The organism is Thalassorhabdomicrobium marinisediminis, from assembly GCF_003072065.1.
Taxonomy (GTDB): Bacteria; Pseudomonadota; Alphaproteobacteria; order Rhodobacterales; family Rhodobacteraceae; genus Octadecabacter; species Octadecabacter marinisediminis.
The window spans coordinates 111,214-166,666 of record NZ_QCYG01000007.1; the positions used below are offsets into that span (position 1 = coordinate 111,214).

A 55,453-nucleotide genomic window follows, 5' to 3' on the forward strand; every position below is an offset into this window, starting at 1 on the left:
AGCGCGATGATCTGGCCCAGCCGGAACGGGGTGAGCTGCGGATAGGCCAGCGTCACCGAGGGCCGGTTGCCCGGGAACACCCGGTGTTTCGCCTGCCGCTCCAGCTCGTCACCCTCGAACCGGTCCGCCACTTTCGCGCGCGCCGCGTCCAGATCGCGGCCCGTCATCAGCGCCTCGGACTGGGCCAGACAATTGGCGACCAGCAGCTGGTGCTGGTGGTGCAATTCGTCCCGGTGGCCCCGCGCCGCGACCAGAAATTCGCACGGGATCACGCGGGTGCCCTGATGGATCAACTGATAAAACGCATGCTGCCCGTTGGTGCCCGGCTCGCCCCAGACCACGGGGCCGGAGTGCACTTCAAGATCCGCGCCGTCCATGCTCACGCCCTTGCCGTTGCTCTCCATCTCGAGCTGTTGAAGATAGGCAGGCAAGCGGCTGAGATTGTTGTCATACGGCAGAACCGCGCGGGTCGCGTAGCCGCAGATCTGGTTGTGCCAGATGCCCACCAGCGCCAGCATCAGCGGCAGGTTGTCGGTGCCTTCGGCGGCCTGAAAATGCCGGTCCATCTGCGCCCCGCCGTCCAGAAAGGCGCGGAAGGCGCGCGGCCCCACGGCGATCATCAGCGACAGCCCGATGGGCCCCCACATGGAATAGCGCCCGCCGACCCAATCGGCGAAGCCGAAGACGCGCGCAGGATCGATGCCGAAAGCGGCGGTCTTGTCCTCGGCGGTGCTCAGGGCGGCGAACTGGGCCGCTGGATCGCTGACCCGCTCGCTCATCCAGGCCTTCGCTGTTCGTGCGTTGGTCATGGTCTCGATGGTGGTGAAGGTCTTCGAGGCGACGATCACCAGCGTCGTCTCCGGATTGCAAACCTCAAGCACCTGCGCGATGTCCGCCGGGTCCACGTTGCTCACGAAATGGCAGCGCGGCCCGTCGTGATAGGGGGCCAGGGCCAGCGTGCCCATGGCGGGGCCAAGGTCCGATCCGCCGATGCCGATGTTGATCACATCTGTGATCCGCCCGCCCTGCCCGGTGAAGCTGCCGTCGCGCACGGACTTGGCGAAAGCCTCCATCCTTGCGAGCGTGTCGCGCACCTCGCCCATGACGTCCTGCCCATCGACCGTGACCGGCCCGCCGTCGATGTTGCGCAGGGCCGTGTGCAAGACGGCGCGGCCCTCGGTCTCGTTGATGGGCGCGCCCGAGAACATCGCCGCGCGGCGCCCTTCAAGATCGGCGGCCCGCGCAAGGTCCAGCAAAAGCTGCACCCCCTCTGCGTCAAGGTTCGTCTTGGCGTAGTCGAGCTTCAAATCCTCGGTCTGCGCCGAAAACGCCGCCGCCCGGTCGCCGTGGAACAACGTCTTAATGCGCCGGTCGGCCACGTCTTTGTGATGGGCGCGCAGGGCGTCCCATGCCTTTTGCAATTCGGGGGTCATATCGGCTCCTATGTGTCGGCCCAGTGGACCGTCGCCTCGGACAGGACCGTGGCGACCGGTGCCTCATGGGGCTTGAGGTGTTGCGCGCGTTCCAGCGCGTCGCGTTTCTCTGCGCCGGTGATCAGGATATGCTGCGACACCGCGCCCTGCAGCGCCTTGGCGCTCAGTGTCACCCGCGGCTCAAGCCCGTCGCGGGGCTGCACATGGGCCAGGGCTGCATCGGTGTTCAGCGCGTGGTCCAGATCGGCGGAATTGGGAAACAGGCTTGCAGTGTGCATATCCGCGCCCATGCCCAGCAACAGCACCGTGATCGGCAGATGTTCGGCGACTTGTGCTGCCCGCGCCTCAAGCCCCTCGTCCTGCGGCACGATGGGCACGTAACGCGCCTCGGCCGCTGCATCGACCAGCAGCCGTTCACGCAACAACCGCGTGTTTGACCGCTCGTGATCCTCGGGCACCAGCCGCTCATCGGTGAGCATCACATCCACCCGGCTCCAGTCCAGCTGCCGCGCCCCGCAGAGCACGTCGAACATCGGCCCCGGCGTTGAGCCGCCGGGCACCGCGAAAGTCACCCGCTCATGGCTCAGAAGTCCGGTGCGGATCTCTCCGGCCAGTTTGTTGGCCAGATTTATCATCAACATTTCCACATCCGGATATTCGATAAAGTCCATTGGATTACTCCTTGATCCCTTGCCAGCGCCGGCCCTCACGATGCAGCAGCATCAACGCGTCTTCCGGTCCGGTCGTTCCCTGATCGTACAGCTTGGGCACATCGCCGCGCCGCTGCCAGCCCTCGATGATCGGATCGGTCCAGCGCCACGCGGCCTCAACCTCGTCGCCGCGCATGAACAGGGTCTGGTTGCCGCGGATCACATCCATGATCAGCCGCTCATAGGCGTCGGTGGAATCCTCGGCATCCGGCCCCAGAGCCTCGGCGAAAGTCATATCAAGCGGCACGTCGATCAGCCGCATGCCCCCCGGCCCCGGCTCCTTGATCGTCACCTGCAGCTCCATCCCCTCATTGGGCTGCAACTGGATGCGCAGGATGTTGCGGTGGCGCTTCTCGTCGCCCGGAAAGATCGAATGACCGATGTCTTTATAAACCACCGTAATCTCGGACGAGCGCGCCTTGAGCTTCTTGCCCGTGCGCAGATAGAACGGCACCCCGGCCCACCGCCAATTGGCAATCTCGCACCGCAAGGCGATGAAACTCTCGGTGTGCGATTGGGGGTTGCCGGCCTCTTCGCGGTAGCCCGGCGCGGTTTTGCTTGCATCATACTGGCCGCGCACGATGTGATGGGGCGCGGGTTCCTGCAACGCGCGGATCACCTTGAGCTTTTCGTCCCGCACCGCATCGGCGTCGAAGACCGACGGAGCCTCCATCGCGATCAGGCACAACAGCTGCATCAGGTGGTTCTGCACCATGTCGCGCATCGCGCCCGCCTGATCGTAATAAGCGCCCCGCCCCTCAACCCCCACGGTCTCGGCCACGGTGATCTGGATATGGTCGATGTAGTGGTTGTTCCACAGCGGCTCGAACAGCAGGTTGCCAAAGCGCACCGCCATTAGGTTCTGCACCGTCTCCTTGCCGAGATAATGGTCGATCCGGTAGATCTGCGTCTCGTCAAAATGCTGCGCCAGCGTGTTGTTGAGCGCCTGCGCGGTCTCGAGATCGCGGCCGAAGGGTTTCTCAACCACGATGCGGCTGTCGTCGTCGGCGATCTTGTAGTCGTGCAACCGCTCGGCCAGATCCCCGAACAGGCTGGGCGCAACAGAGAAATAGAAGGCATTGACCAGATCGAAGCGGATCAGATCGTGCAACTCGGACCAGCCATCGGTGCCGCGCGCATCCACGGTGATGTAGTGAAGCTGCGCCAGAAAGGCGTCCAGATCCGCGCGTTTCGCATCGACACCGCCGAATTCGCCGATCGCCTCATCGACCATCTTGCGATAGCCAGCGTCGTCCAACTCGGACCGGGCCGCGCCGATGATCCGCGCCCCCTTGGGCATCTGCCCTGCAAGAAACCGCCGGAACAGGCCGGGCAGGATCTTGCGCCGGGCCAGATCCCCGGTGCCGCCAAATATCACAAGGTCGAAATCCTCGACCGGAATCACGCGTGAGACCATTCGCTTCGCCTCTTCCCTCTAATTTCTGCGCAAGTTAGCGCTAACAACCCCTCTCTATCGGGCTGCATGCGGCAAGTCTAGCATCCCGGCCCAGGATCGCGACCCCCAAGGGGGACATCGGGCATACGCTCGGGATCAGGCTTCGAGTTCCGCATCCCAATACAGGAAATCGATCCAGCTTTCGTGCAGATGGTTCGGCGGAAACTTGCGCCCGATGTTGCGCAACTGCTCGGCGGCGGGCTGGCGCGGCTGTTTGCGCAAAGACAGACCCGACCGCTTCAGGCTGCGCGACCCCTTGTGCAGATTGCACCGCGAACAGGCGGCGACGACATTCTCCCACGAGGTGACACCCCCCGCCGCGCGGGGCACCACGTGATCGAAGGTCAAATCGCCGGTGGTGCCGCAATACTGACAGGTGAACTCATCCCGCAGAAACAGATTGAACCGGGTAAAGGCAACGCGGCGCTGGGGTTTGACGAAATCGCGCAGCACCACCACGCTGGGGATCCGGATCTCCATCGAGGGGCTGCGCGCCACTTCGTCATATTCGGCAATGATATCAACGCGGTTCAGCCAAGCGGCCTTGACCGCCTCCTGCCAGGGCCACAGCGACAGCGGGTAATAGGACAAGGGCCGGTAATCGGCGTTGAGCACCAGCGCGGGCCGCTGTTTGAGCCCCGCAGGCTGGCGCACGAAACTTGTCCGGAACGTGCCCGCGACCGGGTCCGCACCGCCCCGCCTGCCCGTGGTGTGAATATCTGTCTGCAAAATCGCGCCCACCCTGTCTACCTGAGACGGCATCAGAGCGGGAGCCCCGCTCCTGCCTATAGGGTGGACTATATATGGCTCTCGAAAGCTGACAAGTCCCAGATGTGGTCAGCGGTCACAGGCGTGTCGTAGGGGCGGCAGGCGGGTTTCAGCCCAGCCCCAGCCGGTCGCGCATGAAGGCCAGCGCCACCTGCAACCCGTCGGGCGCGATCCCGTGGGCGGTGCCCTTCTGGATATGGGCATAGACCTCGCTCCAGCCCGCTTCCTGCAGTGCCTCTGCCGCTTCGGGCAGCGATTGCACCGGCACCACGTCGTCCTGGTCGCCATGCACCAGCAGCACCGGCGGGCGGCTCACGACCTCGTCCTTCAGCAACTCGCCCTCAAGCAAACGGCCCGAGAAGGCGCAAAGCCCCGCAACCGGATCCTCACGCCGGGGCAGCACGTGCAGCGCCATCATCGTGCCCTGACTGAACCCGAAGACCATGACTTGCTCGGGCAGCAGATCCTCGTCCACCATGATCCCGTCGAGATAGGCGTTCAGATCATCCGCCGCTCGCTCCATGCCGGCGCGGGACTCCTCTTCCGAGGAACCGTCGATCCAGGGAATGGGAAACCACTGGAACCCCATCGGCGCGCCGGGGCAGTTCTCGGGCGCGTCGGGGGCGAAAAAGGCGGTGTCGGGCAGATGCTCGGCCAAGGGATCGGCCAGCCCCATCAGGTCCGCGCCATTCGCGCCATAGCCATGCAGGAACACCACCGCCGAGCGCATCTCGCCGGACAGAGGCTCGCGCCGTTGCGATTTCAAAACACGTGTCATCGGATGCCTTCCCTGTTCTTCAAGGTCGCGTAGTAGGCCCAGAGCAGCCGCGCTGCAACCGCTCTCCACGGGGCCCAATCCTCGGCCATGGTGCGGAACGCGGCGGGTTTGGGCCGCTCGGGCAACTCGTAAAGCACCCGCGCCGCTTCCTGCAGCGCCAGATCGCCGGGCGCGAAGACATCCGCCCGCCCCAGCGAGAACATGGCATAGATTTCCGCCGTCCAGGGCCCGATCCCCGGCACCTGCGTCAGCGTGGCGATCACCGCGTCGCTGGGCATCGCGCGCAGGCTGTCGAAGTCAATGCCCGACCGCGCCAGCGCTTGGGTGTAGCGGATTTTCTGCCGGCTCAGCCCCAGCGCCCGCAACTCCTCGGCGCTGGCTTCGGCGCAACGTTCGGGCGTGACCATGCCCGCCGCCTCCATCCGGCCCCAGATCGCCGCCGCGCTGGCGATGCTCACCTGCTGGCCGACAATCGCGCTCACCAGTTGCGCGAAACCATCCGCCCGCCTGCGCAGCGGCAAGGGACCGGTCAGCGCGTAAGCCGCTTTCATCCGTGGACAGCGGGCCGCGAGCCAAGCCATCCCTTCGGCCACATCGGCCTCGGTCTCGATGATCCGCTCCATCACAGCGCCTCCACCCAGGCCACGGCCTCCGCCACCGTTTCCACCCGCACCGCGTCGGGCATCTGTGGACGGTTGAGCATCACCACCGGACAGCCCAGGGCCCGCGCCGCCGCGAGCTTGGCACGCCCGCCCGCGCCCCCGGCGTTCTTGGCCACCAGATGGGTCACGCCCAGCGCCTTGAACAGCGCAACCTCTGCATCAAACTTGAACGGCGGCCGCGCGATGACGAACTCCCCGCCCGCGAAGGGAAACGGCTGATCGGGCGGATCGACCACCCGCGCCAGCACCCGCCGCCCTTCAAGGTTGGCGAAGGCGGGCAGCGTCTGCCGCCCCGTGGCCAGAAACACCACGGCGTCGCGCGGGATATGGGCCGCCGCCTCGTCCGGCGCGTCGATCATCGTCCAGCGGTCCCCCGCGCCGGGCACCCACGGGGGCCGCAACACCTGTGCATAGGGCAGCCCCAGCGCGCCGCAGACCCGCGCCGTGCGCGCGGTGATCTGCGCGGCGAACGGATGGGTCGCGTCCAGCACCGCGCTGATGTTCTCCGCCGCAAGATAGGCGCGAAACCCCGCCTCACCGCCGAAACCACCCACCCGCGTGGGCACCGGCAACGGCTCGGGCCGCCGCGTGGCGCCGGCGAGCGAGGCCACAACCCGCCGTCCCCGGTCCGCGAGCCCCCAGGCGATGCGCCGCGCCTCGGAGGTGCCCGCCAGCAGCAACAGCGTCATGGTGCGGACCGCTCCGCCCGGGCCAGAATCGCCCCCGCGCGGTCGATCACCACGATGTCGAGCCGTTGCGGCAGATGCCCGCCCGCAAACATCTCCATCGCGCGCGCCGCCGCCCGTTGCGCCACCTGCTCGGCCAGCGCGGGCCCGGCCATCTCGTAAGCCTCAAGCGCGGTGTTTGCCGTGGCCAGCCGTTCATCGCCCAGCCAGTCGGCCAATGCGGCGAAATCCACCTGACTGCGCCCCGAATGCAGGTCCACCGCCCCCTGCGCCAGTTTTGTCAGCTTCCCGATCCCGCCGCCAATGGTCACATGGCGCACCGGATGGCGGCGCAGATATTTCACCATCCCGCCCGCGAAATCCCCCATGTCGAGCATTGCGTGATCCGGCAGCCCGTAAAGCGCCTGCACCACCTTTTCGCTGGTGTTTCCGGTGCAGCCCGCCACATGGGTCAGCCCGTCCGCGCGGGCCACGTCGATGCCGCGGTGAATGCTCGCAATCCAGGCGGCACAGGAAAACGGCCGCACGATGCCCGTGGTGCCAAGGATCGACAGCCCGCCCTCGATCCCCAGTCGCGGATTCCACGTCTTTTGCGCGATCTCGGCGCCGCCCGGCACGCTGATCGTGATCTCGATGTCCGGCGCTTGCGCACACGCCGCCGCCACCTCGGCCACGACGTCCTCCATCATCGCGCGGGGCACAGGGTTGATCGCAGGCTCGCCCACGCCAATGGGCAGGCCCGCCCGCGTCACCGTTCCAACCCCGTCGCCCGCCTTGAACACCACCCCCCCGGCCGAGCGCCGCACCCGCGCGATCACCGTCACACCGTGGGTCACATCCGGGTCGTCGCCCGCATCCTTAACGATCCCCGCCTCGGCCCAGGCCGCGCCCTGCCGCGCACCGACCACGTCGAAGACGGGCTGCTCGCCCTTGGGCAGGGTGATCGACACGCGCGCAGGCGCCGCCCCCCACAGCGCCATAAGCGCCGCCTTGGTGGCAGCCGTCGCGCAGGCGCCGGTGGTCCATCCCCGGCGCAATTCCCCTATCGGCACCCGTGTCATCGCCGCGACCTTACCCCCGTCCCCCGGTGACGCCAATCCGCAAAACTGCGTCGCTTGTCCTCTTCCCCAGCACCCCTACGCGCGGCATAAGGGGGCATGGATATGCGACTCCCCCCCCTCGCGACCGGCCCGGGCTGGCCCGTGCTCGAACCCGGCTGGGTCTGGCTCTGCGGCGCCGGCCCCGGCGATCCCGGCCTTCTGACCCTGCACGCCCTGAACGCGCTGGCGCAGGCCGATGTGGTGATCTACGACGCGCTGGTGCAAGAGGCGATCCTCGACTGGGCCCCACAAGCCGACCACATCTACGCGGGCAAACGCGGCGGCAAACCCAGCGCCAAACAGCGCGACATCTCGCTGCGGCTGGTGGATCTCGCGCGCGCCGGCAAACGGGTGCTTCGGCTCAAGGGGGGTGATCCCTTCGTCTTCGGGCGCGGCGGGGAAGAGGCGCAGACCCTGATCCAGCACGGCGTGCCTGTACGGATCATTCCCGGCATCTCGGCGGGGATCGGCGGTCTGGCCTATGCGGGCATCCCGGTCACCCACCGCGACGTGAACCAGTCGGTGACCTTCGTCACCGGTCACGACCAATCGGGCAAGGCGCCGCAATCGCTCGACTGGCAGGCCATTGCCAAGGGCTCTCAGGTGATCGTCATCTACATGGGCATGAAACACATCGCCCAGATCAGCGCCGCCTTGCTGGACGCGGGCCGTGCGGCGGACGAACCGGTGGCCGTCGTCACCACCGCCACCACGGCCGACCAACAGGTGCTGGAAACCACGCTCGGCACCGTTGAGGCCGACATCGCCACAGCAGGGCTGGAACCTCCCGCCATTATCTGTGTCGGACGCGCGGTGAAGATGCGCGAAGTCCTGGATTGGCAAGGGCAACTGGCCGGTGAGGCTCCGCGGAACCTCGATCCTTTGGGGCGCGGGCGTCCTGCGGAAACCGCCTGATCCCATGGGCATCTCCCCCTTCATCTGGCCGGATAAACTCCCCCCGGAGGGCCGGTCGCCACAGGTGGTGCCATGGCGGGCCTGATCCTCTCGGCGCCCTCGTCGGGCGCGGGCAAGACGACGCTGACGCTGGGCCTGCTGCGCGCCCTGCGCCGCGCGGGCCAGCCGGTGCGCTCCGCGAAATCCGGCCCCGATTACATCGACCCGCAGTTCCACGCCGCCGCCACCGGAGCGCCTTGCGTCAATCTCGACGCCTGGGCCATGCCGCCGAAGCGTCTGCGCCACCTTGCCGCCGGTCCTGATCCGCTCATCATCGAAGGGGCCATGGGCCTCTTCGACGGCGCGCCGCCCGACGGCAAAGGCTCGACCGCCGATCTGGCCCGCACCCTGGGGCTGCCGGTGGTGTTGATCGTCGATGCCAAGGCCATGTCGCAGTCCGTCGCCGCCCTCGTCGCGGGCTTCGCGGGGCACGATCCGGCCGTGCGGATCGCGGGCGTGATCCTCAACCGCACGGGGTCCGCGCGTCACGTGGCCATGCTGACCCGCGCACTCGCACCGCTGGGCCTGCCCGTGCTGGGCGCGGTGCCCCGCAGCGCCGCGCTGGCCCGTCCGTCGCGCCATCTGGGGCTGGTGCAAGCGGGCGAGATGCCGGACCTTGACGCCTTCCTTGACCGCGCCGCCGAGGTCATCGCCGCCCATGTCGATCTGTCGCAGCTCCGCGCGCTCATGGGACCCCTTCCGCAAGCCACACCGCCCCCATCGCCCACGGCCCACCCGCCGCGCCGCATCGCCGTCGCGCGCGACGCGGCTTTTTCGTTCCTCTATCCCCATCACCTCGCCGACTGGACAGCACAGGGGGCCGAGGTGGCGTTCTTCTCGCCGCTGGCCGATGATCTGGTGCCGCAGGCCGATGAAATCTTCCTACCCGGCGGCTACCCCGAGCTTCACGCCGCCCGACTCGCAAGCAGTCACACCTTCATGCAAAGCCTGAAGAACGCCGCGCAAACCACTGGCATCTATGGAGAATGCGGCGGTTACATGGTTCTGGGCGAGACGCTGATCGACGCCGAGGGCACCCGCCACCCCATGGCGGGGCTTCTCGGCCTGACCACCAGTTTCGCCAACCGCAAACTGCATCTGGGCTACCGCCACCTGCGTGACCGCCAGACCGGCACCGCCCACCGCGGCCATGAGTTCCACTACGCCACGACGCTCGACGCACAGGGCGAGGCGTTGTTCGAGGCGACCGACGCCGAGGGCACGCCGCTCGCCCCTATGGGCCTGCGGGCGGGGCGCGTGCGCGGCTCTTTCGCCCATATCATCCACACGCCCTGAGCCCCTCGCAGATCGTGGCCCATTGCACCCCCCCGCGCGCCGCAGTAGCCATGGGCCATGACCGAGACCACAGCCCTCCTCCCCGATGATCGCCGCGCCAAGCGCAACGTGGCCGTGCTTGTGCTCGCGCAGGCCATTCTGGGCGCGCAGATGCCGATGATTTTCGTCGTCGGCGGGCTGGCGGGCAAGCAGTTGGCCAGTAATGTCTGCTGGGCGACGCTGCCGATCTCGCTCATCATCTTCGGGTCAATGACCACCGCGCCGTGGCTTTCGCCCTTGATGCAATCGCGGGGTCGGCGCTTCGGCTTCTACATCGGAGCGCTCGCCGGGGCGGTCGGCGCCGCCGTTGCCGCCTACGGGCTTTATGCCAGCTCCTTCCCGATCCTGCTCATCGGCTCTTACTTCACCGGCATCTATATGTCCGCGCAGGGTTTTTACCGCTTCGCCGCGACGGACACCGCCTCGGACAGCTACAAGCCCAAGGCGATCTCCTATGTCATGGCGGGGGGGCTGTTGTCCGCGATCCTCGGGCCGCAACTCAACAAGATCGTCGAGGGCAGCTTCGTGGTGCCGTTTCTGGGCACCTATCTTGTGATCATCATGCTCAACCTCGTGGGCATGTTCCTGTTCACCGCGCTGGACCTGCCCAAGGGCACGCGGCGCGAGCCTGCGCCCCTTGCCGCCACCCCACCCCGCAGCCGCCGTGCGCTGCTGTCGGATCCCAATATCATCGTGGCGATGATCGTGGCGCTGGTGGCCTATTCGCTGATGAACCTGATCATGACCTCGACCCCGCTGGCCGTGGTCGGCTGCGGCTATGCGCTCAGCAGCGCCAATGACATCGTCTCGGCCCATGTGCTGGCCATGTTCGCGCCCAGTTTCTTCACCGGCCATCTGATCGTGCGCTTCGGGGTCAAGACGATCATGGGCGTCGGCGTGGCGATCCTTGCCGGGGCGGGTGCCGCCGCGCTGCTGGGGGTCAACTTCGCCGATGCGGACCAACCCTCTCTGTTCAGCTTCTACGCGGCGCTGATCCTGCTGGGGCTGGGCTGGAACTTCGGCTTTATCGGCGCGACCACGCTGCTGACCGAATCCCACGCGCCTCATGAGCGCGGCGTCGTGCAGGGATTGAACGACATGGTGGTCTTCGGCTCGGTCACTCTGGCCTCGCTGGCGTCGGGCGGGCTGATGAACTGCTCGGGCGGCTCGCCGATGGAAGGCTGGACCGCCGTGAACCTCGCCATGGCGCCGTTCATCGCGCTGGCCGGCGGTGCGCTGATCTGGCTGGCCCTGCGCCCCCGGGGTCGCGACGCCTAGGCGCGGGCCAGACGTGCGGCGCGGCGCGCCAGCCTGAGACGGCTCCGAAACGGGCTGATCCCGACGCTGTTCTGCGCGACCCGGTCCGGCTGACGCGCGATCTGCTGCAACAGGGGCGCGGCCTCCCAGCTTTCCAGAAGCGCCGCACGGGGCAGACCGGACAGGCCCGCCCAGCGGCCCGCCTCACGCAGCCGCGTCAGCGCCTCTTGCGCCAGTTGCGCGATGGCCTCAGGGCGGCCATCCACCAAAGGCTTGCGGCCCTTGTCTTCAAGCGTGGGCGCGGCGGCCAAGAACCGCGCGAGACCCGTGCCATGACCGATGGCGATCACCGTCTCCCGCGCGCTCTCCGGTGCGCCCAGCGCTCGCGCGCCCTGCCACATCAATTCCCCGGAGGTGGCCTCGAGATACTCCCGGAAATGGGCGGCATCCTCAAAGGTGTCCTTATAGACATCCCAGCGCCGCGCCGCGACCAGCCGGTCGAGCGCCTGCGCCCCGGGTACATCCAGCACCTCGGCCAGTTCCGTCGTCACCTCATGTTTGCGGACCGCGCGCGCCTCCGCGATCTCCTCCAGCGCGTCACGCCACCATTGCAGGCGCATCTCGGCGATCATCGGCTCCTCGGTCACCCAAGGGGCCCGCGCCACCTGCATGTTGAAGGCATACAGCGGAAACAACACGCGGCGGGCGGCGACAGGGCTCGCCATGGCCGCGCGGAACCGTTCCGGATCGCCTTTCTCGACGCTGGCGGCGCAGGCGTCGAAGCTCACAGCGTCGCCCCATCCTGCGCCCCGTCGCGCACCAGCTTCCAGCGGATCGCATCGACCAGCGCGTCGAACGAGGCATCGACGATGTTGGCGCTGACCCCCACCGTAGACCATGTGCGCCCCTGCCCGTCTTCACTGTCGATGATGACCCGCGTCACCGCCTCGGTGCCGCCATTGGTGATGCGCACCTTGAAGTCCGTCAGCCGGATGTCGGCCACGTGTTCCGCATAGCGCCCCAGATCCTTCATCAGCGCGCGGCTGAGCGCATGCACCGGCCCCTGATCGGACCCATCGGGCCCGAGGCTCTCCGACACCGACAGGGTCTTCTGCCCGTCCACCTTCACCACGACCACCGCCTCGGAGAGCGAGACCATCTCATTGCGTTTGTTGCGCCGCCGCTCGACCGTGACGCGGTAGCGTTTTACCTCGAAGAAATCGGGCATCACGCCCAGCTCTTCCCGCGCAAGCACCTCGAACGAGGCCTGCGCTGTGTCATAGGAATAGCCCGCCGCCTCGCGCTCTTTCACCCGGTCAAGGATGCGCGCAAGGGCCGGGTCGCCCTTGGCAACCTCAAGCCCCATGGCGCCCAGCCGTTCGCGCAGGTTCGACTGCCCCGCCTGGTTCGACATGGGCACGATCCGCGCATTGCCGACCTGCGCGGGGTCGATATGCTCATAGGTGCTGGGGTCCTTGGCGATGGCGCTGGCATGCAGCCCCGCCTTATGGGCAAAGGCGCTGACGCCGACGTAAGCGGCCTGTTTCTGCGGCACCCGGTTGAGGATTTCATCGAGCCGGCGCGACACGCGCAGCAGGCTGGTCAGCGCCTCGGCCGTCACCCCCGTCTCGAACTGGCTCGCATAGGGTTCCTTCAGCGCCAGCGTCGGGATCAGAGTGGTGAGGTTGGCATTGCCACAACGTTCGCCCAACCCGTTGAGCGTGCCCTGCACCTGCCGCGCGCCCGCCGCCACGGCGACCAGACTGTTGGCCACGGCGTTCTCGGTGTCGTTGTGGGTGTGGATGCCGATATGGCTTCCCGGCACGCCCGCCTCGATCAAGGCCTTGACGCCCGCGCGCACGTCATGAGGCAGCGCGCCGCCGTTGGTGTCGCAGAGCACCACCCAGCGCGCGCCCGCGTCATAGGCCGCCTTGGCCGCGCACAGCGTGTACTCGGGGTTGGATTTCAGCCCGTCGAAGAAGTGTTCCGCGTCGAACAACGCCTCGCGCCCGCTGACGACGATATGCGCGACCGAGGCGGAAATGTTCTTGATGTTCTCCTCCAACGTGATGCCAAGGGCGGCTTCGACGTGGAAATCATGGGTCTTGCCGACGATGCAGACCGCCTGCGTGCCCGCGTTCATCACCGCGGCGAGCACATCGTCGTTCTCGGCCGAGCGCCCCGCCCGTTTGGTCATCCCGAACGCGGTGAGCCGCGCGCGGGTTTTTGGCGCATCCTCGAAGAACTCGCTGTCGGTGGGGTTCGCCCCCGGCCAGCCGCCTTCGATGTAGTCCACGCCCAGATCATCCAGCATCCGCGCCACGGCGTGCTTTTCGTCGGTGGAGAACTGCACACCCTGCGTCTGCTGCCCATCGCGCAGGGTGGTGTCGTAAAGGTAAAGACGTTCCTTGGTCATTCTAGGCCCTCCCCGTCTGGCTTGGCCGCCGCCGTGGCGCTTGTGGCAAGGTCAGCCCCCGACCGCCCCGCCGGGCGGCGGCGATCCCCCCAGCCGCGGTCGGCGGAGTCCTGCGGACGGATCGCCCTGCGATCCGGACAGCCCCCGTCCGCCCCCCCGGGCGGGGGCTTCCCCCCCACCCGCGGCCGGGGACTGTCGTGCGTTGCGGCAAGGGTCATAGCAAGCCCTCCAGTTTGGAGGGGTCGAAGTTGCTGGAACGCTCCCCTTGCGGTCCTGTAGGTGTCGCCTGCACGACGAGGCCAGCTTCGTTAAGCTTCTGCCTAAATTCATCAGCCTCAGCCCAACGCTTTTGATCTCTGAGTGATTGCCAGTGGTCTAGATACGGGTGAATTAAATTCATCAGCTCAGATAGACTTTCGCCGCCAAGGGCGGTTGGTCCGGACGTCATCGTCAAATCGCTACGCCACCAATCAACCTCTTCGGGACTCCCGAAGCCCAAGAGTTCCATAGCTGCCCGCAGTTCCGCCGGTTTCTTCTGGAGCTGCTGCATTCGCTGGAGCGCCGCGTGCGTGTTCAAGTCATCTGACAAGGCGTCGATAATCAACACATCCACCCCGTCAGACGGTTTGACGCCAGCCGCCGCTGCATAGAGTCGTGCGAGCACCTTCTCCGCCTCAACCCGCTTCTTCTCGGTCCAATCCATCGGCTTGCGGTAATGCGTCGACAGCATCACGAAGCGGATCACCTCGCCCGGCACGCCCTGCTCCAGCAAATCGCGCACGGTGAAGAAATTGCCCAGCGACTTGGACATTTTCTTACCCTCGACCTGCAACATCTCGTTGTGCATCCAGACGTTGGCGAACCCGTGCCCCATGCAGGCCGATTGCGCGATCTCGTTTTCGTGGTGCGGGAATTGCAGATCGTTGCCGCCGCCGTGAATGTCGAAACTCTCGCCCAGAAGCTCCGCCGCCATGGCCGAGCATTCGATATGCCAGCCGGGCCGCCCGCGCCCCCAAGGGCTGTCCCAGCCGGGCAGATCATCCGTCGACGGCTTCCACAGCACGAAATCCAACGGGTCTTCCTTGAAGGGCGCGACCTCGACCCGCGCGCCCGCGATCATGTCATCCACCGTGCGCCCCGACAGCGCGCCATACTTCTCATAGGACCGCACGCGGAACAGCACGTGCCCTTCTTTGGCATAGGCGTGGCCCTTCTCGACCAGCGCTTCGATCATCGCTACCATCTGACCGATGAACGCTGTGGCCCGCGGCTCTTTCGTGGGCCGCAGCGCCCCCAGTGCGTCCATATCCGCGTGATACCAGCCGATGGTCTCGTCCGAGCGCTCGCGCACCAGTTCCTCCAGCGACCCTTCGGCCCCCGCCTCTTTCCGCGCCAGCGCCGTCGCGTTGATCTTGTCGTCCACGTCCGTGAAATTGCGCACATAGGTCACGTGCTCCGCGCCATAGACATGCCGCAAGAGCCTGAACAGCGTATCGAACACGATCACGGGGCGCGCGTTGCCCAGATGGGCGCGGTCATAGACCGTCGGCCCGCAGACATACATGCGCACGTTCTCGGGGTCGATCGGCGCGAATTCCACCTTCTTGCGCTGGGCGGTGTTGTACAATCTGATCGTCATAGCGGCCTCATAGGGAGTGTCCCCGCGGGCTTAGCAACTTCATGTAAGTGATGAAACGTGAAAGAGCGGCCCGCCGGATGGTCAGCAGGGAATAATGCAGCAAATATTGCAAATGCTCTTCATGCCCGCGGTTGTAGCCTGCCCCGTTGCGCAAATCAACGGCGCAGCGTCACGGTCACCTCAGCCTGTGTTTACCCTATGCGCCTAAACCTGTCCGCGAACGTTCAGGCGCCCCACAAAGGTGCCACAGGAAACAGGTCACGGGTCCCAGACCACCCAAGCCCGCCTTTGATCATGGGGGCTGGCATATCGGGTGCAGACCCACGGCACAACGCGACGCGGTCCTTCCCATTCAACAAGGGGCCGCGCCGGACCATTCCGCACTGGCGGGCCCGTCACTCCTGACTGACATATCTGCGAAATGACCGAACCGCTGTGGCCGAACCGGCCGCCAAGCGGCCCGAAGTCATGCCCCGCCACCCGCACGAAAAAGGGCGCGGCAGGTTTCCCCGCCGCGCCCCGATCAGCCCCATCGGGCCGGTCGCTTAGAATTCGTAGGACACGCGCAGCGAGGCTGTCGTGGCGTCAATGTCGTTGCCGGTGTCGTTGAAATCCTCGAAGTCGTGCTTGAGCACTTCACCACCCACGCGGATGCTGTCGGTCACCTTGTAGTCCAGACCCACACCGTAAACGGCGCCGGTGTCGTCACCGGAATCAAGGTTCAGCTGGGCCACACCTGCGGTCAGGTAAGGCATGAACTGGCCTGCATCATAACCGGCACGGGCCTTGAGGCGCGCGATCGAATCGACTTCGGCACCGGACACACCATCTTCGATGTCCGCACCGGCGATTTCGATCTCACCACCCAGAACGAACGTCCCGAAGTCGTAGTCGTAACCGGCGTGCACACCGTAGGTCATACCATTGGCATCGTCGTCGAACAGGGCGCCATCGTCTTCGATGTCCGCATAGCCCAGCGAGCCACCGACATAGGCGCCGGTCCAGTCGCTGCCCATGACCACGGGGGCGGCCATGACGGGGGCCGGGGCCTGAACCACAACGGGCTCGGCCAGGTTGCCAGCGAAAGCGGGGGCTGCGGCAACGGCAAGGGCTGCGGCGGCACAGGATGTGATAAACGTACGTGTCATTTGTTTTTTCCTTTTCACACAAGGTCGATTTTCAAAACGTGTGCAGTGCATCCGCACATCGTTCACGGGACCTCAACGCCCATGTAATCGCTCTGTTCCGGGATGCACGGGGTCACGAAATCGCAGGCGATTTTCTGCCCATCCGGGCCTGCGCATCGGCGGAAAACCCCACCAAATCAGCGGGTTCCCTGATCCGAGCAAAAAAGGTCGATTTTAGCCGCACTGTCGCAATTTTGCCCGGACGTCGCAAAGGGGACAGACCGTCGCAAACGGACGTCCGACGCTGAGCGGAAAGGAGCCTTGATGTGAGCATCGAAACCCATCCCGTTCGCATTCGCCTGACCATCGGCGCCCGGCGCGGTCGTGCGGCCCGGGGGCGGCCCGGCGGGGCCTGACCCCCGCCCCCCCCCCCTTTTCTTTCGATCCTTTCACAAGGCTACCACCATGACTGATCACGCTCCCTCCCGCCGCGCTGGCCGCTCCGGCGGTCGTGCCGCCCGCCTCGCCCTGCGCGCCGCGCCCATGTCCGACGATATGCGCCCGATCCGACCGGGCATGACCGGTGGCACGTACCGTCCGCTTTCGAACGCGGATGTGCAGAAAATCCACAACGCCGCCCTCACCGCGCTCGAGACCATCGGCCTGGCCGACGCGCCGCCGTCCGGCGTCGAAATCCTGACGGGCGCAGGCGCAATCCTTGGCGACGATGGCCGCATCCGCTTCCCGCGCGCGCTGGTGGAAGACATGCTCGCCGTCGCTTGCAAGGACCTCACGCTTTGCGCGCGCGATCCCCGCCATGACCTCGACCTCTCGGGCCAGCGGGTGCACTACGGCACCGCCGGGGCTGCGGTGAATATGGTCGATGTGACCGGCAACGCCTTCCGCGACAGCACCCTGCAAGACCTGCACGACGCCGCGCGGATTGCCGACACGCTGGACAACGTGCACTTCCTGCAACGCCCCATGGTGGCCCGCGACATCGCCGACAACCTCGAGATGGACCTCAACACCATTTACGCCTGCTGCGCCGGCACCACCAAACACGTGGGCACCTCGATCTCGGACCCGTCCCATGCACAGCCCTGCCTTGACCTGTGCTACGCCATCGCCGGGGGCGAGGCCGAATTCCGCGCGCGGCCCTTCGTGTCCATGTCGAACTGTTTTGTCGTCCCGCCGATGAAATTCGCCACCGAAAGCTGCGAGTCGATGGAGACCTGCGTGCGCGGCGGGATGCCGGTGCTGCTGCTCTCGGCGGGGATGTCGGGGGCCACCGCCCCCAGCACCATCGCCGGTGCGATCACACAGGCCGTGGCGGAATGTCTGGCGGGGCTGGTCTATGTCAACGCGATTGCCCCCGGCCATCCGGCGATCTTCGGCACCTGGCCCTTCGGGCTGGACCTGCGCACGGGTGCCATGACCGTAGGCTCGGGCGAACAGGCGTTGCTCACCGCCGGTTGCGCGCAGATGCACGCCTTCTACGGCGTCCCCGGCGGCGCGGCGGCGGGCGCGTCGGACAGCAAGATGCCCGACATGCAAGCCGGATGGGAGCAGATGTGCTCGAACGTCATGGCGGGGCTTGCGGGCTGCAACATGATTTATGAGGCGGCGGGCATGCATGCGTCTCTTCTGGGGTTCTGCCACGAAAGCCTGATTCTCGCAGACGATATCATCGGGCAGGCCCAACGCTGCGTGCGCGGGATCGAGGTGGACGATGAGACCCTCGCCCTCGACCAGATGGCCGAAGTTTGCATGGGCGGGCCGGGCCATTACCTCGGCACCGACCGCACGCTCAGCCATATGGAGCGCGATTGCGTCTATCCGGCCCTCGGCAACCGGATGAGCCCCAAGGAATGGGCCGAAAGCGACCGGCCCGACCTCATCGAACAGACCATCAAACGCAAAGAGGCGATCCTCGCCACCCGCGCGCCCGCGCGCTTCGATCCGGCGCTGGACGCTGATCTGCGCAAGCGATTCCCGATCCACCTGCCCGCCTGAACGGTTGAGCCGCCGGACGCGGCGCGGCACACTGTCCGTCAAGGGGCAGCAAGGGCAAGGGGAATCACGGGATGCCGGAACAGGCCAGACCGCCAAGGGTGTTCGGCATCGGCCTGCCGATGAGCGGAGGGGCGTGGCTGGGGCAGCTCTTCGCCGCGAACGGTTACCTCTGGCGGCACGACCAAGGCGGCAAGATCGCGGTCGATCTGGCCTATGCACTGGCCGCCGGCACGCCCCCGCTGCGCCACTGGCCCCATGCGGTCGGCGTGTCGGGCCTGTCGCATCTAAGCAAGCGCCACCTGCCGCCAGTCTTCGTGCAAGACCTCGTCCCCGGTTTGCTGGCCCGCTTTCCCGACGCCTATTTTATCCTGACCCATCGCGACGAAGCCGCCTGGATCGCTGACCGCCTCTCGGCCGACGGCGGTGCCCACCGCAGCGCCGCCGCCTGGCACGCCCGCGTGGCCGAAGCCGATCTGCCCGACCTTTGGGCGGCAGAGAAGCGAGACCACATTGCGCGGTGCAAGCAGCTCTTCGCGGATCATCCGCGTTTTCTTTGCTTTAACGTCACGTCCGATCCCTCTGAAACTCTGCAAGGTTTTTTCGAACCGCACTACAACCTCACAGCGCCTAAGCCTCGTCCGCAGCCCGCGACGACGACGGAAGGCGCAGCCGGATTGCACACAGCCCTACGCGACGGGCCAACTCCGCCCCCCGCACCGCCGCCAGACATGAACTTCGTCCGCAACCTCGTTGATTTCGCAAGTGAAACCAAAGGACCCGCCGGACAGGAAAAGCACCTTAGCCCGATTTCCATCCTGTGGCGCGACCATGGCTTTCTCGACCGCACCGGCGCGCCCGCGCCCATGCTGCGCACCCCCAACGGCACGCTGCGGATCGACGCCAAGGCAGGGCTGGAACGGGCGCAAGGGGCGCTGGGCGAGTTGCTGGCCCACGGGGCCGAACCGCCGCTCAACATCGACATGATGGACGCGCGGTATATTGGCACCAAAGGGCGCCGCGCCGCGCCGCCACGCACGGTGGTCTACAACCGGCGCAAGGGGGCCACGAACCTCACGCTCTGGCCCTTGCCGGGCTATCACACGCTCGCCCCGCGCGGGGCCGTGGGCGGCTACCCCATCGACCAAATCCCCTTTGCCGAGAAGATCGACCGTTGCGTCTGGCTCGGCAACCTCACGGGGCGCATGTCGCCCACCCTGACCCCGAAGGGCCGCACGCGTCACGGTGTTTACGCCCTGCGCGCTCGCATGGAAGACCTGCCGCCCGAGGCACCGGACTGGGACGACGTGATCGACGACCTCGCCTGCGTGCCGCGTTACCGCATCGTCAAGACCTACCGCCATCACAAGAACTTCGTCGTGGGCTTGGTGCTGCGCGACAAGTGGAAGAAACTGGCGGAAACACCCGCCCTGCGCGGTCTATGCGTGCCCATGAAGCCGCGCGACTGGTTCCACCGATACCGCTATATCCTGAGCCTTGCGGGCAACGACACAGGCTCGAACTTCCTCATGGCGGCGGCCTCCAACGCGTTGATCCTCAAGGAAGAAGACGGGTGGGAGCTGTTCTACACCGAAGCCTTCCGCCCCTGGGTTCACTACGTGCCGCTGGCCGAGGGCGCGGGCGACGTCGAAGAAAAGCTCACCTGGGCGCGGGCCAATCCCACCGCATGCGCCGATATGGTCCGCGCCGCCACCGAGGTTTACGACCGCATCGCCGATCCGGCCACCCGCGCGGCGCTTCTGCGCGGCATCGCGGCGCGACTCAACGCCTCAGCCTGAGGGACGTGAGAGCGTGCCACCCCCCACCGGCGCGCCCACCCCCGTGGTGCCCGGCGCGCTTGTGGGCAGGCCGTTGGCCACCCGCGCGGCGAGAAAGGCGAAGGCCTGCGCTTCCAGCATGTCGCCGTCGAACCCCGCCTCTTCGATGGGCGCGACGGGCACCGTGCAGACCTGCGCCAGCATCGCCATAAGCGTGGGGTTCTTGCGCCCGCCGCCGGTGACCAGAATGCGCTCGGGCGGGGCCGGACAGGCCTGCAGCCCCTGCGCCACCGACGCGGCACAGGCCATGGTCAGCGTCGCCACCGCATCGGCGTCGGGCAGCTCCGCCACTGCCTCGACAAGTCCGGTGAACGCATCCCGGTCCAGCGACTTCGGCGGCATGCGGAAGAAATAGGGGTGTTGCAGGAAGCCGTCGATCGCCCCCTGATCCACGCGCCCCGCCGCCGCCAGCGCCCCGTCGGTGTCGCAGTCCGCCCCCCGGCGGGCCTGCATCAGATCGTTGATCGGCGCGTTGGCCGGACCGGTGTCGAAGGCCAGCAGCGCGCCGTCGCTGTGCGGATGCGGCAGGCTCGGGTCAATCCATGTCACATTGCCCACGCCGCCCAGATTGAGGATCGCCAGCGGCGCGGTGGCCCCCATCCTCTGCGCCAGCGCGAAATGATAGAACGGGGCCAGCGGCGCGCCCTCGCCGCCCATCTGCACATCGGCGCTGCGGAAGTCCCAGACCACCGGCGTGCCCAGAACCTCGGCCAGCACCGCACCGTCCCCCGCCTGATGGGTGCCGCGCCCCTGCGGCGCGTGGGCCAGCGTCTGGCCGTGGAAGCCGATAAGCTCGGCCTCCGTGAACCGCGACAGCACCTGCGCGTGCACCGTCTCGATCAGCTCCGACACCTCGGCCACGTCGTCCTCGGGCCATTTGCCCAAGGCGCCGCGCAGCACCGCCCGCTGGGCCGCGTCATAGGGCAGGAAGGCACTGTCGCCGAAGCTGAAGATCCGGTGCCCGTCGGTGACGATCTCGGCCGCGTCCACCCCGTCAAGCGAGGTGCCCGACATGGCCCCCACGACCCGCAGCTTGCGATCTTTCAACATGGTCTTTCCCTTATGCCCTGCGGCCCCTATAGGTTGCCCCGCAAACTAGCAGGAACGCGACATGACCTACCATCCCAAATCCGATTTCATCCGCATCATGACAGAACGTGGCTTTCTGGCCGACTGCACGGATTATCAGGGTCTGGACGAGGCTTTGGCCGCCGGCACCGTGCCCGCCTATATCGGGTATGACGCCACCGCGCAGTCGCTGCACGTGGGCCATCTGATGAACATCATGGTGCTGCGCTGGCTACAGAAAACCGGCCACAAGCCGATCACGCTGTTGGGGGGTGGCACCACCAAGGTGGGCGATCCGTCGTTTCGCAGCGATGAACGTCCGCTGCTGGGGCCCGAGCAGATCGAATCCAACATCGCCGGCATGAAACAGGTGTTTGCCAAGCTGATCAGCTATGACGACAGTGACACCGGCGCCTTGATGCTCAACAACGCCGAATGGCTGGACGGGTTGAACTACCTCGATTTCCTGCGCGACATCGGGCGGCATTTCTCGGTCAACCGGATGCTGTCGTTTGAAAGCGTGAAGTCGCGGCTGGATCGCGAGCAATCCCTGTCGTTCCTGGAATTCAACTACATGATCCTGCAAGCCTATGATTTCCTTGAGCTGAACCGCCGCTATGGCTGCTTGCTGCAGATGGGCGGCTCGGACCAGTGGGGCAACATCGTCAACGGGATCGACCTGACGCGGCGGGTGCTCGACACCGAGATTTTCGGTCTCACGACACCGCTTCTGACCACCAGTGACGGGCGCAAGATGGGCAAGTCGCAGGGCGGCGCGATCTGGCTGAACGGCGATATGCTGTCGCCTTACGAGTTCTGGCAGTTCTGGCGCAACACGACCGATGCGGACACGGGCAAGTTCTTGAAACTCTTCACCGAATTGCCGGTCGAGGAGTGTGAGCGTCTGGGCGCGTTGCAAGGGTCCGAGATCAACGAGGCGAAGATCATCCTCGCCAATGAGGTCACCGCCCTGTTGCACGGGACAGAGGCCGCCGAGGCCGCCGCGCAGACCGCGAAAGAGGTCTTCGAGAAGGGCGGCGTGGGCGACGATTTGCCGACGCTGACACTGTCGCCGGATGAGCTGGGCGACGGGATTTCCATCGTGCAGCTGATCGTCAAATCCGGCCTTGCGGGCAGCGGGAAAGAGGCCAAGCGCCTGATCGCCGAAGGCGGTGCCAAACTCAACGACGCGGCACTGACCGATGCCGGCCGGATGATTGCACCGGCGGATCTCGCGACCCCGATCAAGCTGAGCGCGGGCAAAAAGCGCCACGCGCTGGTGCAACTGGGGTAGCAGTGTCTGCACCCCGTTTAGGCTAAGACCAGCCCGCGGCCGCGGGTGGGGGTGAAGCCCCCGCCCGGGGGGGCGGTCGGGGGCTGGTCGGCGGTGCCGACCCGGCAAACTCCACCCGCCTCACATCACCACCGCCAACAGCGCCCCGCCCAAAAGCGCAACCGCTGCCGCCACCACTGCCGTGGCAAGCGGCGTGAGCCTTGGCGCGGGGATGCGGGGCAAATGTTTCATCGCCACCATTAACCGCGTCTTAGGTAAAGACGGGGTTAATGGCCCAATGCGCGCCCATCCCTTGCAACAATCGCCGCAGTTCGCCCGCGCCCTCGCGGCCTATGGCACCCCGCTGCGGTCCACCGCGCCGGTCGTCCTGTCGCGCCGGTTCGCCCCCTTCGGCACGGTGGATTTCGCCAGTCGTCTCCGCGTCGAAGACCTGCACCTGCGCCCGCATCTTCTGAACCTCGAAGCCCCCGCGCCGGCCGCCATGCGCCGCGCGGGCTATGTGCAGATCCTCACCGCCGCCCATGTGGCCGACTGGGACCTGACCGTCCCGGACCTGCGCGCCGCCATGCACCCCAAGTGGCGCAACCAGTTGCGCAAGGGGGCGGCGGCCGGACTTGATCTGCGCATCACCGGCTGGAGCGGGGCCGCGCATCCGCTTTTTGCCCATGCCGAGGCACAGGCTCGGGCGCGGCGCTATCGCGCCTATCCCACGGCCCTTTTGCAGCACTTCGCGCGGGCCAACCCCGGTGCCGCGCTGTTGGCCGAGGCGCGCGCGGGGGTCGCGCTTGTGGCCGCTTGTCTGGTCCTGCGTCACGGTCCCGTCGCCACCTATCAGACCGCCTGGGCCAGCGCAGGGGGTCTTGCCTGCAACGCTCCGCGCGTGCTGCTCACCCATGTGGCCGAACACCTGCAAACCCTTGGACACAGCACCTTCGATCTGGGAATGATCGAGACCGACCACGCCCCCGGCCTTGCGCGTTTCAAATTGGGCACCGGGGCCACACCGCGCGCTCTGGGCGGCACATGGCTGGCGCTGCCGTGGCGCTGACGGGCGCGGCCCGCACCCGCCCGATGCCCTCTGGCCCCTGCCCTTATGATGGCGTAACAACACGGCGAACCGCCGATCGGACCGCGAATAGAGGCTGCCATGACCGACACCATCCTGTCCCGCTGTGAAGCGCGGGGCCTGCGCATGACCGAGCAGCGACGGGTGATTGCCGGAGTGCTTGAGGCCGCCGACGACCACCCGGACGTGGAAGAGCTGCACGCCCGCGCCAGCGCCGCCGATCCGCGCATCTCGCTCGCCACGGTCTACCGCACGGTGAAGCTGTTCGAGGAATCCGGCATCCTCGACAAACACGACTTCGGCGACGGGCGCGCGCGCTACGAAGCCTCGGACCGGGAACATCACGACCACCTGATCGACCTGACCTCCGGCGAGGTGATCGAATTCATCGATGCCGAAATCGAAGCCCTGCAAGAGCGGATCGCCGACAAGCTGGGCTATGTTCTCATCGGGCACCGTCTGGAACTCTACGGTGTGAAAAAGGAGCCGAAAGATGGCTGAAGACCGCCCCCTGCTTGCCGTGCTGATCGACGCGGACAACGTGCCCGCGAAACACGCGCAAGCGATCCTGAAAGAGGTGTCGAGCATCGGTGAGCCCGCCCTGCGCCGCGTCTATGGCGACTGGTCCGCCGAAAGCCTGAACGGCTGGAGCAAGGTGATCCCGCAGCTTGGCCTTGTGGCGCGGCAGGAAACCGCGAACACCAAGCAAAAGAACGCCAGCGACATCGGGCTGGTGATCGACGCCATGGACATCCTGCACACGCGGCGGTTCGACGGCTTCGTGATCGTGTCCTCCGACAGTGATTTCACCGCGCTGGCCAACCGGTTGCGCGAAGACGGGCTGAACGTCATCGGCATCGGCGAACGCAAGACCCCCGACAGCCTGCGCAACGTCTGCAACCGTTTCATCCTGATCGAGAACCTGAGCGCCGAAGAGCGCACGACCGAAGCCGCGCAGAACCTGCGCGACGCGCAGGTGCTGTTTCTTGAGGCGATGGACAAGATCGACAGCGACGACGACTGGTATCATCTGGGCGGTGTCGGCTCGATGATCCTTGCCGCGCATCCGGATTTCGACCCGCGCACCTATGGGCACAAGAAACTGTCGTCGCTGGCCCATGCGATCAAGGCGGTCGAGACGAAGAAGACCGGAAACCACCTGATGATCCGGCGCGTCTGATGGAGAATTCAGGCGTCGACAATCTGCGCGGGGCGGTGATGATGGTCGCCTCGATGTTCGGCTTCGCGGTCGAGGATGCGCTGATCAAATCGCTCTCGGGGACGGTGCCGCCCGGGCAGATCGTCTCGACCATGGGCTTGGGCGGGGTGATCCTGTTTGCGCTCTGGCTGCGGTTTCAGGGCAAGCCCGCCTTTGTCGCCGACCAGCGCCGCTCGAGGGTGATCCTGCGCTCGGGCTTCGAGGCCTTCGGCACGGCCTTTTTCATCTCGTCGCTGGCGCTGGTGGAACTCACGCTCGTCTCGGCGGTCATTCAGGCGACACCGCTGGTGGTCGCCATGGGGGCCGCGCTGTTTCTGGGGCAACCGGTGGGCTGGCGGCGCTGGCTGGCGATCTTCGTGGGCTTCTCGGGCATCCTGTTCATCGTCAAACCCGGCGTGGCCACTTTCGATCCGCTGGTGCTTTTGGCGGTCGTGGGCATGGTGGCGCTGGCCGGGCGCGATCTGGTGACGCGCAGCCTCAACTCCCCGATCTCGGGGCCGCATCTGTCCATCGCCGCCTTTGCCGGTTTGGTGCCCACGGGCCTTGTCCTGTGCTGGGTCTGGGGGCAGTCGCTGGTCCTGCCCACCGCGCTGGAATGGGGCGTCTTGGCCCTTTGCGTCATTGTCGGCATGACCGCCTATCTTGCCATCATCGCCGCCACGCGCATCGGCGACGCGGCCTTCATCTCGTCGTTCCGCTATTCGCGGATGCTGTTCGCGCTGGTGCTGGGCGCGCTGTTCTTCGCCGAAGCGCCGGACCTCTACACGCTCATCGGCGTCACCATCGTGATCGGCGCGGGCCTTTTCACCCTGTTGCGCGAAGCCCGCCTGAAACGCCGCGCGGCGCGCACTTCCCAAGCCGCAGCCAAGGCGCTATAGCAAAGCCGACCCGCGCCATGTTTGCGCTAACAACCCTTTAGGAGACTGCCATGAGCACGATCATCGACATTCACGCCCGCGAAATCCTCGACAGTCGGGGCAATCCCACGGTCGAAGTCGATGTGACGCTGGAAGACGGCACCATGGGCCGCGCGGCGGTGCCCTCGGGCGCGTCCACCGGCGTGCATGAGGCGGTCGAGAAGCGCGACGGCGACAAGGGCCGCTACAAGGGCAAGGGCGTCTTGCAGGCGGTCGAGGCGGTGAACGGCGAGATTGCCGAGGCGATCCTTGGCTTCGACGCCACCGAACAGGTCGCCATCGACATGGCGATGATCGAGCTGGACGGCACCGACAACAAGGGGCGGTTGGGCGCAAACGCGATCCTTGGCGTCTCCATGGCCGTGGCGAAGGCGGCCGCCGACTACACCGGTCAGCCGCTGTTCCGCTACATTGGCGGGACCGCCGCGCGCACCCTGCCCGTGCCGATGATGAACATCATCAACGGGGGCGAGCATGCGGACAACCCCATCGACATTCAGGAATTCATGATCATGCCGGTGAGCGCGGACAACATCCGCGAGGCGGTGCGCATGGGCTCGGAAGTGTTCCACACGCTGAAGGGCGAACTCTCAGCTGCGGGCATGTCCACCGGTCTGGGCGATGAGGGCGGCTTTGCGCCCGAGCTGGGCGGCACCCGCGAGGCGCTGGATTTCATCCTCAACGCCATCAAGAAAGCGGGCTACACCCCCGGTGAGGACATCTACCTCGCCCTCGATTGTGCGGCGACGGAATACTACAAGAACGGCAAATACGAGATGACCGGTGAGGGCAAATCGCTGACCTCCGCCGAGAATGTCGACTACCTTGAGGCACTGGTGAACGACTATCCCATCATCTCGATCGAGGACGGCATGTCCGAAGATGACTGGGACGGCTGGAACGCGCTCACGGAACGGCTGGGCGACCGCATCCAGCTTGTGGGCGACGATCTGTTCGTGACCAACCCCAAACGGTTGCAGATGGGGATCGAGCAGAAATCCGCGAACTCCATGCTGGTCAAGGTCAACCAGATCGGCACGCTGACCGAAACGCTCACCGCCGTCGATATGGCCCATCGCGCGCGCTTCACCAACGTGATGAGCCACCGCTCGGGCGAGACCGAGGACGCGACGATTGCCGACCTCGCCGTGGGCACAAACTGCGGCCAGATCAAGACCGGATCGCTCGCGCGGTCCGACCGGTTGGCGAAGTATAACCAGTTGATCCGGATCGAGGAAATGCTGGAAGAAACCGCAATCTACGCGGGCCGCAGCATCCTGCGCTAAGCCGGTCTGCACCTGTATCTCATCATGGCCCCACGGCCCCCGAGCTTGGCTTCGGGGGTCGTTTTGTTTACCGCCGGTCAATCGTCCAGATCGTCGTCGGGCGGCGTCGTGTGAAGATAGGTGCGCCCGATCCATCGCACCGGCGGCATGCTGAACAGCGCGACGATAAACGCCGCCCCCAGAAGCCGGTTCAGCACGCCGACCGGCATCGGGTCCTGCTCGCCCGAATAGAGGTGAACGACGATGGTGATCACAACAAACCAGATGCCGACCCGTATGGCCCGGCCCCAGACGTAGCCCCGTGTTACCCCTGACATCCGATTGCCCCCGATCCCGTGCGGCCAGTCTTCACGGCTGAAAGCGCGCGGGACGATAGGGGGCCAGCAGGGCATCGTGCCCGCCCGCTCCCGTGACTTCGTCCGCCGTCACCTGTCCGGTGATCGCCGCCAAGGTCACGCCCGAATGCATGACCGCGATGTGCAGCCCCTGCGGCCCCGCGTGCCCGATCACCGGCAGGCCGTCTTCGGGGACCGGGCGGTGCGCCAGCGCAACCTGCGCCCATTGCAGGTCTGGCGCGCCCACCAGCGGCCGCAGCCAGTCCATGACGCGCGCGCCGATCTGCTCGGGCGTCTCCTCCACTTTCTCCGCATCGTCGCCCTGATGGTTCGCCACCGCCGAGGCGAGCAGCCGCCCGTCGGGCAGGTGCCGCAGCTCCCCATGGGGCGTCACGAGGATATGGTTCAACCGCGGCGCGTGCTGTTGCGTTGTCACCAGCACGCCCGGACGGGTCAGCATGGGCAGGCGCACCCCGACCGAGGCGAGGATCTCGGGCGCGCCGCATCCGGCGGCGATCACCACCCGATCGGCAGGCAAATCGCCGACCTGCGTGCGCACGCCGGTCACCGTCTCGCGCGCCGTGACGCCCGCGACCCGCAGCCCGCGCACCAACCGCGCGCCGGAAGCGGCCAGCAACCTTTGCGCCATCGCGGCGGGCTCTGCGGCCTGCTCCGCGTCGAACCGCAAGGCGGCTTGCGGCACCTGCGCCAAAGCGGGCTCCAGTTCCGCGATGCGAGCGGCGTCAAGGGTTTTGACCCCATAGGACAGCGCGGCGAGGTCGGCGGCGGTGCGCGCCATTGCGGCGCCCTGCTCTTCGAAACACAAGGCACCGGTGCGTCGGATGGGAAGGTCCGGCAAGGCGGTCTGCAGCGCCTCATGGGCCTGCATCCCCGCCACCCGCAGCCGGTGGTGCGCGGCGTCGGCATAGAAACTCGCGTTGATCCACCCGAACGAGGCCTCGCTGGCGGCGGGCAGCCCACCGTCGATCACGGTGACATCGCAGCCCCGCCGCGACAGCGCATAGGCCACCGAGGCCCCGATGATGCCTGCTCCGACCACGATCACCCGCATAAATGCCCCTTTTTTCCTGTTTCACAACGGCCCGTCTTGGCCCCCGTTGCAAACCACCCTAACCTGCGCCCATGACAGCACAAGAGATCATCGCAAGGCTCAACCTCGCCCCCCACCCCGAGGGCGGTTATTATCGCCAGACGTGGCAGGCCGACGACGGCCCGCGCCCCTCGGGGACCTGCATCTATTTCCTGCTTGAGCGCGACCGGCCAAGCCATTGGCACCGGGTCGATGCAGTGGAGATCTGGCACTATTACGCGGGCGCACCGCTGGTGCTGCGTCTGGCCGAGCACGATTCGGGCCCCAAGCGCGAGGTTCTGTTGGGCCCCGATCTGACCGGCGGGCAAGAGCCGCAAGCCATCGTGCCGAAAGACCACTGGCAGGCGGCGGCGACCACCGGCGACTGGACGCTGGTGGGCTGCACCGTCAGCCCCGGCTTCCGGTTCGAGGGGTTCGAACTGGCGCCTGAGGGCTTCGACATTCCATAGACGACCGCCGCCATTGCGCTGGATTTCCGCGCCGTCACCCCCGATAAGGGCCGACATCCGCCCCCAAGCCTTAAGGACCGGCCCATGATCGTGCGAGAGCACCCTTCCAACCTCAAGCTGTTTTTCGTTCTGCAAGGGTCGATCGTGCCGAAGATCATCGGGCGGATCGTGGGCGTGGCGCTGATCACCGCGATCGTGCTGCTGCTGGACCGCAAGGTCACGCCGCTGCCGCATATCTCGATCGGGGCGATGGGGGTTTTCGGCGTGGCGCTGTCGCTGTTTCTGGGCTTTCGCAACAACGCCGCTTACGACCGCTGGTGGGAGGCGCGCAAGCTTTGGGGGACGATGATCGCCGAGGTGCGCACTCTGGGGCGGCACGCGACGATCTTCGTGGACAGCCCCGAGGGGCGTGAGAGGATGCTGTCTTGCGCGGTGGTCTTTGCCCATGCGTTGCGCGGCAAGCTGCGCAGCGTCGATGTGCAGGCCGAGATGACGCCGTGGATGGACGCAGGCCGCGCCGCGCGGATCGCGGCGCATGGCAACCCCGCTGACGCTGCCTTGCGCGCGCTGGCGGACGAGGTCGCGACGCTGGGACGGGCCGGCGCGTTGGACGGGTTCGGGCAGATGACCATTGCCGGCTCGGTCTCGACACTGGCCGAGGCGCAGGCCGGGTGCGAGCGGATCCTGCTCACCCCGCTGCCCTTCGTCTATTCACTGCTGGTGCGGCGGACGACCTATCTTTATTGCGGGCTTCTGCCCTTCGCGTTGATCGAACCCTCGGGCGGTTTCGCCCCCGCCTTAGCGGCGGTGGTGGCCTATGTGTTTTTCGGGTTGCAGGCGGTGACCAACGAGCTTGAACTGCCCTTCCGCAACGTCGAGAACGGCCTGCCGCTGGACGCCATGTGCCGCACGATGGAGATTTCCGTGGCCGAAGCCTTGAGCCGCATCCCGCCCGCGCCGCTGGAGCCCGAAGGCCACGTTCTGACTTGAGGCGCGGGGCACCAAGGCGCGGTCAGTCGCGGCGGTCGCGCTCGGCCCTCGGGCGGGCCTCGGCCTCGGGCATCAGCACCCGTGCGGCATTGCCCTCGGGGTCGTCGAACTGGTCGTGCCGCAGCGCCCAAAGGAACGCGAGCAAGCCGATCAGCCCCATGCCGATGGACAACGGGATGAGCAACAGAAGGCTCATGCCTCGACCACCCGGATCGCGCGATAGGCATGCCACGTGCCGTGGCCAAGGATCGGGAAGACGATGGCAAGGCCCAGCAGACCGGTCAGAAAGCTCAGCAGGATGCCACCGGCGACGATGGCCCCCCAGGTCATGGTCGGGGCCAGATTCTGCGTCGTCATCACGAAGCTGGTGCCAAGCGCAGTGAGCGCGTCGCGCTTTTCCGCCACGATCATCGGGATCGAGAACAGGCTGAGCGCGAAGGCGAAGGCGGCAAAGAGCGCCCCCGTGGCGGTGCCCGTAAGGATCAGCATCCAGCCGCGCGGGGTGGTCAGGACGTTCACCAGCGCATCCTCGGCCCCCGGATAGGGCGTGAGCCCGAAGAACAGCGCGTAAAGCAGATCGGCGGTGCGGATCCACGACAGCACGAGCATCCCCAGCATCAGCCCCGCAAAGGCCAACTGCCCCAGCGGGCGGCCCCGCAGGACCAGCATCCTTCCAAGGCCGATCGGCTCGCCCGCTTCAAGCGCGCGGCTTTTTTCGTAAAGCCCCACGGCGAAGAACGGCCCGATGATCAGGAAGCCCGCGATCATCGGCAGCGCGAGGTAAAGCATCCCCGCCGCAGCCACCGCCCAGAGGATCAGATAGGACAGCGCCACGATCATCACCCCGTAGACCAGACTTTGCGCCAGCCCGTGGCGGAAATCCTGCCAGCCGTGTGACAGCCAATCAAAGGCGGTGCTGGCGGGCAAGCCGCGCGCGTGGCGGCGGGGCGGTTTGATAGGGGTGCGGAGTGTCGGAAGCGGTTCAAGCATGAAGAAACCTTTCAACAGGCCGGTTTGGCGGCAGCGACGGGGTCCGTCAGGGTGCAGGCGGGCTGCGACTGGAAGGCGACGAGGAACAGATGCGCATTGGCCGCGATGAACACCCCCGCCGCGAGCACCGCCGCGACAATGGCCAAACGGCGCTGGGTGACCGCGGTCATGGCTGCGCCCCTTCTTCGGCCTCACCCTCCTGCGCCAAGGTCGCCACGTAGAGCGCGAGCAGATTGATGTCGCCCTCGCTCAGCCGGTCGGACCATGCGGGCATCACGCCCTGTCGCCCGTAGCGCAGGGTTTCCAGCACGCTGTCGCGGTCCTGCCCGTAGATCACCGCGTCATCGGTGAGCGATGGCGCGCCGTTCTCATATCCGCCCGCGCCATCGTCCCCGTGGCAGGCGCTGCAATTGTCCAGAAACAGCACGCCGCCCTCGCTTTGCGGATCGGCGCTGCCGTCCTTCAGCGCCACGACGTAATCGGCCAGCGCGTGGCGTTCGCGGCGCTCAAGATAGTCGAACGCAGGCATCTGCGCGAAGCGGGTGTCGTCGCGGTCGGCGTTGATGCCCACGTGCAGGGTTTCGGCGATGATCCCGGGCGTGCCCCCCCAGAGCCAATGGGCATCGTTGAGCGCGGGATAGCCCGGCCCGCCGGCCCCGTCAGTGCCGTGACAGGCGGCGCAATTGTCCTGATAGAGCCGGTCGGCGGCCAGCATTGCGGGGCCCATGAGCATCGGGTCCGCCTGCGCGGCCTCGAAATCGCTCGCCTCGAAGGGCGCCATCCAAGTGGCACGGTCGGCGGCGATCCGGGCAAACCGCTCATCCGCCATGGTCTGTTGGTCCAGCCCCAGCACGCCGCGGGTGAAGCTTGACCCATAGGGCCAAGCGGGCAGCAGGATCCAGGCGACCACGGAATAGAGGAACGTCAGGATCATCGCCCAGAGCGCAATGCGCGAGAACGGGGTGTTCAACTCGCGGATGCCGTTCCAGTCATGGCCGGTGGTGTCATAGCCGGTGACGGGGTCAATCTCGCGGTGGCCGGTCTCTTCGTCGATCTGCTGCGCCGGATCGCGGGACGGATCGGGGTTGAGGCGTGGATCATCGCTCATGGCGGTCCTCCTCGGGCGTGTCGGTCAGGATCGAGCGCGCGATGCGGTCCTGTTCGGCCCGGCGTTTGGGGTTGTAGGCGCGGATCGCGACGATCAGGAAAAACCCCATCATCCAGATCGGCCCAAGGGTCTTGGCCAAATAAACAAGGGTGTCGTGGCTCATTGCGTCAACTCCACCGTGGTCGCGTAGGGAGCATTTGTCAGGGTGCCCAGAGCCTGCAGATAGGCCACGACCGCGTCCATCTCGGTCAGGCGCGAGGGGTCGCCGTCAAAGGCGCGCACGGGCACACCCTCACCGTAGCGTTCGCGCACCGCGTCGCCACCATCGGTGTCCGGCTGGCTTTGCCCCAGCGCGTCGGCCACGGCGGCCTCAATCATCTCGGGGCCATAGGGCACGCCGAGGGTCGCCAGCACCGCCAGTTGATCGCTCAGGATCTCGGTGTCGAGCGGCCGCATCAGCCACGGATAGGCGGGCATGATCGAGGCAGGCACCACGCTGCGCGGATCGATGAGGTGGGCGGTGTGCCAGTCGTCGGAGTATTTCTCACCCAGTCGGGCAAGGTCCGGTCCGGTGCGTTTGGACCCCCAAAGCATCGGGTGGTCATAGGCGCTTTCGGCGGCCAGCGAATAAGGCCCGTAGCGGTCCAGCTCATCGGCAAGGCTGCGCACCATCTGGCTGTGGCAGGCATAGCACCCTTCGCGGATGTAGATTTCCCGTCCGGCGAGTTCCAGCGGCGTGTGGGGGCGCATATCCTCGGGGATTTCGACCGTCTCGTCGATGGTGAACAGGGGCGCAATCTCGACGATGCCGCCGATCGAGGCGGCGACGATGATCGCCACCACAAGGCCCATCGAGACCTTCTCAAGGTTGTAATGAAGTCTGAGCATAGCTTACTCCGCCGGCGTGGGTCTAAGGGGCACATCGCGCGGCTCGGCCATAAGGGGCGCGCTGCGGAACGTGGCATAGCAGTTGGCCGCGCAGATGATCGCGCCGGTCAGGAACATGCCGCCACCGATGGTGCGGATCAGGTAATAGGGGGCCATGGCTTCGACCGATTGCACGAAGCTGTAGGACAGCGCGCCATTCTCGTCATAGGCACGCCACATCAGCCCCTGGATGATGCCCGCGTTCCACATGGAGACCACGTAAACAAGCGTGCCCCCCACGGCGAGCCAGAAGTGCCATTCGATGGCGCGGGGCCAGGCCATGGTTTCGCGGCCCGACAACTGTGGCACCATGGTGTAGAGCGCGCCGAAGATGATCATCGCGACCCAGCCCAGCGTGCCCGAATGCACGTGGCCCACGGTCCAGTCGGTGTAATGCGACAGCGAGTTCACGGGCCGGATGGCAAGGAAAGACCCCTCGAACGTGGAAAGCCCGTAGAACACCGCTGCGACGAACATGAAGCGCAGCGTCGCATCATCGCGCACCTTGTGCCAGGCGCCGTTCAGCGTGGCGATGGCGTTGCCCGCCGAGGCCCAGCTTGGCACCAGCAGCATCACCGAGAAGGTCATGCCGAGGGTCTGCACCCAATAGGGCAGCGCGGTGTAATGCAGGTGGTGCGAGCCGACCCAGACGTAGAAGAACACGATGCCCCAGAAGCTCAGGATTGACAGCCGGTAGGACCAGATCGGACGGCCCGAGCGCACCGGCAGGAAGTAATAGAGCATGCCCAGAAAGCCCGCCGTCAGGAAGAAGGCCACGGCGTTGTGCCCATACCACCACTGGATCATTGCGTCCTGCACCCCGGCCCAAATGGTGAAACTGTCCGCGCCGTTCCAGCGCACGGGGATGGCGAGGTTGTTGACGATATGCAGCATCGCCACGACCAGAATGAAGGCCAGATAATACCAGTTCGCCACGTAGATATGCGGCTCATGCCGGCGGGCCAACGTGCGCAGGTAAACGACGAAATAGACCACCCAGACGATCACCAGCAGGATGTCCGCATACCATTCGGCCTCGGCGTATTCCTTGGACTGGGTGCTCCCCATGAGGTAGCCGCTTACCGCCCAGAGACAGAACAGGTTGAAGCCGATCAGCACGAACCACGGGCTGACGGCATCGGCCAGCCGCGTGCGCGCGGTGCGCTGCAACACGTAGAACGAGGTGGCGATCAGCGCGTTGCCGCCAAAGCCGAAGATGATGCCCGTGGTGTGGACGGGGCGCAGGCGGCCGAAACTGGTCCATGGCACGGCGGGCGTGCCTTCGGGCCAATAGAGCAAAGCCGCGACCCAGACGCCGACGCCCATGGCGATGATCGCCCAGACCAGCGTCATCACCACGCCGAACCGCGTTGGCCCGTCGAAATACCGGTCGTGCCGGTCCGGCCCGGCGGCGGAGTCGTACAGCTGCCCGCCAATGCGGAAGATCAAGAACAGACCCGCCGCCAGCGCCATGGCGCCGTGAACGGCCATGACGCCCTTGGCCGCGAAGGCCGCCATCGCAAAGCCCAGAACGGCCAGAGCGATGGAGAGCCCGAAAGCAAATTGCCGCTCGTTGCGGCTTAGGGTTCCCGCAGGGGTCATCACGCGGCTCCTTCAATATCTGTGAGGGGGGAAAGGGCGATGTCGGCGAGCGTGGTGCGGTCAAGCTCCGCCAGAAAGGCCGCCTCGGCGGCGCGCAGGCGGGACTTCAGCTTGCAACGCCCGTCAAGGGTACACCCGCCGCCACCGGGGGCGAAACATTCTACAAGGGCCTGCCGGTCTTCCAGCACGCGCACCACCTGCCCCACGCTGACCGCCTCGGCCGGTTGCGCCAGCGTGGCCCCGCCCCCGGCGCCGCGCCGGGTGGCGACGATGCCATGGCTGGCCAGCTTCTGGATGATCTTCGCCAGATGATGGCGCGAGACGTCGAACTCGGTGGAAAACTCAGCGGTGGAAAAGCCGCGCCCGGGCGCGCTGGCCATGCGCATCAGCATGCGCAATCCGTAGTCGGTGAATGAGGTCAGTCGCATAAGCGCCCCGATTCTAATAGGTATCCCCTCCACCACTTACCATGGCAGAGGTCGCAGCAAAACCAAAGCCCCCCGGAACTGGGGTGGCAAACGCCCTCATACACCGGGGCGCGCCGGGTCTGAGCAGGACAGAAGGACGCAGGTCAAACAGCAAAGCCGCCGACCCGGGGGATCGACGGCTTTTATAATGCAAATCAAGGAATTGCGCGTGGTACCGGTGGCCGGACTCGAACCGGCACGATGTCACCATCGGGGGATTTTGAATCCCCTGCGTCTACCATTCCGCCACACCGGCACGCGAGGCTTGCAATAGCCGCCTGCCCGCGCCCCGTCAACGGCCCAAATGAAGCGCAAATGAAAAACCCGAACGCTAAAGACGGTCCGTCCCGAAGGTATCACAGGCCGCCAGATCGCCGGTTTCATAACCCGTGCGGAACCACCTTTGCCGCTGTTCCGACGTGCCGTGGGTAAAGGTGTGCGGCGTCACCGTGCGGCCCGCGTTGCGCTGCAAGGTGTCGTCGCCGATCTGCGCGGCAGCGTTCATCGCCTCGGCGATATCGCCCCGCTCGAGCGAGTCGAATTTCTCGTCGGCGCGCCGGGCCCAGATGCCGGAATAACAATCGGCCTGAAGTTCGATGCGCACGGAAATCTCGTTGCTCTCGCGCTCGCTCACCTGAGCGCGGATCTGGTTGGCCTGCCCCAGAATGCCCAGCTCGTTCTGGACGTGGTGGGCCACCTCATGGGCGACCACATAGGCGGCGGCGAAATCCCCGCCCGCGCCCAGCCGCTGCTCCAGCGTGGTGAAGAAATTGGTGTCGAGATAGGCGCGTTTGTCGCCGGGGCAGTAGAACGGCCCGCTTTGCGCGGTGGCGCCGCCGCAGTCCGATTGCACGGCGCCCTTGAACAGCACCAGCTCGGGCGCGTTATACGGCCCGTCCACTTGCTCGCGGAACACATCGGCCCAGACCTCTTCGGTGTCCGCCAGGGTAACCGAGACGAACTCGGCCGCGCGTTCATCCGCCGGCGTGACCTCGGCGCTTTGCTGGCTGCCGCCCCCGCCCAGATCGACAAAGCCCGAGGTATCAACCCCGAAATAAAGCCCCGCCAGAAGGATCAGCACCCCCGCGACGCCGCCAATGCCGCCCGCCGCACGGCCCCCGCTGACCCGTCTGCGATCCACGATGTTGCGGCTGCCCCGCCGACCTCTCCATTTCATGAGGTGCTCCTTTGGTCTGGTTCTGCTGCGGCAATGCCGCTAATAGAACCCCAACCAAAAACAGGACCGAGCAGTTCCCGATGATCCGCCGCCTTTACGACTGGACCCTGTCCCACGCCACGGCGCCCTATGCGCTCTGGGCGCTGGCCTTTGTCGCCTTCATCGAAAGCTCGGTGTTTCCGATCCCGCCGGATCTGTTGATGATCCCGATGATCATCGCCGCCCCGCGCCGCGCTTTCCTGATCGCGGGCGTGGCGACGCTGGCCTCGGTGCTGGGCGGGCTTTTGGGCTATGCCATCGGCATGTTCGCCTTCGACAGCATCGGCCAGCCGGTCCTGACCGCGCTGGGCAAGGGCGATGCGGTGGCGGCCTTCAACACGCGCTTCAACGATGTGGGCTTCTGGGCGGTGCTGGTAGCGGGTCTTACCCCGTTCCCTTACAAGGTCATCACCATCATGTCGGGCTGGACGGCGATGCCGCTGGGCACCTTCATGGTCACCTCGCTGATCGCGCGCGGGCTGCGGTTCTTCGTCATCGCCGCGTTGCTGTGGCGGTTCGGCACTCCGATCAAACAGTTCATCGAAAAGCGCCTTGGCCTTGTGTTCACCCTGTTTTGCGTGATCCTTGTGGGCGGCTTCTTTCTGGTGCGGTATCTATGAGCAAAGCGAACCTGATCCTTCTGGCCACCCTTGGCAGCGCGGCGCTGCTGGGCGGCGCATTCATCTTTCAGCTGCTGGGCTACCCGCCCTGCAAGATGTGCCTGTGGCAACGCTGGCCCCATGCGTTGGCCATCCTTGCCGGCGCGGTTGCCCTGGTGCGGCCCGCCTTGATGCGCCCGCTGGCCTGGATCGGCGGGCTGGCGGCACTGACCACCGCGGGGCTGGGCGCCTATCACACGGGGGTTGAGCGCGGCTGGTGGGAAGGTCCGTCAAGCTGCACCGGCGGCGGCGGCCTTGGCACCGACCTTCTGAGCACCGACATCGCCCCCATCGTCATGTGCGACGATGTGATCTGGAGCCTGCTGGGCTTGTCCATGGCGAGCTACAACGCGCTGTTCTCCGCGCTGCTTGCCGCGCTCTGGTTCACCGCCGCCCGCCGCTGACCCCCGCTTCTCTGGTTCTAAAATACCTCGGGGGACGCGCGCCAGCGCGGGGGGCAGCGCCCCCTCTTACCTCACCGTCCCGCCCGGCGGGTGCTGAGCAACAGGCTTGTCTCCGACCGGGTCACCCCGCCCATGCGGCGGATGCGGAACAGGGCCTCGTCCAGCGCGTCGAGTGTTTCAGTGCCGATCTCGACGATCAGATCCCAGGTGCCGTTGGTGGAATGCACCGCCTGAACCTCGACCATGTTCAGCAGCGCGCGCATCACCGTCTCGGTCCCGCGCCCTTCGATGCCCAGCATGATCAGGCCCCGCACGCCATGGGCGGCGACATCGGCGCGGGTCAGCACGGTGAAGCCTGCGATCTCGCCGCGCGCGCGCAGCCGGTCCAGCCGCGCCTTCACCGTGGCCCGCGTGACCCCGAGATCAAGGCTCAGCTCCGAGATCGTGGCCCGCCCGTCCCGCTGCAACGCCTTGATCAGCCGCGTATCCAGATCGTCCATACCAACTGCCCATTTTGCGCAATATCAACCCAGATTGCACAATCTGCCCTCTTCCGCGAGCGCGCAACCCGCGCAAAGCTCCGCAGCAACCAAGCAGGAGCCTCACATGACCCCACAGAACATCATCCTCGTCGGCGCGCCGGTGGACAGTGGCAAGGACCGCAAGGGCTGCATCATGGGCCCCGACGCCTTCCGCACCGCACGACTGGCCGAAACCCTGACCGAACTGGGCCACAGCGTCACCGACACCGGCAACCTGACACCGGAAGAGACAGACATCGCCGAGCATCCCCACCTCGTCGCCCTGCCCCAGACCGTGGGCTGGACGCGCCGCCTGAAGACCACCGCCAAAAAGGTCGCGGCCGAAGGTCTGCCGATCTTCCTTGGCGGCGACCATTCGCTGGCGCTGGGCACCGTGGCGGGGATCGCCGATCACGCTGCCGAACAGGGCCGACCGCTTTTCGTGCTCTGGCTGGACGCGCACAGCGACTTCCACACGCCGCAAAGCACCGACAGCGGCAACCTGCACGGCACGCCGGTGGGCTATTTCACCGGCCGCGCGGGCTTTGATGACTTCCCCGAGGTGGGCAATCCGGTCCCGGCCGAGAACGTCTGCATGATCGGGCTGCGCTCGGTCGATCCGGCGGAACACGAAGCGCTGGCGCAGACGAAGATGGCGCTGGCGGATATGCGCGCCATCGACGAAGGCGGCATCCGCGCGCCGCTGGCGGAGTTCCTCGACAAGGTTGCGGCGGCCGGTGGCCTGCTGCACGTCTCGCTCGATGTGGATTTCCTCGACCCCACCATCGCCCCGGCCGTGGGCACCACCGTGCCCGGCGGCGCGACCATGCGCGAAGGCCATCTGGTGATGGAGATGCTGCACGATTCCGGGCTGGTCACCTCGCTCGATCTGGTCGAGCTCAACCCCTTCATGGATGACCGTGGCAAGACGGCGCACCTGATGGTGGATCTGACCGCGTCACTCATGGGCCGCCGGGTGTTCGACCGCCCGACCCGGTCTTTTGCCTGATTTTTGAAAGGAGCTCCCATGACCCTCGCCCCGTCCAAACTGGCCCTTGTGCCCTTCGTTTCTGTCGACAACATGATGCGCCTTGTCCACCACCACGGGCTGGATGCCATGCTGCGGATGCTCGCCGATGCCATCGAAGAAGATTTCCTTCGCTGGGAGGCGTTCGACAAGACGCCGCGCGTGGCCTCGCATTCCGAGGTCGGCGTCATCGAACTGATGCCCACCTCCGACGGAGAGCTTTACGGCTTCAAATACGTCAACGGTCACCCCAAGAACACCGCCGAGGGGCTACAGACCGTCACCGCCTTCGGCCTCTTGGCAGACGTGCACTCGGGCTATCCGGTGCTGCTGTCCGAGATGACCCTGCTCACCGCGCTGCGCACGGCGGCCATGTCGGCGCTGGCGGCGAAACATCTGGCCCCCGAGGGGGCCACCACCATGGCGATGATCGGCAACGGCGCGCAGTCGGAATTCCAGTGCCGCGCGTTTCAGGCGATCTGCGGCGTGGACACCGTGCGCCTTTATGACACCGACCCTGCGGCGACGCGGAAGTGTGCGGCCAATCTCGAAGGCTCCGGCCTGACCGTGATCTCTTGCACGACCCCCGAGGATGCGGTCACCGGCGCGCAGATCATCACCACCTGCACCGCCGACAAGCAGAACGCGACGGTGCTGACCGACAACATGGTGGGCGCCGGCGTGCACATCAACGCCATCGGCGGCGACTGCCCGGGCAAGACGGAGTTGCACAGCGACATCCTGCACCGCTCGGACATTTTCGTAGAGTTCCCGCCCCAGACCCGCGTCGAAGGCGAGATTCAGGCGCTGGCCGAGGATCACCCGGTGATCGAGCTGCACGAAGTCTTCGCGGGCAAGACGCCGGGCCGCCGCGACGCGCGCCAGATCACGCTGTTCGACAGCGTCGGCTTCGCGATCGAGGATTTCTCGGCCCTGCGCTGCATCCACAAGGCGATCAAGGGAACCGATTACTACATCGACCTCGACATGCTGGCCGACCCGGACGACCCGCGCGACCTTTACGGCATGCTCGCCCGCGCCAAGTCCTGACGCCAGCACGAACCGCCCTTCTTTGGTTCAAAAATACCTCGGGGTTCGGGGCAGCGCCCCGATCCCGCCCCCTGATCCCGCGCCCGCCAGCACGGGGCCGGATGCCCCCATCGGGCACCGGCCCCGCCGATTTGCGCCACTTCCTGTTTGCACCACCCCTATGCTCTGATAGTCTGCGCCCAACAAGATATAGACCATGCGCACCGGCTCGAATCGGGGGCGCGCAGCGGACAGGCAAATGACATGAGCGATACTCCTCAACCCCCTGAAACCGAAGGCGAATTGCCGCCCGAGCGGCCTGTGTTCGACGGGCCGTCGATCTCGATCACCTCCGAGATGCGGACCTCGTATCTCGACTATGCCATGTCGGTGATCGTCAGCCGCGCGATCCCCGATCTGCGCGACGGGCTGAAACCGGTGCACCGGCGCATCCTTTATGCGATGCACGAGACCAACAACACCCACGACAAACCCTACCGCAAATCCGCCCGTCCGGTGGGCGATGTGATGGGTAAATACCACCCCCACGGCGACTCTGCGATCTATGACGCGCTGGTGCGCATGGCGCAGGATTTCTCCATGTCGCTGCCGCTTCTGGACGGTCAGGGCAACTTCGGCTCCATGGACGGGGACAACCCCGCGGCCATGCGCTACACCGAGGTGCGGATGGACAAGCCGGCTGCCTTTTTGCTGGCGGACATCGACAAGGACACGGTCGATTTTCAGGACAACTACGATGGCAAGGACCGCGAACCGACGGTCCTGCCCGCGCGCTTCCCCAACATGCTGGTCAACGGCGCAGGCGGCATCGCCGTGGGCATGGCCACCAACATCCCGCCGCACAATCTGGGCGAGGTTGTGGACGCCACGCTGGCGCTGATCGAGAACCCGGACCTGTCCTCGGAAGAGCTGATCGAATACGTCCCCGGCCCCGATTTCCCCACGGGCGGCATCATGCTGGGCCGCTCGGGCGCGCGGAAGGCTTATCTTGAGGGGCGCGGCTCGGTCGTGACCCGCGCCAAGACCAAGGTTGAGGAGATTCGCCGCGACCGCTGGGCCATCGTGATCGAGGAGATCCCCTATCAGGTGAACAAATCGACCATGGTGGAACGCATCGCCGAGGCCGCCCGCGACAAGAAGATCGAGGGCATCGCTCACGTGCAGGACGAATCCGACCGCAACGGCGTGCGCGTGGTGGTCGAGCTCAAACGCGATGCCACCGCCGAGGTGGTGCTGAACCAGCTGTTCCGCTTCACGCCGATGCAGACCTCGTTCGGGTGCAACATGCTGGCGCTGAACGGGGGCCGGCCCGAGACGCTGACCCTGCGCCGGTTCCTGACCTCTTTCCTTGATTTCCGCGAAGATGTCGTCATTCGCCGCACCGCGTTTGAGCTCAACAAGGCGCGCGACCGGGCCCACGTGCTTTGCGGCCTTGCGGTGGCGGTGTCCAACGTGGACGAAGTCGTGGCCACGATCCGCGCCTCGGCCGACGCGCCCGCCGCGCGCACCGCGCTGATGGAGCGCGCCTGGCCGGCCGAGGAAATCCTGCCTTTCATCAAGCTGATCGACGATCCGACCCATACGGCGAACGAGGACGGCACCTATAACCTGAGCGAAATCCAAGCCCGCGCGATCCTTGAGCTGCGCCTGCAGCGGCTGACGCAACTCGGGGTGCAGGAAGTCACCGACGAGCTGGAAGAGCTGGCGCGCAAGATCAAGGAATACCTCGAGATTCTCGGCTCGCGCGAGCGGATCATGGGGATCATCCGGGACGAACTGCAGGAATGTCGCGACCTGTTCGCCGTGCCGCGCCGCACCGAGATCGTGGACTGGTCCGGCGACATGGAGGACGAGGACCTGATCGAGCGTGAGGACATGGTCGTCACGGTCACCGAGAGCGGTTATATCAAGCGCACCGCGCTGGCCGACTTCCGCGCCCAGAAACGCGGCGGCAAGGGTGTCTCGGGCGGGGGTCTGAAAGAGGATGACGTGGTCACCACGCTCTTCGTTGCCAACACCCACACGCAGCTTTTGTTCTTCACCACCGACGGGATGGTCTACAAGCTCAAGACCTGGCGCCTGCCCGCTGGCTCACGCACGTCCAAGGGCAAGGCCATCGTCAACATCCTGCCGATTCCCACCGGCGTGTCGATCGCGGCGATCATGCCCGTGGACCGGGACGAGAAGGAATGGGACGATCTGCAGATCGTCTTCGCCACCTCCGCCGGGACGGTGCGCCGCAACCGGTTGTCGGATTTCACCAACGTCATGCGCAACGGCAAGATCGCGATGAAGTTCGAAGAGGATGAGGATATCTCGCTCATCAACGCGCGCATCTGTTCGGATGACGACGACGTGATGCTGGTGACGAACTCGGGCCGGGCGATCCGCTTCCCCACGACGGACGTGCGGGTGTTCAACTCGCGCGCGTCGCAGGGGGTGCGCGGGATCAAGCTTTCCGGTGACGACAAGGTCGTATCGATGTCGGTGATCCGCCACTTCGACGCGGAAGCGGACGAGCGCGCGGCCTACCTCAAGATGCGCCGCGCCATGGCGGGCGTGACCGAGGAGGAGGCCAGCGACGACGAAGACGGCAACGCCGACGGCCCCCTCCCGCAGGAGCGCTACGCCGAAATGTCCGCCGCCGAGAACCTGATCCTGACGATCACCTCGGGCGGGTCGGGCAAGCTGTCCTCCTCGCACGACTATCCGGTGCGCGGCCGCGGCGGCATGGGTGTGACGGCGATGGACAAGGCCATGCGCGGCGGTGAGATCGTGGCCTCCTTCCCGGTGGAGCTGGACGACCAGATCATGCTCGCCACTTCAAAAGGCCAATCGATTCGCGTGCCGGTTGACGGCATCTCGTTCCGGTCGCGCTCCGCCGGCGGCGTGAAGGTGTTCAACACCGGCAAGGGCGAAGAAGTCGTCTCGGTCGCGTGGATCGCCGATCAGGGCGACGAGGATGCGATCGAGGACGCAACCGAGGGCGGCGAAAGCTGACGCCGCACACAATTTGAACCTGCAACACGCGCTCGATCCGGGCGCGTGTTTTGCATCGACGCCCCGCGTGTGCCATGGCCGCCTTTTGCCGCCGTGGCAGGAAGGCAACGCATTCGGGTCGAGGCACCAAGACAGGCGAAATACCGGCCAACTCCATTGTTCCCGCACAGGGTTAGCGGTATCACACCCGTGCAATTATGCAGTGTTTTCAAGCTGAACGGACCATTAACGTGACCATCAAAGCAACTACTCTTGCCCTGCCTATTCTGGCACTGGGCACCTCTGCTCTAGCTCAGGGCATCGAATACCAAAGCTTCGGCGCAGGCTACAGCAACCTCTCTACCGGCGGGAGCGATGGCAGCCTGTTCAGCCTCGGCGGCGGTCTGGATTACCGCTCGGGCGGGTTCGTGTTCAACGGCAGCACCGGCTACCTTGATCTTGAGGACGACATTACTCTCACCGCACTCGACATGCGCGCTGGCTATTTCATTGTGCCGCAAGCGGCTGTTTATGTAGGCCTTGACTACATCGACGTCGAAGGTTTCGATCTGACGATCTACAACATCGGTGGCGAATACCAGTTCGGCCCCGGCGCCGTGGGTATCAACCTGAGCGAGCCGGATGTGAGCGGCGCCGAGACGATCACCACCGTCTATGGCGGCTATTCGGTCATGCCACAGCTTGAGATGAGCCTTGCGATCACCGAAGTCGACGGTGAAACCGGGGCCACGTTCGCGTCAGATTTCGATCTGGGCGGTAGCGAATTTGCTGCGACCTATATGACCTCTGATGGCATCGATATTTTCGCCGTGAACGGCAACTACGATCTTGGCAACAATTTCCGCGTCGGCGGCGGCTATGCCGATTTCGACGGCGACGTAGACCTCGTCTCGGTCAGCGGTGGCTATGAGATGCGCAACGACATGTGGCTCGACGTGTCCTACGGGCAGGCATCCTTCAGCGGTGGCCCGGACATCGACGTTCTGGGCTTTGCCCTGTCCTTCGAAACCGGCCGCGAATCGCTGCTGGTGGACCGCGCCTCGACCGCGCAGGCCGATGCCTTGGGCGTTCTGGGCGATGTCTTCGCCCCCATGCGCTAAGCCACATCCATCGCATGAGAAGCCCGGCCATTTCGGCCGGGCTTTTTTCGTGGCAGGATAGGAGCGCGTGCCGTTCCTGCACCGCCGCGCCATTCCGCCCTTTCATTGCGGCGCGGGACGTCCTATCTGACGGCCATGACAGAAAAACTCCATATCATCGGCGGCGGCATGGCCGGGTCGGAAGCGGCCTGGCAGGCGGCGCAACAGGGCGCCCAGGTCGTGATCCACGAAATGCGCCCCAAGGTCGAAACCTTCGCCCACCGCACCGGCCATCTGGCCGAGATGGTGTGCTCGAATTCCTTCCGCTCGGACGACGACGAACAGAACGCCGTGGGCCTGTTGCATTGGGAAATGCGCGCCGCCAACGGGGTGATCATCCAAACCGCGGACCGGCACAAACTGCCCGCGGGTGGCGCGCTGGCCGTGGACCGGGACCCTTTCGCCGAAAGCGTGACCCAAGCTTTAACATCGCATCCTAACATATCGGTATCGCACGAAGAAATCGACACGCTGCCCGATGACGGGCAGTGGATCATCGCCACCGGCCCGCTGACCTCGGGCAAGCTGGCCGAGGCAATCGCCAGTGAGACCGGGGCCGAGGCGCTGGCGTTTTTCGACGCCATCGCGCCCATCGTCTATGCCGACAGCATCGACATGAGCAAAGCCTGGATGCAGTCGCGCTACGACAAGGGCGAAACCGAGGCAGAGCGCACCGCCTACCTGAACTGTCCGATGACGAAAGAGGATTACGAAGGCTTCATCGACGCCCTGCTGGCGGCGGAAAAGACCGCGTTCAAGGAAGGTGAAACCGCGGGCTATTTCGACGGTTGCCTGCCCATTGAGGTCATGGCGGAACGGGGGCGCGAAACCCTGCGGTTCGGTCCGATGAAACCCGTGGGGCTGACCAATCCGCACCAGCCTGAGGTGAAGCCCTATGCAGTGGTGCAGCTGCGCCGGGACAACGCCCTTGGCACGCTTTACAATATCGTAGGCTTCCAGACCAAGATGAAGTATGGCGCGCAAGTCGATGTTTTTAAACGTATTCCGGGCCTTGAAAATGCCAGTTTCGCGCGACTTGGCGGCATCCACCGCAACACGTTCCTGAACGCGCCGACGTTGCTGGACGACCGGATGCGCCTGAAATCGAAGCCGAATATTCGTTTTGCCGGACAGATCACCGGCGTTGAAGGCTACGTTGAAAGTGCGGCCATGGGGCTTTTGGCGGGCCGGTTGGCGGCCGCCGAGCTGCGCGGAGAGACGCTGCCCCCGGTGCCTGCTACTACCGCCACCGGCGCGCTGGTGACCCACATCACCGGCGGGGCCGACGCCAAGACCTTCCAGCCCATGAACGTCAATTTCGGCCTGTTCCCTCCGGTGGAGGGGCTGAAAGGCGGACGCCGCGGGCGCAAGGATCGCTACAAGGCCTATACGGACCGCGCCAAGGCGGACTGGACGGCCTGGCTGGGATGAGGGGCACGGGGCGCGATATCGCAGGGGCCCCACGCGGTCCCGCGGGGGCCCGCCCATGAGGACCCGGTTCGCCCCGTCCCCCACCGGTCCGCTGCATTTGGGCCACGCATATTCTGCGTTAACAGCGCATGATATGGCCTTGTCCGCAAAGGGAGAATTCCTTTTGCGGATTGAGGACATCGACCTTACCCGCGCGCGGCCGGAGTGGGAGGCCGCGATCTATAACGATCTGCGCTGGCTGGGCCTGTCTTGGCCAGAGCCGGTGATGCGCCAGTCGGACCGGATGCCCGCCTATCGCGCGACGTTGCAACAGCTGTGGGCGGAGCGCCTCGCTTTTGCCTGCAGTTGCACCCGCCGCGACGTGCTCGACGCGCTCTCGGCCCCGCAGGAAGGGGCGGCCCCCGCGACGGGGCCGGACGGGCTGATCTATCCGGGCACCTGCCGCGCGAACCTGTCGCGGACCGGCACCGCCCCCTATCCCGCCGATACGGCCCTGCGGCTATCGCTGGCGCGGGTGGCTGAGCGGCTCGCCGGGGCCCCCCTGGTTTTCACCGAGACCGGCGCTGGCCCCGAGGGACAAACCGGCCGCATCACGGTCTCGCTGGACGAAGCGGTCGAGACCATCGGCGACATCGTTCTGGCGCGTCGTGATCTGGGCACGTCGTATCATCTGTCGGTAGTGCTGGACGATGCGGCGCAGGGCATCACCCATGTGGTGCGCGGGCAGGACCTGTTCGAGGCCACGAAAATCCATGTGATCCTGCAGCGCCTGCTGGGATTGCCCACGCCGATTTACCACCATCACCGGCTGATCCGCGACGGGGACGGCAAGCGGCTGGCCAAGCGCGACGACGCTCGCGCGCTGGCGAAATACCGCGCCGAGGGGGCGACGCCCGACGACATTCGCGCCATGGTCGGCCTGTGACGTGCGGTGGTCAGCCCTCGGGCGCCATCAATTCCACCTCGTCGCCCTCGATGACCGAGGTGTAGAAGCAGGAGCGGCGGTTGGTGTGACAGGCCGGACCGGATTGGTCGACCACAGCCAGCAGGCAATCGCGGTCGCAGTCAAGGCGCAGGTCCACCAGACGTTGCACATAGCCCGAGGTCTCTCCCTTCACCCAGAAGGCGCGGCGCGAGCGCGACCAATAGGTGACCTTGCGCGTCTGCAAGGTCCGCGCGACGGCCTCGGCGTTCATCCAGGCCAGCATCAACACCTCGCCAGAGCGGTGATCCTGCGCGATGCAAGGGATCAAGCCGTTGGAATCGTAGGATAATGTGGATGGATCGAAGGTCATTGCAGGTTTTCCTTTGGCAACCGCGCGCTGCGCGCCTATCTAGAGGGGCAGATGCACAAAGGCAAACCGACATGTCCGCAGACACCGACCTTATCAAGCTCTATTCGACCCGCATTCTGGGGCTGGCGGCCGATATTCCCCATCGCCAGCGGCTTGAAGCGCCGGACGGCACGGCGAAGCGGCGCTCGCCGCTCTGCGGCTCGACGGTGACGGTGGATCTGGTGCTGAAGGACGGTCGGATCAGCGATTACGGGCAGGATGTGAAAGCCTGCGCGCTCGGACAGGCCTCGGCGGCGGTGGTCGGCGCGAACGTCATCGGTCAGGATGAGGCGACGGTGCAAAAAGGGCGCGATCAGCTTCACGCCATGCTGAAAGACGGGGGCGCGGTGCCGGAGGCGCCCTTTGACGGGCTCGAAGTTCTGGCACCCGCGGCGGAGTACAAGAACCGCCACGCCTCGATCCTTCTGGCCTTCGACGCGACACTTGACGCTTTTGCGGCTGCCCGCACGGCGCAGGCCCGCTAGCCCCCTCCAAAGAAAAAAACCGCCGCTTTCCGGGACAGGGAAAGCGGCGGCAGGATTGCATTTCGTGAGGCACCGGCGGGGTCGGGACAGGCAGTGTCCCGGGACGCGGCAAGACAGGCAATGTCGAACGTCGGCAGATCAGATGGTGGGACACGAGATCCGGGACCACCGGCACGAAACGCGAAGGCAGACAGTCAGAACAGATTGGGCAGATAAAGCGCCGCGAACAGCATCACGATCAGGGCCGCCATACCAAGCGCATCGGCTAGGATCGTCTCGGACGAGCGGACAATAACGCTTTTGATTTCTCTGGCCATGATCACCTCTCCCTTTCATGTTCCTTCTGTTGCCCCTTTGTTCCATTAACCACGCATTAACGCAAGAACTTTATAAGAACAAACGAGAACAAAAAGAACGAGGAGGTGCTAACCCACTGATATTAAACGAATGGCCTTGTCCTGCTCCATGAGCCACAGGACGAGCCGCGCGGCGGCCCCGCGGTCGCTGCTCAGGTCAGGATCATCGGCAAGCAGTTTGCGCGCATCCGATTGCGCCAGCGCCATCAGCGCGGTCTGGCGTTCCAGATCGGCGATGCGGAACCGGGGCAGACCCGATTGCGCGGTGCCGATCACGTCGCCCGCCCCGCGCATGGCGAGGTCTTCTTCCGAGATGCGGAATCCGTCTTCGGTTTCGCGCATGATTTCAAGGCGCTGCCGGCCGCCCTCGGTCAGGGGAGCCTGATACATCAGAAGGCAGGTCGACTTCGCCGCCCCGCGCCCGACCCGGCCGCGCAACTGGTGCAACTGCGCCAGACCGAAGGACTCCGCCCGTTCGATCACCATGATCGAGGCATTGGGCACGTTGACGCCGACCTCGATCACCGTGGTCGCGACCAGAACCTTGGTCTCTCCGCCCACGAAGCGGGCCATGGCGGCGTCCTTGTCCGCCGGGGGCATCTGGCCGTGTACAAGGCCGACAACGCCCTCTCCGAGCGTGGCGCGCAGGCGTTTGAACCGCTCTTCGGCGGCGGTCATGTCGCTGGTTTCGCTTTCTTCGACCAGCGGGCAGACCCAGTAGCACTGCCGCCCTTCGGCCACGGCAGCGCGCAGACGCTCGATGACTTCATCCATCCGGGCGGTGCTGACAAGCGCGGTGGTCACCGGCGTGCGACCGGGGGGCTTTTCGTCCAGAACGCTCACGTCCATGTCGCCATATTGCGCGAGGGCAAGACTGCGCGGGATCGGCGTGGCGGTCATCACCAGCACATCCACCGCCTGCCCCTTTGCGCCCAGTTCCATACGCTGCGCCACGCCGAACCTGTGCTGCTCGTCAATGATGGCAAGGCGCAGATCGTGAAACACGACGTCCTTCTGGAACACGGCATGGGTGCCCACAAGAATATGGATGTCGCCCGCCGCCAGTGCTGCGAGTTTCGCGCGCCGCTCGGCCCCCTTGTCGCGTCCGGTGAGGATCTCGAGCACGACGCCTGCGTCATCGGCGAGCGGGCGCAGCCCTTCAAGGTGTTGCCGCGCGAGGATTTCCGTAGGCGCCATCATCACGCCCTGCCCGCCCGCCTCGACCGCGATCAGCAGCGCCATGAGCGCCACCAACGTCTTGCCCGCGCCCACGTCGCCCTGGAGCAAGCGGTTCATCCGCTGGGGTTTGGCCATATCCTCGGCGATCTCCGCGACCGCGCGGGTCTGCGCGCCCGTGGGGGAAAAACCCAGCGCGGCCAAGACCTTGCGCCGTTTGCGGCCATCGCCCCCGGTGCCGCGCCCCTTGCCGCGCCGGGTCTTGGCGCGGGCCAGTGCGAGGGTCAATTGATGGGCCATCACCTCGTCATAAGCGAGGCGCTGGCGCGCGGCCGCGGTGGGCTGCACCTCCGCCGAGGTCATGGGCCGGTGCGCCTGCGCAAGGGCCACGTGCCACTCCGGCCAGCCTTCGCGCGCGCGCAAAGCGGGGTCGATCCATTCGGGCAGATCGGGCAGACGCGCCAGAAGGTCGGCGGTGGCCCTGAACATCGCCTTCTGCGTGATCGTCCCGGTGAGCGGGTAGACCGGTTCATACACCGGAATCTGTTCGGCCGCATCGGGGGTCAGGATGTGGTCGGGGTGGACCATCTGGCCCATGCCGTCGAACATCTCGACGCGGCCCGAAACGACCCGGCGCTGGCCCGTGGGAAGCTGTTTGCGCAGGTATTCGCCGTGGCCGCGAAAGAACACGAGCTGGAATGAGGTTTGCGCATCCTCCACCGTCACGCGGTAGGGCCGGCCCCGTTGCGCGGGCGCGTGGTGCTGACCGATGACCACTTCGACCGTGCAGACGGCGGGCGGCTGCACTTCGAGGATCGAGCTGCGGCGGCGGCGGTCGATGCCGGAATGGGGCAGCGTGAAAAGCAGATCGCGGGCCTTCTCGATCTGGGCCGCGGCCAGCGCCTGCGCCGATTTCGGCCCGATCCCGTCGAGGCTGTCGAGCGCGGCGAAAAGCGGCCAGAGGATTTCCGGCCGGCCGGTCATGCGCCGTCGACCAGAGCGAGCCAGCCGTCTTCGTCCAGCGTCTCGATCCCGAGTTCGGCGGCCTTCTTCGCCTTGGAACCGGCACCCGGCCCTGCCACGAGCAGGTCGGTCTTGCTGCTGACCGAGCCGCTGACCTTGGCGCCAAGCGCTTCAGCGCGGGCCTTGGCCTCGGCGCGGGTCATCTTTTCCAGCGTACCGGTGAAGACGACGGTCTTGCCGGCGACGGGGCTGTCGGATTTCGGCTTGCGTGCCGGTTTGACTGTGAGCTGCGCCACCAGCCGGTCGATCGAAGCGCGCTCGGCCTCTTGCTGGAAGGTCGTGACGACCGAGGCCGCCATGACGTCGCCCACGCCGTCGATGCTCACCAGATCGTCCCAGACCGCGCCTTCGTTCAACGTGGCCTTGGTCATCGCGGACTCGAAGGCCTGCCACGTGCCGTAATGCTGGGCAAGCAGGTTCGATCCACTCTCGCCCACGTGCCGGATGCCGAGGGCGAAGATGAGGCGGGCCAGCGCGATTTCCCGTTTATCCTCAATGGCCTGGAAGAGGTTCTTTGCACTGGTGGCGCCCCAGCCGTCGCGGTTGGCCAGCTTGGTGAGCGCGGCGGCATCGCGGGCCTGCAGGGTGAAGATATCCGCCGGTTCCTTCACCGGAAGCTGGTCGTCGTGGTAGAACGCCTCAACCTGTTTGGCGCCGAGACCGTCGATGTCGAAAGCCGCGCGGGAGACGAAATGTTTCAGCTTCTCAACCGCTTGCGCCGGGCAGATGAGGCCGCCGGTACAGCGGCGCACGGCGTCGCCTTCTTCGCGCACCGCGTCCGAGCCGCATTTCGGGCAGGTCGTGGGGAAGACGTAAGGTTGCGCGTCGGCAGGGCGTTTGGCGAGGTCAACGTCCGCCACCTTGGGGATCACGTCACCCGCGCGATAAACCTGCACCCAGTCGCCCACGCGGATGTCCTTGCCGCCGCGGATCTCTTCGCCCTTGTTGCCGCGCCCGGCGATGTAATCCTCGTTGTGCAAGGTCGCGTTGGACACCACCACGCCACCCACGGTGACCGGGGTCAGGCGGGCGACGGGGCTGAGCGCGCCGGTGCGGCCCACCTGAATGTCGATGGCGTCGAGCCGGGTCCAGGCGAGTTCGGCGGGGAATTTATGAGCGATGGCCCAGCGGGGGGTGGTCGAGCGGTAGCCAAGGCGGGCCTGCAGGGCGAGGTCGTCCACCTTGTAGACGACGCCGTCAATGTCATAGCCCAGCGTCGCCCGCTGCGCCTCGATCCGGTGGTAATGGGCGAGCATCTCGCGAGGTCCGGCGCAAACTACCGTTAGGGGGTTGGTCTGGAACCCCAGCGCGGCCAGACGGTCGATGGCGCCGCTTTGGGTGTCGGCCAGGGGCGCCGAAACCTCGCCCCAGGCGTAGGCGAAGAATTTCAGCGGGCGGGCCTTGGTGATTGCAGAGTCGAGCTGGCGCAGCGATCCGGCGGCGGCGTTGCGCGGATTGGCGAAGGTCTTGTCGCCCGCGGCCGCTTGCCGGGCGTTGAGGGCTTCGAAATCGGCGTGGGACATATAGACCTCGCCCCGGACTTCGAGCACCTCGGGCGCGTTGGGGAGCGTCGTGGGGATATCGTCGATGGTGCGCGCGTTGGCGGTCACATCCTCGCCGGTTTCACCATCGCCACGGGTGGCCGCGCGGACGAGGGTGCCGCCCTCATAGCGCAGGGAGAGGGACAGCCCGTCGATCTTGGGCTCGGCGGTATAGGCGAGCTTTCCTTTGAGGCCCAAGAACTTACGCACCGACCGGTCGAATTCGACGATGTCTTCATCCTCGAAGGCATTGGCCAGCGACAACATGCGCAGCGCGTGCTGCACCTTTTTGAAGCCCGCAGCGGGGGCGGCGCCGACCTGATCGCTGGGGCTGTCGGCACGTTTGAGATCGGGGAACCGCGCTTCGATCCGGGCGTTGCGCTGTTTGAGCGCGTCGTAGTCCGCGTCGGAGAGATCCGGCGCATCCTTTTGATAATAGGCGGTATTCGCCTGCGCCAGAAGGGTGGAAAGCCGCGCGAGTTCCTGCGCGGCTTCGGTCTTGGTCAGCTCGTCAACCGGACGGTCCTGCGCCACGTCCTACCCCCATGTTCGTCAGATGTTGCCTGACCCAAGTGATAGGTCCGCACCCCTGTCGCGTCCAGCCCTGCCGTTCGGGATCGGCGCGGAAAGCGGGCGGTCCCCTGCGGCATGCAACCCGCCATAGGCGTAACCCGCGCCCGCCGCAACACCGGCGCCGGTCAGGCGTTGATGGCGATTTTCTGCGGGTCCTGCTGGTCCATCGGTTCGGGGTCGCGCAACACATAGCCCCTGCCCCAGACGGTTTCGATGTGGTTGTCGCCGCCGGTCGCCTCGGACAGTTTCTTGCGCAGCTTGCAGATGAAGACGTCGATGATCTTTAACTCGGGCTCATCCATACCGCCGTAGAGGTGGTTGAGGAACATTTCCTTGGTCAGGGTCGTGCCCTTGCGCAGGCTGAGCAGCTCCAGCATCTGGTATTCCTTGCCGGTGAGATGCACGGGGCTGCCGTCCACCTCAACCGTTTTGGCGTCCAGATTGACCGCGATGGCACCAGTCTTGATGATCGACTGGGCGTGCCCCTTGGAGCGGCGGATGATCGCGTGGATCCGGGCCACAAGCTCTTCGCGGTGGAACGGTTTCGTCATGTAGTCGTCGGCACCGAAGCCGAAGCCCTTGAGCTTGCTTTCGGTCCCGTCTTCACCGGAGAGGATCAGGATCGGGGTTTCGATCCTGCTCATCCTCAGTTGGCGCAAAACCTCATGCCCGTTCATGTCGGGCAGGTTGATGTCGAGCAGGATCAGGTCGTAGTCATAGAGCTTCGCAAGGTCGATCCCTTCCTCGCCCAGGTCGGTCGTATAGACGTTCAGGTTGGCATGGCTGAGCATCAGTTCAATGCTCTTGGCCGTGGATGGATCGTCTTCTACCAGCAATACACGCATGTCGCTTCTCCGCTCAGTCGGTGTCTGCCCCCATCTTAGGGTAACAATGGTTAACCACACGTTACCGGACCTGAAGAACTTTACAACTCTGCCTTAGGTTGTCTGAATTTTTGCAGGGCTGTCGCCTTGAGTGCGGCTTCCCCGTGATCGCGCACGGCCCCTTCCCATTCCGACAACTCGTCATCGGACAACGCATAGCGTGTCTTGGCTTCCGACCGCGACAGCAGGCCGAAGGCCACGGCGCGCACCACGCAGGCCTTGCGCGAGGCGACCCAGCGCCGGGTGTCCGGCGGCGGCAGGTCCGCACGCGTCATCACGGTGCCGTCCGGCAGTTTCACGGACCGTGGCCCGTCGATTTTCTTTAGATACATGTCTCACATCCCATTTAGTCCACCGCGGTCGGTTATCCGCCGTGCGGGCTAACGGTTGGTAAAGCCGCCCCTTGAGAGTGATTACACTTTTCCTATATTGCCCCTGTTATCCCCAAGGGATGCTGCAAAGGATGTGCCATGCCCCTCGACCCTGCGATCAACTCACTTGGTTTTGCCAAGCCCCCGTCCGAGACGCGTGTCGTCGTCGCCATGTCCGGCGGCGTGGACAGCTCTGTGGTGGCCGCGATGCTGGCGGAAGAAGGCTATGACGTCGTTGGCGTGACCTTGCAGCTTTACGACCACGGCGCAGCGCTGGCGAAAAAGGGCGCCTGCTGTGCGGGGCGCGACATTCACGACGCCCGCCGCGTGGCCGAAGAGATGGGCTTTCCGCATTACGTGCTCGACTATGAGAACGTGTTCAAGGAAGCGGTGATGGACGAGTTCGCCGACAGCTATCTGGGCGGTGCGACGCCGGTGCCCTGCATCCGCTGTAACGAGCGTGTGAAGTTCAAGGACCTGCTTGAGACGGCCAAGGACCTTGAGGCTGATTGCATGGCGACGGGCCACTACATCCAGCGCATGGAGGGTGCGGCGGGGCCCGAGTTGCATTGCGCGGCGGACCCGAGCAAGGATCAAAGCTATTTCCTGTTCTCGACCACGCCTGAGCAGCTCGATTATCTGCGGTTTCCGCTGGGGCATCACGCCTCGAAAGAGGAAACCCGCGCGCTCGCGCGGAAATACGGGCTGGCGCTGGCGGACAAGCCGGACAGTCAGGACATCTGCTTTGTGCCCGACGGCAACTATGCCTCGGTGATCGAGAAGCTGCGCCCCGGTGCGGCGGAGCCCGGTGATATTGTGGACACCGAAGGCCACGTTCTGGGTCAGCACAACGGGGTCATCCACTACACCATCGGCCAGCGGCGCGGTCTGGGCATCGGCGGTCTGGCCGATCCGCTGTACGTGGTGAAGCTGGATGTGGACAAGCGCCACGTGATCGTCGGCCCGAAAGAGATGTTGACCACCCGCACCGTGCCCGTGCGCGAGATCAACTGGCTTGGCGATGAGGCGTTCGATGCCGTGGCGGAGCGCCATGTGGCGGTGAAGGTGCGCTCGACCAAGCCGCCGGTGCCGGCGATCCTGCGGCCCCTGTCGGCAACCACGGCCGAGGTGGAATTGCTCACGCCCGAGGAAGGCGTCTCACCGGGGCAGGCTTGCGTGTTCTACGACACGGACAGCAGCCGCATCTTCGGCGGCGGCTGGATCTGGCGCGGTTACTGAGGCTTTCACGCCGTTCAAGGCAAACGAGCGACGGGCGGGGTCAGAGCGGCCCTGCCCGCCCTGACCTGCGGGACCCTAGCTTGCGCGGCGACGACGCCCGCCGGTGCGGCCTGCGCGGCCGCGCCCTTCTTGCCCCGCTTTGGGGGCTTCGCGGTTCATGGTGATCCAGGCCTCGCCGCCGTCGTCGTTGTTGGTGAGGAAGTTGGCGGCGCGCACGGCCTCCATCTCTTTGCCCGCGCGCGGCTTGGTGGAGCCCATGCCGAAGATCTGCACGAAAGCCTCATCGTCCATCCCCTCGGGCAGGATGATTCCGGCGGCTTCGACAGCGGCTTTCTTCTCGGCGATTTTCATCGGGCCGATGGGCACCGCGACCGGGTTCATGATGGCCGAGGTCATGCCCGCCGTGATCGCCATAGGCAAGAAGGCGTTGTTGATCCCGTGGCGGTTGGGCAGGCCGAAGCTGATGTTGGACGCGCCGCAGGTGGTGTTGACGCCCAATTCCTCGCGCAGGCGGCGGACCAGGGCGAAGACCTGCAATCCGGCGGTGCTCATGGCGCCGATGGGCATGACCAGCGGGTCAACGACGATGTCATGGGCGGGAATGCCGAAATCCGCGGCCCGCTCAACGATCTTCTTGGCGACGGCAAAGCGCACGTCCGGGTCTTCGGAAATGCCGGTGTCGTCGTTGGAAATCGCCACCACGGGGACGTTGTATTTCTTCACCAGCGGCAGCACGAGTTCGAGCCGCTCCTCCTCGCCGGTGACCGAGTTCAATAGCGGGCGGCCCTCGGCGGTGGCAAGGCCGTTTTCCAGCGCGCCGGGGACCGAGCTGTCGATGCACAGCGGCGTATCGCAGACCGCCTGCACCCGTTCGACAAGCTGCTTCATCAGCTCGGGCTCAACGAAGTTGTTGTCGGCGTAGCGGGGATCCTCGGCCATCTTGTTGGAAAACACCGCGCCGGAGTTGATGTCGAGCACATTGGCCCCGGCCATGGTCTGGGCGATGGCGTCGGCCTCGATCCG

General features: G+C 65.8%; 55 protein-coding genes and 1 tRNA gene (2 of these 56 running past the window's edge). 23 read left to right on the forward strand and 33 right to left on the reverse strand.

Features of this window, described 5'->3' with window-relative positions; all coding sequences use genetic code 11:
- The 8 genes from pgi to DC363_RS11915 form a co-directional block, all read right to left on the reverse strand.
- On the reverse strand, window positions 1–1,433 hold the 5' portion of the coding sequence (gene pgi / locus DC363_RS11880) for a glucose-6-phosphate isomerase (protein ID WP_108641378.1). The gene continues 184 nt to the left of window position 1, outside the view; the window shows 1,433 of its 1,617 coding nt (coding positions 1–1,433); the start codon lies at window positions 1,431–1,433; its stop codon lies off the left edge, out of view.
- Window positions 1,434–1,441: 8 nt separating this feature from the next.
- A complete protein-coding gene (pgl, locus tag DC363_RS11885; RefSeq protein WP_108641379.1) occupies window positions 1,442–2,104 on the reverse strand; it encodes a 6-phosphogluconolactonase in 663 nt (220 codons plus the stop codon).
- Window positions 2,105–2,108: 4 nt separating this feature from the next.
- Entirely contained in the window at window positions 2,109–3,560 is a 1,452-nt protein-coding gene (gene zwf, locus DC363_RS11890; protein ID WP_108641380.1) for a glucose-6-phosphate dehydrogenase, read from the reverse strand.
- 135 nt (window positions 3,561–3,695) lie between these two features.
- The gene (locus DC363_RS11895) at window positions 3,696–4,328 is read right to left on the reverse strand and encodes an HNH endonuclease (protein ID WP_241962991.1); all 633 of its coding nucleotides are present in this window, start codon (window positions 4,326–4,328) and stop codon (window positions 3,696–3,698) included.
- A gap of 148 nt (window positions 4,329–4,476) precedes the next feature.
- Window positions 4,477–5,145, reverse strand: coding sequence for an alpha/beta hydrolase (locus DC363_RS11900; protein WP_108641382.1), 669 nt, complete (start codon window positions 5,143–5,145; stop codon window positions 4,477–4,479).
- Window positions 5,142–5,768, reverse strand: a complete 627-nt coding sequence (locus DC363_RS11905) for a DNA-3-methyladenine glycosylase family protein (RefSeq protein ID WP_241962992.1) — start codon at window positions 5,766–5,768, stop codon at window positions 5,142–5,144. Before DC363_RS11905 ends, DC363_RS11900 begins: the two co-directional genes overlap by 4 nt.
- The gene (locus DC363_RS11910; RefSeq protein WP_108641384.1) at window positions 5,768–6,496 is read right to left on the reverse strand and encodes a cobalt-precorrin-6A reductase; all 729 of its coding nucleotides are present in this window, start codon (window positions 6,494–6,496) and stop codon (window positions 5,768–5,770) included. The genes DC363_RS11905 and DC363_RS11910 overlap by 1 nt, the downstream gene beginning before the upstream one ends.
- Window positions 6,493–7,554 carry a cobalt-precorrin-5B (C(1))-methyltransferase gene (locus tag DC363_RS11915; RefSeq protein ID WP_108641385.1) on the reverse strand — a complete coding sequence of 354 codons (1,062 nt, stop codon included), beginning with the start codon at window positions 7,552–7,554 and terminating at the stop codon, window positions 6,493–6,495. Before DC363_RS11915 ends, DC363_RS11910 begins: the two co-directional genes overlap by 4 nt.
- 96 nt (window positions 7,555–7,650) lie before the next feature.
- On the opposite strand from DC363_RS11915, the gene cobA reads away from it, so the two are divergent.
- The 3 genes from cobA to DC363_RS11930 all read left to right on the forward strand — a co-directional run bounded on the left by cobA (window position 7,651) and on the right by DC363_RS11930 (window position 11,160).
- Entirely contained in the window at window positions 7,651–8,508 is an 858-nt protein-coding gene (gene cobA / locus DC363_RS11920; RefSeq protein WP_422396411.1) for a uroporphyrinogen-III C-methyltransferase, read from the forward strand.
- Window positions 8,509–8,580: 72 nt separating this feature from the next.
- Window positions 8,581–9,843, forward strand: coding sequence for a cobyrinic acid a,c-diamide synthase CobB (locus DC363_RS11925; RefSeq protein ID WP_108641387.1), 1,263 nt, complete (start codon window positions 8,581–8,583; stop codon window positions 9,841–9,843).
- 57 nt (window positions 9,844–9,900) lie between these two features.
- Window positions 9,901–11,160, forward strand: coding sequence for an MFS transporter (locus tag DC363_RS11930; RefSeq protein ID WP_108641388.1), 1,260 nt, complete (start codon window positions 9,901–9,903; stop codon window positions 11,158–11,160).
- On the opposite strand, the gene DC363_RS11935 is transcribed toward DC363_RS11930, so the two are convergent.
- The 4 genes from DC363_RS11935 to DC363_RS11950 form a co-directional block, all read right to left on the reverse strand.
- Window positions 11,157–11,927: a squalene/phytoene synthase family protein gene (locus DC363_RS11935; protein ID WP_108641389.1), complete on the reverse strand. Its 771-nt coding sequence runs from the start codon at window positions 11,925–11,927 to the stop codon at window positions 11,157–11,159. The two genes, DC363_RS11930 and DC363_RS11935, sit on opposite strands and share 4 nt — an antisense overlap.
- Window positions 11,924–13,555, reverse strand: a complete 1,632-nt coding sequence (gene cimA / locus DC363_RS11940; protein ID WP_108641390.1) for a citramalate synthase — start codon at window positions 13,553–13,555, stop codon at window positions 11,924–11,926. Before cimA ends, DC363_RS11935 begins: the two co-directional genes overlap by 4 nt.
- Window positions 13,556–13,769: 214 nt before the next feature.
- Window positions 13,770–15,194: a cysteine--tRNA ligase gene (gene cysS / locus DC363_RS11945; RefSeq protein ID WP_108641391.1), complete on the reverse strand. Its 1,425-nt coding sequence runs from the start codon at window positions 15,192–15,194 to the stop codon at window positions 13,770–13,772.
- Window positions 15,195–15,739: 545 nt separating this feature from the next.
- Window positions 15,740–16,342, reverse strand: a complete 603-nt coding sequence (locus tag DC363_RS11950) for an outer membrane protein (protein ID WP_108641392.1) — start codon at window positions 16,340–16,342, stop codon at window positions 15,740–15,742.
- Between the two features lie 444 nt (window positions 16,343–16,786).
- Between DC363_RS11950 and DC363_RS11955 the strand changes: the two genes are divergently transcribed.
- Together DC363_RS11955 and DC363_RS11960 are read left to right on the forward strand one after the other, a co-directional pair.
- Window positions 16,787–18,337 (forward strand): trimethylamine methyltransferase family protein, encoded by a 1,551-nt coding sequence (locus DC363_RS11955; RefSeq protein ID WP_108641393.1) that lies wholly within the window; start codon window positions 16,787–16,789, stop codon window positions 18,335–18,337.
- Between the two features lie 71 nt (window positions 18,338–18,408).
- Window positions 18,409–20,133, forward strand: coding sequence for a glycosyl transferase family 90 (locus DC363_RS11960; protein WP_108641394.1), 1,725 nt, complete (start codon window positions 18,409–18,411; stop codon window positions 20,131–20,133).
- Here the strand turns inward: DC363_RS11960 and DC363_RS11965 are convergent.
- Entirely contained in the window at window positions 20,125–21,222 is a 1,098-nt protein-coding gene (locus DC363_RS11965) for an anhydro-N-acetylmuramic acid kinase (protein ID WP_108641395.1), read from the reverse strand. The two genes, DC363_RS11960 and DC363_RS11965, sit on opposite strands and share 9 nt — an antisense overlap.
- Before the next feature lie 61 nt (window positions 21,223–21,283).
- On the opposite strand from DC363_RS11965, the gene tyrS reads away from it, so the two are divergent.
- From tyrS to eno, 6 genes are all read left to right on the forward strand, one after another.
- Window positions 21,284–22,534 (forward strand): tyrosine--tRNA ligase, encoded by a 1,251-nt coding sequence (gene tyrS, locus DC363_RS11970; protein WP_108641396.1) that lies wholly within the window; start codon window positions 21,284–21,286, stop codon window positions 22,532–22,534.
- 277 nt (window positions 22,535–22,811) lie between these two features.
- Window positions 22,812–23,582: a GNAT family N-acetyltransferase gene (locus DC363_RS11975; protein ID WP_108641397.1), complete on the forward strand. Its 771-nt coding sequence runs from the start codon at window positions 22,812–22,814 to the stop codon at window positions 23,580–23,582.
- A 99-nt stretch (window positions 23,583–23,681) separates the two neighbouring features.
- Window positions 23,682–24,101, forward strand: coding sequence for a Fur family transcriptional regulator (locus tag DC363_RS11980; RefSeq protein WP_108641398.1), 420 nt, complete (start codon window positions 23,682–23,684; stop codon window positions 24,099–24,101).
- Window positions 24,094–24,780 carry an NYN domain-containing protein gene (locus tag DC363_RS11985; RefSeq protein ID WP_108641399.1) on the forward strand — a complete coding sequence of 229 codons (687 nt, stop codon included), beginning with the start codon at window positions 24,094–24,096 and terminating at the stop codon, window positions 24,778–24,780. Before DC363_RS11980 ends, DC363_RS11985 begins: the two co-directional genes overlap by 8 nt.
- Window positions 24,780–25,697 (forward strand): DMT family transporter, encoded by a 918-nt coding sequence (locus DC363_RS11990; protein ID WP_108641400.1) that lies wholly within the window; start codon window positions 24,780–24,782, stop codon window positions 25,695–25,697. Before DC363_RS11985 ends, DC363_RS11990 begins: the two co-directional genes overlap by 1 nt.
- Window positions 25,698–25,747: 50 nt before the next feature.
- Complete coding sequence (gene eno, locus DC363_RS11995; RefSeq protein ID WP_108641401.1) at window positions 25,748–27,022, forward strand: phosphopyruvate hydratase; 1,275 nt, start codon at window positions 25,748–25,750, stop codon at window positions 27,020–27,022.
- Between the two features lie 77 nt (window positions 27,023–27,099).
- Here the strand turns inward: eno and DC363_RS12000 are convergent, their stop codons facing one another.
- Window positions 27,100–27,339, reverse strand: a complete 240-nt coding sequence (locus DC363_RS12000; protein ID WP_108641402.1) for a hypothetical protein — start codon at window positions 27,337–27,339, stop codon at window positions 27,100–27,102.
- Window positions 27,340–27,370: 31 nt separating this feature from the next.
- Window positions 27,371–28,429 carry an NAD(P)/FAD-dependent oxidoreductase gene (locus tag DC363_RS12005; protein WP_108641403.1) on the reverse strand — a complete coding sequence of 353 codons (1,059 nt, stop codon included), beginning with the start codon at window positions 28,427–28,429 and terminating at the stop codon, window positions 27,371–27,373.
- 71 nt (window positions 28,430–28,500) lie between these two features.
- Here DC363_RS12005 and DC363_RS12010 point away from each other — a divergent pair, with 71 nt between their 5' ends.
- Window positions 28,501–28,917: a cupin domain-containing protein gene (locus DC363_RS12010; protein WP_108641404.1), complete on the forward strand. Its 417-nt coding sequence runs from the start codon at window positions 28,501–28,503 to the stop codon at window positions 28,915–28,917.
- Window positions 28,918–29,001: 84 nt separating this feature from the next.
- Entirely contained in the window at window positions 29,002–29,907 is a 906-nt protein-coding gene (locus DC363_RS12015; protein WP_108641405.1) for a bestrophin family protein, read from the forward strand.
- A gap of 22 nt (window positions 29,908–29,929) precedes the next feature.
- Here DC363_RS12015 and ccoS read toward each other — a convergent pair whose 3' ends face one another.
- The 10 genes from ccoS to ypfJ form a co-directional block, all read right to left on the reverse strand.
- On the reverse strand, window positions 29,930–30,103 hold the full coding sequence (ccoS, locus tag DC363_RS12020; protein ID WP_108641406.1) for a cbb3-type cytochrome oxidase assembly protein CcoS: 174 nt from the start codon (window positions 30,101–30,103) through the stop codon (window positions 29,930–29,932).
- Window positions 30,100–30,897 carry a DUF2189 domain-containing protein gene (locus tag DC363_RS12025; protein WP_108641407.1) on the reverse strand — a complete coding sequence of 266 codons (798 nt, stop codon included), beginning with the start codon at window positions 30,895–30,897 and terminating at the stop codon, window positions 30,100–30,102. The genes ccoS and DC363_RS12025 overlap by 4 nt, the downstream gene beginning before the upstream one ends.
- An 11-nt stretch (window positions 30,898–30,908) precedes the next feature.
- Entirely contained in the window at window positions 30,909–31,067 is a 159-nt protein-coding gene (locus tag DC363_RS16860) for a hypothetical protein (protein WP_158270871.1), read from the reverse strand.
- The gene (gene ccoP, locus DC363_RS12030; protein ID WP_108641408.1) at window positions 31,064–32,005 is read right to left on the reverse strand and encodes a cytochrome-c oxidase, cbb3-type subunit III; all 942 of its coding nucleotides are present in this window, start codon (window positions 32,003–32,005) and stop codon (window positions 31,064–31,066) included. The genes DC363_RS16860 and ccoP overlap by 4 nt, the downstream gene beginning before the upstream one ends.
- Window positions 31,995–32,168 carry a cbb3-type cytochrome oxidase subunit 3 gene (locus DC363_RS12035; protein WP_108641409.1) on the reverse strand — a complete coding sequence of 58 codons (174 nt, stop codon included), beginning with the start codon at window positions 32,166–32,168 and terminating at the stop codon, window positions 31,995–31,997. The genes ccoP and DC363_RS12035 overlap by 11 nt, the downstream gene beginning before the upstream one ends.
- Window positions 32,165–32,893 carry a cytochrome-c oxidase, cbb3-type subunit II gene (gene ccoO, locus DC363_RS12040; RefSeq protein WP_108641410.1) on the reverse strand — a complete coding sequence of 243 codons (729 nt, stop codon included), beginning with the start codon at window positions 32,891–32,893 and terminating at the stop codon, window positions 32,165–32,167. Before ccoO ends, DC363_RS12035 begins: the two co-directional genes overlap by 4 nt.
- A gap of 3 nt (window positions 32,894–32,896) precedes the next feature.
- Window positions 32,897–34,534, reverse strand: a complete 1,638-nt coding sequence (gene ccoN / locus DC363_RS12045; protein WP_108641411.1) for a cytochrome-c oxidase, cbb3-type subunit I — start codon at window positions 34,532–34,534, stop codon at window positions 32,897–32,899.
- A complete protein-coding gene (locus DC363_RS12050; RefSeq protein WP_108641412.1) occupies window positions 34,534–34,962 on the reverse strand; it encodes an RrF2 family transcriptional regulator in 429 nt (142 codons plus the stop codon). Before DC363_RS12050 ends, ccoN begins: the two co-directional genes overlap by 1 nt.
- 209 nt (window positions 34,963–35,171) lie before the next feature.
- Window positions 35,172–35,257: transfer RNA gene (locus DC363_RS12055), tRNA-Leu, on the reverse strand.
- Window positions 35,258–35,332: 75 nt separating this feature from the next.
- On the reverse strand, window positions 35,333–36,178 hold the full coding sequence (ypfJ, locus tag DC363_RS12060) for a KPN_02809 family neutral zinc metallopeptidase (RefSeq protein ID WP_108641413.1): 846 nt from the start codon (window positions 36,176–36,178) through the stop codon (window positions 35,333–35,335).
- A gap of 80 nt (window positions 36,179–36,258) precedes the next feature.
- On the opposite strand from ypfJ, the gene DC363_RS12065 reads away from it, so the two are divergent.
- Together DC363_RS12065 and DC363_RS12070 are read left to right on the forward strand one after the other, a co-directional pair.
- A complete protein-coding gene (locus tag DC363_RS12065) occupies window positions 36,259–36,837 on the forward strand; it encodes a YqaA family protein (RefSeq protein WP_108641414.1) in 579 nt (192 codons plus the stop codon).
- Entirely contained in the window at window positions 36,834–37,280 is a 447-nt protein-coding gene (locus DC363_RS12070) for a disulfide bond formation protein B (RefSeq protein WP_108641415.1), read from the forward strand. The genes DC363_RS12065 and DC363_RS12070 overlap by 4 nt, the downstream gene beginning before the upstream one ends.
- Before the next feature lie 71 nt (window positions 37,281–37,351).
- Here the strand turns inward: DC363_RS12070 and DC363_RS12075 are convergent, their stop codons facing one another.
- A complete protein-coding gene (locus DC363_RS12075) occupies window positions 37,352–37,780 on the reverse strand; it encodes an Lrp/AsnC family transcriptional regulator (protein WP_108641416.1) in 429 nt (142 codons plus the stop codon).
- A 106-nt stretch (window positions 37,781–37,886) separates the two neighbouring features.
- Between DC363_RS12075 and rocF the strand changes: the two genes are divergently transcribed.
- The 6 genes from rocF to gluQRS all read left to right on the forward strand — a co-directional run bounded on the left by rocF (window position 37,887) and on the right by gluQRS (window position 46,373).
- On the forward strand, window positions 37,887–38,810 hold the full coding sequence (gene rocF, locus DC363_RS12080; RefSeq protein WP_108641417.1) for an arginase: 924 nt from the start codon (window positions 37,887–37,889) through the stop codon (window positions 38,808–38,810).
- Between the two features lie 18 nt (window positions 38,811–38,828).
- Window positions 38,829–39,878 (forward strand): ornithine cyclodeaminase, encoded by a 1,050-nt coding sequence (locus tag DC363_RS12085; protein ID WP_108641418.1) that lies wholly within the window; start codon window positions 38,829–38,831, stop codon window positions 39,876–39,878.
- A 243-nt stretch (window positions 39,879–40,121) separates the two neighbouring features.
- Window positions 40,122–42,878, forward strand: coding sequence for a DNA gyrase subunit A (gene gyrA / locus DC363_RS12090; RefSeq protein WP_108641419.1), 2,757 nt, complete (start codon window positions 40,122–40,124; stop codon window positions 42,876–42,878).
- Window positions 42,879–43,108: 230 nt separating this feature from the next.
- The gene (locus DC363_RS12095; RefSeq protein WP_108641420.1) at window positions 43,109–43,978 is read left to right on the forward strand and encodes a hypothetical protein; all 870 of its coding nucleotides are present in this window, start codon (window positions 43,109–43,111) and stop codon (window positions 43,976–43,978) included.
- Between the two features lie 135 nt (window positions 43,979–44,113).
- The gene (gene trmFO / locus DC363_RS12100; RefSeq protein WP_108641421.1) at window positions 44,114–45,448 is read left to right on the forward strand and encodes a methylenetetrahydrofolate--tRNA-(uracil(54)-C(5))-methyltransferase (FADH(2)-oxidizing) TrmFO; all 1,335 of its coding nucleotides are present in this window, start codon (window positions 44,114–44,116) and stop codon (window positions 45,446–45,448) included.
- 55 nt (window positions 45,449–45,503) lie between these two features.
- Entirely contained in the window at window positions 45,504–46,373 is an 870-nt protein-coding gene (gene gluQRS / locus DC363_RS12105; RefSeq protein ID WP_108641422.1) for a tRNA glutamyl-Q(34) synthetase GluQRS, read from the forward strand.
- Window positions 46,374–46,383: 10 nt separating this feature from the next.
- Here the strand turns inward: gluQRS and hisI are convergent, their stop codons facing one another.
- Window positions 46,384–46,743 carry a phosphoribosyl-AMP cyclohydrolase gene (hisI, locus tag DC363_RS12110; protein WP_108641423.1) on the reverse strand — a complete coding sequence of 120 codons (360 nt, stop codon included), beginning with the start codon at window positions 46,741–46,743 and terminating at the stop codon, window positions 46,384–46,386.
- Window positions 46,744–46,814: 71 nt separating this feature from the next.
- Here hisI and DC363_RS12115 point away from each other — a divergent pair, with 71 nt between their 5' ends.
- Window positions 46,815–47,267, forward strand: coding sequence for an iron-sulfur cluster assembly scaffold protein (locus DC363_RS12115; RefSeq protein WP_108641424.1), 453 nt, complete (start codon window positions 46,815–46,817; stop codon window positions 47,265–47,267).
- A gap of 194 nt (window positions 47,268–47,461) precedes the next feature.
- Here DC363_RS12115 and DC363_RS17285 read toward each other — a convergent pair whose 3' ends face one another.
- The 5 genes from DC363_RS17285 to sciP all read right to left on the reverse strand — a co-directional run bounded on the left by DC363_RS17285 (window position 47,462) and on the right by sciP (window position 53,152).
- Window positions 47,462–47,584, reverse strand: a complete 123-nt coding sequence (locus DC363_RS17285; RefSeq protein ID WP_277871181.1) for a hypothetical protein — start codon at window positions 47,582–47,584, stop codon at window positions 47,462–47,464.
- Window positions 47,585–47,692: 108 nt separating this feature from the next.
- A complete protein-coding gene (recG, locus tag DC363_RS12120) occupies window positions 47,693–49,783 on the reverse strand; it encodes an ATP-dependent DNA helicase RecG (RefSeq protein WP_108641425.1) in 2,091 nt (696 codons plus the stop codon).
- A complete protein-coding gene (gene ligA, locus DC363_RS12125) occupies window positions 49,780–51,897 on the reverse strand; it encodes an NAD-dependent DNA ligase LigA (RefSeq protein WP_108641426.1) in 2,118 nt (705 codons plus the stop codon). Before ligA ends, recG begins: the two co-directional genes overlap by 4 nt.
- A 164-nt stretch (window positions 51,898–52,061) precedes the next feature.
- The gene (gene ctrA / locus DC363_RS12130) at window positions 52,062–52,781 is read right to left on the reverse strand and encodes a response regulator transcription factor CtrA (RefSeq protein ID WP_108641427.1); all 720 of its coding nucleotides are present in this window, start codon (window positions 52,779–52,781) and stop codon (window positions 52,062–52,064) included.
- A gap of 80 nt (window positions 52,782–52,861) precedes the next feature.
- The gene (sciP, locus tag DC363_RS12135; RefSeq protein WP_108641428.1) at window positions 52,862–53,152 is read right to left on the reverse strand and encodes a CtrA inhibitor SciP; all 291 of its coding nucleotides are present in this window, start codon (window positions 53,150–53,152) and stop codon (window positions 52,862–52,864) included.
- Window positions 53,153–53,290: 138 nt separating this feature from the next.
- On the opposite strand from sciP, the gene mnmA reads away from it, so the two are divergent.
- Entirely contained in the window at window positions 53,291–54,430 is a 1,140-nt protein-coding gene (mnmA, locus tag DC363_RS12140; protein WP_108641429.1) for a tRNA 2-thiouridine(34) synthase MnmA, read from the forward strand.
- Between the two features lie 75 nt (window positions 54,431–54,505).
- Here the strand turns inward: mnmA and DC363_RS12145 are convergent, their stop codons facing one another.
- A protein-coding gene (locus DC363_RS12145) for a methyltetrahydrofolate cobalamin methyltransferase (protein ID WP_108641430.1) crosses the window boundary here: on the reverse strand, window positions 54,506–55,453 show its 3' portion. The gene runs 138 nt beyond the window's last position; the window shows 948 of its 1,086 coding nt (coding positions 139–1,086); its start codon lies beyond the right edge, outside the window — the gene reads right to left on this strand; its stop codon occupies window positions 54,506–54,508.

Excerpts from the sequence above, each read along its gene's own strand:
- pgl (WP_108641379.1), bottom strand. The coding sequence starts at position 2,104 with ATGGACTTTATCGAATATCCGGATGTGGAAATGTTGATGATAAATCTG.
- zwf (WP_108641380.1), bottom strand. The coding sequence starts at position 3,560 with ATGGTCTCACGCGTGATTCCGGTCGAGGATTTCGACCTTGTGATATTT.
- DC363_RS11900 (WP_108641382.1), bottom strand. The coding sequence starts at position 5,145 with ATGACACGTGTTTTGAAATCGCAACGGCGCGAGCCTCTGTCCGGCGAG.
- DC363_RS11905 (WP_241962992.1), bottom strand. The coding sequence starts at position 5,768 with ATGGAGCGGATCATCGAGACCGAGGCCGATGTGGCCGAAGGGATGGCT.
- DC363_RS11910 (WP_108641384.1), bottom strand. The coding sequence starts at position 6,496 with ATGACGCTGTTGCTGCTGGCGGGCACCTCCGAGGCGCGGCGCATCGCC.
- DC363_RS11915 (WP_108641385.1), bottom strand. The coding sequence starts at position 7,554 with ATGACACGGGTGCCGATAGGGGAATTGCGCCGGGGATGGACCACCGGC.
- cobA (WP_422396411.1), top strand. The coding sequence starts at position 7,651 with ATGGATATGCGACTCCCCCCCCTCGCGACCGGCCCGGGCTGGCCCGTG.
- DC363_RS11925 (WP_108641387.1), top strand. The coding sequence starts at position 8,581 with ATGGCGGGCCTGATCCTCTCGGCGCCCTCGTCGGGCGCGGGCAAGACG.
- DC363_RS11930 (WP_108641388.1), top strand. The coding sequence starts at position 9,901 with ATGACCGAGACCACAGCCCTCCTCCCCGATGATCGCCGCGCCAAGCGC.
- cimA (WP_108641390.1), bottom strand. The coding sequence starts at position 13,555 with ATGACCAAGGAACGTCTTTACCTTTACGACACCACCCTGCGCGATGGG.
- cysS (WP_108641391.1), bottom strand. The coding sequence starts at position 15,194 with ATGACGATCAGATTGTACAACACCGCCCAGCGCAAGAAGGTGGAATTC.
- DC363_RS11950 (WP_108641392.1), bottom strand. The coding sequence starts at position 16,342 with ATGACACGTACGTTTATCACATCCTGTGCCGCCGCAGCCCTTGCCGTT.
- DC363_RS11955 (WP_108641393.1), top strand. The coding sequence starts at position 16,787 with ATGACTGATCACGCTCCCTCCCGCCGCGCTGGCCGCTCCGGCGGTCGT.
- DC363_RS11960 (WP_108641394.1), top strand. The coding sequence starts at position 18,409 with ATGCCGGAACAGGCCAGACCGCCAAGGGTGTTCGGCATCGGCCTGCCG.
- DC363_RS11965 (WP_108641395.1), bottom strand. The coding sequence starts at position 21,222 with ATGTTGAAAGATCGCAAGCTGCGGGTCGTGGGGGCCATGTCGGGCACC.
- tyrS (WP_108641396.1), top strand. The coding sequence starts at position 21,284 with ATGACCTACCATCCCAAATCCGATTTCATCCGCATCATGACAGAACGT.
- DC363_RS11975 (WP_108641397.1), top strand. The coding sequence starts at position 22,812 with ATGCGCGCCCATCCCTTGCAACAATCGCCGCAGTTCGCCCGCGCCCTC.
- DC363_RS11980 (WP_108641398.1), top strand. The coding sequence starts at position 23,682 with ATGACCGACACCATCCTGTCCCGCTGTGAAGCGCGGGGCCTGCGCATG.
- DC363_RS11985 (WP_108641399.1), top strand. The coding sequence starts at position 24,094 with ATGGCTGAAGACCGCCCCCTGCTTGCCGTGCTGATCGACGCGGACAAC.
- DC363_RS11990 (WP_108641400.1), top strand. The coding sequence starts at position 24,780 with ATGGAGAATTCAGGCGTCGACAATCTGCGCGGGGCGGTGATGATGGTC.
- eno (WP_108641401.1), top strand. The coding sequence starts at position 25,748 with ATGAGCACGATCATCGACATTCACGCCCGCGAAATCCTCGACAGTCGG.
- DC363_RS12000 (WP_108641402.1), bottom strand. The coding sequence starts at position 27,339 with ATGTCAGGGGTAACACGGGGCTACGTCTGGGGCCGGGCCATACGGGTC.
- DC363_RS12005 (WP_108641403.1), bottom strand. The coding sequence starts at position 28,429 with ATGCGGGTGATCGTGGTCGGAGCAGGCATCATCGGGGCCTCGGTGGCC.
- DC363_RS12010 (WP_108641404.1), top strand. The coding sequence starts at position 28,501 with ATGACAGCACAAGAGATCATCGCAAGGCTCAACCTCGCCCCCCACCCC.
- DC363_RS12015 (WP_108641405.1), top strand. The coding sequence starts at position 29,002 with ATGATCGTGCGAGAGCACCCTTCCAACCTCAAGCTGTTTTTCGTTCTG.
- ccoS (WP_108641406.1), bottom strand. The coding sequence starts at position 30,103 with ATGAGCCTTCTGTTGCTCATCCCGTTGTCCATCGGCATGGGGCTGATC.
- DC363_RS12025 (WP_108641407.1), bottom strand. The coding sequence starts at position 30,897 with ATGCTTGAACCGCTTCCGACACTCCGCACCCCTATCAAACCGCCCCGC.
- DC363_RS16860 (WP_158270871.1), bottom strand. The coding sequence starts at position 31,067 with ATGACCGCGGTCACCCAGCGCCGTTTGGCCATTGTCGCGGCGGTGCTC.
- ccoP (WP_108641408.1), bottom strand. The coding sequence starts at position 32,005 with ATGAGCGATGATCCACGCCTCAACCCCGATCCGTCCCGCGATCCGGCG.
- DC363_RS12035 (WP_108641409.1), bottom strand. The coding sequence starts at position 32,168 with ATGAGCCACGACACCCTTGTTTATTTGGCCAAGACCCTTGGGCCGATC.
- ccoO (WP_108641410.1), bottom strand. The coding sequence starts at position 32,893 with ATGCTCAGACTTCATTACAACCTTGAGAAGGTCTCGATGGGCCTTGTG.
- ccoN (WP_108641411.1), bottom strand. The coding sequence starts at position 34,534 with ATGACCCCTGCGGGAACCCTAAGCCGCAACGAGCGGCAATTTGCTTTC.
- DC363_RS12050 (WP_108641412.1), bottom strand. The coding sequence starts at position 34,962 with ATGCGACTGACCTCATTCACCGACTACGGATTGCGCATGCTGATGCGC.
- ypfJ (WP_108641413.1), bottom strand. The coding sequence starts at position 36,178 with ATGAAATGGAGAGGTCGGCGGGGCAGCCGCAACATCGTGGATCGCAGA.
- DC363_RS12065 (WP_108641414.1), top strand. The coding sequence starts at position 36,259 with ATGATCCGCCGCCTTTACGACTGGACCCTGTCCCACGCCACGGCGCCC.
- DC363_RS12070 (WP_108641415.1), top strand. The coding sequence starts at position 36,834 with ATGAGCAAAGCGAACCTGATCCTTCTGGCCACCCTTGGCAGCGCGGCG.
- DC363_RS12075 (WP_108641416.1), bottom strand. The coding sequence starts at position 37,780 with ATGGACGATCTGGATACGCGGCTGATCAAGGCGTTGCAGCGGGACGGG.
- rocF (WP_108641417.1), top strand. The coding sequence starts at position 37,887 with ATGACCCCACAGAACATCATCCTCGTCGGCGCGCCGGTGGACAGTGGC.
- DC363_RS12085 (WP_108641418.1), top strand. The coding sequence starts at position 38,829 with ATGACCCTCGCCCCGTCCAAACTGGCCCTTGTGCCCTTCGTTTCTGTC.
- gyrA (WP_108641419.1), top strand. The coding sequence starts at position 40,122 with ATGAGCGATACTCCTCAACCCCCTGAAACCGAAGGCGAATTGCCGCCC.
- trmFO (WP_108641421.1), top strand. The coding sequence starts at position 44,114 with ATGACAGAAAAACTCCATATCATCGGCGGCGGCATGGCCGGGTCGGAA.
- gluQRS (WP_108641422.1), top strand. The coding sequence starts at position 45,504 with ATGAGGACCCGGTTCGCCCCGTCCCCCACCGGTCCGCTGCATTTGGGC.
- hisI (WP_108641423.1), bottom strand. The coding sequence starts at position 46,743 with ATGACCTTCGATCCATCCACATTATCCTACGATTCCAACGGCTTGATC.
- DC363_RS12115 (WP_108641424.1), top strand. The coding sequence starts at position 46,815 with ATGTCCGCAGACACCGACCTTATCAAGCTCTATTCGACCCGCATTCTG.
- DC363_RS17285 (WP_277871181.1), bottom strand. The coding sequence starts at position 47,584 with ATGGCCAGAGAAATCAAAAGCGTTATTGTCCGCTCGTCCGAGACGATC.
- recG (WP_108641425.1), bottom strand. The coding sequence starts at position 49,783 with ATGACCGGCCGGCCGGAAATCCTCTGGCCGCTTTTCGCCGCGCTCGAC.
- ctrA (WP_108641427.1), bottom strand. The coding sequence starts at position 52,781 with ATGCGTGTATTGCTGGTAGAAGACGATCCATCCACGGCCAAGAGCATT.
- sciP (WP_108641428.1), bottom strand. The coding sequence starts at position 53,152 with ATGTATCTAAAGAAAATCGACGGGCCACGGTCCGTGAAACTGCCGGAC.
- mnmA (WP_108641429.1), top strand. The coding sequence starts at position 53,291 with ATGCCCCTCGACCCTGCGATCAACTCACTTGGTTTTGCCAAGCCCCCG.